45 protein-coding genes and 7 pseudogenes (1 of these 52 running past the window's edge) are annotated in these 57,671 nt (G+C 62.9%); 26 read left to right on the forward strand and 26 right to left on the reverse strand.

Annotated features, from left to right (window positions below):
• The first annotated feature begins 454 nt into the window (after positions 1–454).
• Positions 455–1,435 (forward strand): helix-turn-helix domain-containing protein, encoded by a 981-nt coding sequence (locus tag F3J19_RS09075; protein WP_167039961.1) that lies wholly within the window; start codon positions 455–457, stop codon positions 1,433–1,435.
• A gap of 188 nt (positions 1,436–1,623) precedes the next feature.
• On the opposite strand, the pseudogene F3J19_RS09080 reads toward F3J19_RS09075, so the two are convergent.
• The 9 genes and pseudogenes from F3J19_RS09080 to F3J19_RS09120 form a co-directional block, all read right to left on the reverse strand.
• Positions 1,624–1,740 (reverse strand): annotated as a pseudogene (locus F3J19_RS09080) (lactoylglutathione lyase); the annotation flags it as partial.
• A gap of 90 nt (positions 1,741–1,830) precedes the next feature.
• Positions 1,831–2,628: an SDR family oxidoreductase gene (locus F3J19_RS09085; RefSeq protein ID WP_167039963.1), complete on the reverse strand. Its 798-nt coding sequence runs from the start codon at positions 2,626–2,628 to the stop codon at positions 1,831–1,833.
• Positions 2,629–2,675: 47 nt separating this feature from the next.
• A complete protein-coding gene (locus F3J19_RS09090; protein WP_167039965.1) occupies positions 2,676–3,491 on the reverse strand; it encodes an SDR family oxidoreductase in 816 nt (271 codons plus the stop codon).
• Between the two features lie 71 nt (positions 3,492–3,562).
• Positions 3,563–3,919 carry a nuclear transport factor 2 family protein gene (locus tag F3J19_RS09095; protein ID WP_167039967.1) on the reverse strand — a complete coding sequence of 119 codons (357 nt, stop codon included), beginning with the start codon at positions 3,917–3,919 and terminating at the stop codon, positions 3,563–3,565.
• A 28-nt stretch (positions 3,920–3,947) separates the two neighbouring features.
• Positions 3,948–4,409, reverse strand: a complete 462-nt coding sequence (locus tag F3J19_RS09100; protein ID WP_240158847.1) for a 2,4'-dihydroxyacetophenone dioxygenase family protein — start codon at positions 4,407–4,409, stop codon at positions 3,948–3,950.
• Between the two features lie 399 nt (positions 4,410–4,808).
• Positions 4,809–5,225: an L-alanine exporter AlaE gene (gene alaE / locus F3J19_RS09105; RefSeq protein ID WP_167039969.1), complete on the reverse strand. Its 417-nt coding sequence runs from the start codon at positions 5,223–5,225 to the stop codon at positions 4,809–4,811.
• Positions 5,222–5,960 (reverse strand): annotated as a pseudogene (locus tag F3J19_RS09110) (IS5 family transposase); the annotation flags it as partial. The gene alaE and the pseudogene F3J19_RS09110, both read right to left, overlap by 4 nt.
• A 3-nt stretch (positions 5,961–5,963) precedes the next feature.
• Positions 5,964–6,152: pseudogene (locus F3J19_RS09115) on the reverse strand (transposase); the annotation flags it as partial.
• A 617-nt stretch (positions 6,153–6,769) separates the two neighbouring features.
• A pseudogene (locus tag F3J19_RS09120) lies at positions 6,770–7,867 on the reverse strand (IS3 family transposase); the annotation flags it as partial.
• On the opposite strand from F3J19_RS09120, the pseudogene F3J19_RS09125 reads away from it, so the two are divergent.
• The 7 genes and pseudogenes from F3J19_RS09125 to F3J19_RS09155 form a co-directional block, all read left to right on the forward strand.
• A pseudogene (locus tag F3J19_RS09125) lies at positions 7,848–8,394 on the forward strand (transposase); the annotation flags it as partial. The pseudogenes F3J19_RS09120 and F3J19_RS09125 sit on opposite strands and share 20 nt — an antisense overlap.
• 73 nt (positions 8,395–8,467) lie before the next feature.
• On the forward strand, positions 8,468–11,830 hold the full coding sequence (locus F3J19_RS09130; RefSeq protein ID WP_167039971.1) for a YadA-like family protein: 3,363 nt from the start codon (positions 8,468–8,470) through the stop codon (positions 11,828–11,830).
• Positions 11,831–11,925: 95 nt separating this feature from the next.
• Positions 11,926–12,627 carry an OmpA family protein gene (locus F3J19_RS09135; protein WP_167039973.1) on the forward strand — a complete coding sequence of 234 codons (702 nt, stop codon included), beginning with the start codon at positions 11,926–11,928 and terminating at the stop codon, positions 12,625–12,627.
• Between the two features lie 247 nt (positions 12,628–12,874).
• Complete coding sequence (locus tag F3J19_RS09140) at positions 12,875–14,020, forward strand: DUF2827 family protein (RefSeq protein ID WP_167039975.1); 1,146 nt, start codon at positions 12,875–12,877, stop codon at positions 14,018–14,020.
• Complete coding sequence (locus F3J19_RS09145) at positions 14,014–15,144, forward strand: DUF2827 domain-containing protein (protein ID WP_167039977.1); 1,131 nt, start codon at positions 14,014–14,016, stop codon at positions 15,142–15,144. The genes F3J19_RS09140 and F3J19_RS09145 overlap by 7 nt, the downstream gene beginning before the upstream one ends.
• A 17-nt stretch (positions 15,145–15,161) precedes the next feature.
• Positions 15,162–15,782 carry a hypothetical protein gene (locus F3J19_RS09150; RefSeq protein WP_167039979.1) on the forward strand — a complete coding sequence of 207 codons (621 nt, stop codon included), beginning with the start codon at positions 15,162–15,164 and terminating at the stop codon, positions 15,780–15,782.
• Positions 15,779–16,933: a DUF2827 domain-containing protein gene (locus tag F3J19_RS09155; RefSeq protein WP_167039981.1), complete on the forward strand. Its 1,155-nt coding sequence runs from the start codon at positions 15,779–15,781 to the stop codon at positions 16,931–16,933. The genes F3J19_RS09150 and F3J19_RS09155 overlap by 4 nt, the downstream gene beginning before the upstream one ends.
• 174 nt (positions 16,934–17,107) lie before the next feature.
• Here the strand turns inward: F3J19_RS09155 and F3J19_RS09160 are convergent, their stop codons facing one another.
• From F3J19_RS09160 to F3J19_RS09180, 5 genes are all read right to left on the reverse strand, one after another.
• Positions 17,108–18,442: an amidase gene (locus F3J19_RS09160; protein ID WP_167039983.1), complete on the reverse strand. Its 1,335-nt coding sequence runs from the start codon at positions 18,440–18,442 to the stop codon at positions 17,108–17,110.
• 33 nt (positions 18,443–18,475) lie between these two features.
• A complete protein-coding gene (locus tag F3J19_RS09165; protein WP_240158870.1) occupies positions 18,476–19,315 on the reverse strand; it encodes an amidohydrolase family protein in 840 nt (279 codons plus the stop codon).
• A 55-nt stretch (positions 19,316–19,370) separates the two neighbouring features.
• On the reverse strand, positions 19,371–20,666 hold the full coding sequence (locus tag F3J19_RS09170; RefSeq protein WP_167039985.1) for an MFS transporter: 1,296 nt from the start codon (positions 20,664–20,666) through the stop codon (positions 19,371–19,373).
• A 99-nt stretch (positions 20,667–20,765) separates the two neighbouring features.
• Complete coding sequence (locus F3J19_RS09175; protein ID WP_167039987.1) at positions 20,766–21,455, reverse strand: GntR family transcriptional regulator; 690 nt, start codon at positions 21,453–21,455, stop codon at positions 20,766–20,768.
• Complete coding sequence (locus F3J19_RS09180) at positions 21,455–22,651, reverse strand: CoA transferase (RefSeq protein ID WP_167039989.1); 1,197 nt, start codon at positions 22,649–22,651, stop codon at positions 21,455–21,457. The genes F3J19_RS09175 and F3J19_RS09180 overlap by 1 nt, the downstream gene beginning before the upstream one ends.
• 219 nt (positions 22,652–22,870) lie before the next feature.
• On the opposite strand from F3J19_RS09180, the gene F3J19_RS09185 reads away from it, so the two are divergent.
• On the forward strand, positions 22,871–23,734 hold the full coding sequence (locus F3J19_RS09185) for a CoA ester lyase (RefSeq protein ID WP_167040439.1): 864 nt from the start codon (positions 22,871–22,873) through the stop codon (positions 23,732–23,734).
• On the opposite strand, the pseudogene F3J19_RS09190 reads toward F3J19_RS09185, so the two are convergent.
• The 3 genes and pseudogenes from F3J19_RS09190 to F3J19_RS09200 all read right to left on the reverse strand — a co-directional run.
• A pseudogene (locus tag F3J19_RS09190) lies at positions 23,734–23,826 on the reverse strand (DDE-type integrase/transposase/recombinase); the annotation flags it as partial. The gene F3J19_RS09185 and the pseudogene F3J19_RS09190 sit on opposite strands and share 1 nt — an antisense overlap.
• Before the next feature lie 19 nt (positions 23,827–23,845).
• Entirely contained in the window at positions 23,846–24,613 is a 768-nt protein-coding gene (locus F3J19_RS09195; protein WP_167039991.1) for a DinB family protein, read from the reverse strand.
• 83 nt (positions 24,614–24,696) lie between these two features.
• Positions 24,697–25,335, reverse strand: a complete 639-nt coding sequence (locus F3J19_RS09200) for an isochorismatase family protein (RefSeq protein ID WP_167039993.1) — start codon at positions 25,333–25,335, stop codon at positions 24,697–24,699.
• 336 nt (positions 25,336–25,671) lie between these two features.
• Between F3J19_RS09200 and F3J19_RS09205 the strand changes: the two genes are divergently transcribed.
• From F3J19_RS09205 to F3J19_RS09230, 6 genes are read left to right on the forward strand one after another with little or no spacing between them, the layout of a single operon-like run.
• Complete coding sequence (locus F3J19_RS09205; protein WP_167039994.1) at positions 25,672–27,225, forward strand: ABC transporter substrate-binding protein; 1,554 nt, start codon at positions 25,672–25,674, stop codon at positions 27,223–27,225.
• Between the two features lie 13 nt (positions 27,226–27,238).
• Positions 27,239–28,180 (forward strand): ABC transporter permease, encoded by a 942-nt coding sequence (locus F3J19_RS09210; protein WP_167039996.1) that lies wholly within the window; start codon positions 27,239–27,241, stop codon positions 28,178–28,180.
• 18 nt (positions 28,181–28,198) lie between these two features.
• The gene (locus tag F3J19_RS09215) at positions 28,199–29,092 is read left to right on the forward strand and encodes an ABC transporter permease (RefSeq protein WP_167039998.1); all 894 of its coding nucleotides are present in this window, start codon (positions 28,199–28,201) and stop codon (positions 29,090–29,092) included.
• Positions 29,089–30,180 (forward strand): ABC transporter ATP-binding protein, encoded by a 1,092-nt coding sequence (locus F3J19_RS09220; protein WP_205192712.1) that lies wholly within the window; start codon positions 29,089–29,091, stop codon positions 30,178–30,180. The genes F3J19_RS09215 and F3J19_RS09220 overlap by 4 nt, the downstream gene beginning before the upstream one ends.
• A complete protein-coding gene (locus F3J19_RS09225; RefSeq protein WP_167040000.1) occupies positions 30,177–31,238 on the forward strand; it encodes an oligopeptide/dipeptide ABC transporter ATP-binding protein in 1,062 nt (353 codons plus the stop codon). The genes F3J19_RS09220 and F3J19_RS09225 overlap by 4 nt, the downstream gene beginning before the upstream one ends.
• Positions 31,239–31,293: 55 nt before the next feature.
• Positions 31,294–31,983, forward strand: a complete 690-nt coding sequence (locus F3J19_RS09230; protein WP_167040002.1) for a GntR family transcriptional regulator — start codon at positions 31,294–31,296, stop codon at positions 31,981–31,983.
• Between the two features lie 171 nt (positions 31,984–32,154).
• On the opposite strand, the gene F3J19_RS09235 is transcribed toward F3J19_RS09230, so the two are convergent.
• From F3J19_RS09235 to F3J19_RS09250, 4 genes and pseudogenes are all read right to left on the reverse strand, one after another.
• Entirely contained in the window at positions 32,155–33,426 is a 1,272-nt protein-coding gene (locus tag F3J19_RS09235; protein WP_167040004.1) for an MFS transporter, read from the reverse strand.
• Positions 33,427–33,694: 268 nt separating this feature from the next.
• Complete coding sequence (locus F3J19_RS09240; protein ID WP_240158848.1) at positions 33,695–34,462, reverse strand: acetoacetate decarboxylase family protein; 768 nt, start codon at positions 34,460–34,462, stop codon at positions 33,695–33,697.
• 29 nt (positions 34,463–34,491) lie between these two features.
• Positions 34,492–35,709, reverse strand: coding sequence for an alpha-hydroxy acid oxidase (locus tag F3J19_RS09245; RefSeq protein ID WP_240158850.1), 1,218 nt, complete (start codon positions 35,707–35,709; stop codon positions 34,492–34,494).
• Between the two features lie 82 nt (positions 35,710–35,791).
• A pseudogene (locus F3J19_RS09250) lies at positions 35,792–36,560 on the reverse strand (fumarylacetoacetate hydrolase family protein); the annotation flags it as partial.
• 243 nt (positions 36,561–36,803) lie between these two features.
• On the opposite strand from F3J19_RS09250, the gene F3J19_RS09255 reads away from it, so the two are divergent.
• Together F3J19_RS09255 and F3J19_RS09260 are read left to right on the forward strand one after the other, a co-directional pair.
• The gene (locus tag F3J19_RS09255) at positions 36,804–37,775 is read left to right on the forward strand and encodes a GntR family transcriptional regulator (protein ID WP_167040006.1); all 972 of its coding nucleotides are present in this window, start codon (positions 36,804–36,806) and stop codon (positions 37,773–37,775) included.
• Positions 37,776–38,001: 226 nt separating this feature from the next.
• Positions 38,002–38,640 carry a glutathione S-transferase family protein gene (locus tag F3J19_RS09260; protein WP_240158852.1) on the forward strand — a complete coding sequence of 213 codons (639 nt, stop codon included), beginning with the start codon at positions 38,002–38,004 and terminating at the stop codon, positions 38,638–38,640.
• 178 nt (positions 38,641–38,818) lie between these two features.
• Here F3J19_RS09260 and F3J19_RS09265 read toward each other — a convergent pair whose 3' ends face one another.
• The 3 genes from F3J19_RS09265 to F3J19_RS09275 form a co-directional block, all read right to left on the reverse strand.
• Positions 38,819–40,147: an MFS transporter gene (locus F3J19_RS09265; RefSeq protein ID WP_345891015.1), complete on the reverse strand. Its 1,329-nt coding sequence runs from the start codon at positions 40,145–40,147 to the stop codon at positions 38,819–38,821.
• Between the two features lie 352 nt (positions 40,148–40,499).
• Complete coding sequence (gene tcuC, locus F3J19_RS09270; RefSeq protein WP_240158854.1) at positions 40,500–41,831, reverse strand: tricarballylate/proton symporter TcuC; 1,332 nt, start codon at positions 41,829–41,831, stop codon at positions 40,500–40,502.
• A gap of 268 nt (positions 41,832–42,099) precedes the next feature.
• Positions 42,100–43,143: a LacI family DNA-binding transcriptional regulator gene (locus tag F3J19_RS09275; protein WP_167040008.1), complete on the reverse strand. Its 1,044-nt coding sequence runs from the start codon at positions 43,141–43,143 to the stop codon at positions 42,100–42,102.
• 253 nt (positions 43,144–43,396) lie between these two features.
• Here F3J19_RS09275 and F3J19_RS09280 point away from each other — a divergent pair, with 253 nt between their 5' ends.
• From F3J19_RS09280 to F3J19_RS09290, 3 genes are all read left to right on the forward strand, one after another.
• The gene (locus tag F3J19_RS09280) at positions 43,397–44,560 is read left to right on the forward strand and encodes a mandelate racemase/muconate lactonizing enzyme family protein (RefSeq protein ID WP_167040010.1); all 1,164 of its coding nucleotides are present in this window, start codon (positions 43,397–43,399) and stop codon (positions 44,558–44,560) included.
• A 471-nt stretch (positions 44,561–45,031) separates the two neighbouring features.
• Positions 45,032–46,324 (forward strand): MFS transporter, encoded by a 1,293-nt coding sequence (locus F3J19_RS09285; RefSeq protein WP_167040012.1) that lies wholly within the window; start codon positions 45,032–45,034, stop codon positions 46,322–46,324.
• A 129-nt stretch (positions 46,325–46,453) separates the two neighbouring features.
• Entirely contained in the window at positions 46,454–47,332 is an 879-nt protein-coding gene (locus F3J19_RS09290) for an amidohydrolase family protein (protein WP_167040013.1), read from the forward strand.
• A 22-nt stretch (positions 47,333–47,354) separates the two neighbouring features.
• On the opposite strand, the gene F3J19_RS09295 is transcribed toward F3J19_RS09290, so the two are convergent.
• Positions 47,355–48,245: a LysR family transcriptional regulator gene (locus tag F3J19_RS09295; RefSeq protein WP_167040451.1), complete on the reverse strand. Its 891-nt coding sequence runs from the start codon at positions 48,243–48,245 to the stop codon at positions 47,355–47,357.
• 111 nt (positions 48,246–48,356) lie between these two features.
• On the opposite strand from F3J19_RS09295, the gene F3J19_RS09300 reads away from it, so the two are divergent.
• The 6 genes from F3J19_RS09300 to F3J19_RS09325 all read left to right on the forward strand — a co-directional run bounded on the left by F3J19_RS09300 (position 48,357) and on the right by F3J19_RS09325 (position 56,021).
• Positions 48,357–49,481, forward strand: a complete 1,125-nt coding sequence (locus F3J19_RS09300) for a mandelate racemase/muconate lactonizing enzyme family protein (protein ID WP_167040015.1) — start codon at positions 48,357–48,359, stop codon at positions 49,479–49,481.
• A 177-nt stretch (positions 49,482–49,658) separates the two neighbouring features.
• On the forward strand, positions 49,659–50,534 hold the full coding sequence (locus F3J19_RS09305; protein ID WP_167040017.1) for a LysR substrate-binding domain-containing protein: 876 nt from the start codon (positions 49,659–49,661) through the stop codon (positions 50,532–50,534).
• A 187-nt stretch (positions 50,535–50,721) separates the two neighbouring features.
• Complete coding sequence (locus F3J19_RS09310) at positions 50,722–52,479, forward strand: IlvD/Edd family dehydratase (RefSeq protein WP_167040019.1); 1,758 nt, start codon at positions 50,722–50,724, stop codon at positions 52,477–52,479.
• 231 nt (positions 52,480–52,710) lie between these two features.
• Complete coding sequence (locus F3J19_RS09315; protein WP_167040021.1) at positions 52,711–53,661, forward strand: dihydrodipicolinate synthase family protein; 951 nt, start codon at positions 52,711–52,713, stop codon at positions 53,659–53,661.
• Between the two features lie 95 nt (positions 53,662–53,756).
• Positions 53,757–55,064 (forward strand): MFS transporter, encoded by a 1,308-nt coding sequence (locus F3J19_RS09320; RefSeq protein WP_167040023.1) that lies wholly within the window; start codon positions 53,757–53,759, stop codon positions 55,062–55,064.
• A gap of 3 nt (positions 55,065–55,067) precedes the next feature.
• Positions 55,068–56,021, forward strand: coding sequence for a 2-hydroxyacid dehydrogenase (locus tag F3J19_RS09325; protein WP_240158855.1), 954 nt, complete (start codon positions 55,068–55,070; stop codon positions 56,019–56,021).
• 134 nt (positions 56,022–56,155) lie between these two features.
• On the opposite strand, the gene F3J19_RS09330 is transcribed toward F3J19_RS09325, so the two are convergent.
• Positions 56,156–57,671 carry the 3' portion of an altronate dehydratase family protein gene (locus F3J19_RS09330; RefSeq protein WP_167040025.1) on the reverse strand. Its footprint extends 32 nt past the window's final position, so only the last 1,516 of its 1,548 coding nucleotides appear in the window; its start codon lies beyond the right edge, outside the window — the gene reads right to left on this strand; it ends in the stop codon at positions 56,156–56,158.

The raw sequence follows: 57,671 nt of genomic DNA on the forward strand, positions 1-57,671 counted from the left end.
AGCACGACACAGCCAAAGAAGGAGAGAAAGAAGACCCAAATACCCACTGAATAACACGAAAAGCTGGTCCAACGGGTGGGTCAGAATTCAATGCAAATCGTGGGTCAGGATTCCGTGCAAATCAACACTTCGCCTTCGTCGCGAAAAGATCACTTCCCCTCCCCCTTACCCATTCAACGAGTTTCGGCCTGGACCAGCCGTCGAGATCAGTCTTTCGAAGTGCCTGGCGGTTTCGACTACAGCGTCGAGCATGAGAGTCCTTAATAGCGGTACCGGCCGTCGTCTCGTCTCGCCTCGGACATTGCTCATGCGACCCTAAAGAATTGCATCGATGAAGATAGAATGTCTGATAAGGGTTGCCCCCGTGGAACGCGAGTATGTTGAGGAGTACGCTCAAAAGACGCGCAAGCGCCTCCAATAGAAGTGGCGCTGCAGCTAGAGACAGGAGACAAAATTGCCAAATGCTTCCAACGAGTGGTCAAGCGAGCTAGTTCCCATCAATGACCGCACGGACGCCTGGGAAGACGTCCTCAGCCAGAGCTATCGTGATTGGCAAGTGCCTCAACGGTTACCTGCAACGTTCTATGCCCACGTGAAGCATCATCACTTCGCCGGCGCGGGTATCGTCGAAACGATTTGCGACCCCTGTGTCGGTGAACGCACTCGCGGTCAAGTGCGACGAGACGACGAGCTCTATGTCGGTGTGCAGCTCACAACCGGAGGTCGGGAGCGGTTCAGGATTGGCGATTCCGGCGTCGAAGTGGCTTCAGGAGATCTGGTGGTATGGACGACGAACCAGGTCGTCAAGTTCGAAGTGCTGGAACGGCTGCACAAGGTAACGCTCATGATTCCGTGGTCACTCATGAGGGAGCGCTTACCCGAGCGTAAAACGCCACCATCGGGTGGCAAGATTGAAAGTCGCACTGGCGTTGGCTCACTGCTCGCCGTGCATCTGCTCGCACTATCGAATCAGATTGGCTCGCTTGACGAAACCGTTCAGGGCTCAGTGAGCCGCTCGACGCTGGAACTTCTTGGGATCGCGCTCTCCGGCCAGCAACCCGCAGCGACATTCGACGCGAGCGCGGCCACGCTCCGGCGCGTGCAGGATTTCATTCTGCGACACCTACACGAGGAAGACCTGAACCCGGCCCGCATCGCCGAAGCGAACAATATTTCGTTGCGGTATCTGCACATGTTGTTTCAGCGCAGCGATTTGACTGTATCCGGATATGTCCTCAACAGTCGACTGCACATGTGCAAACAGGCACTGACCGACCCCGCGTTCCACAGATTGCAGGTTTCCGAAATCGCGTTTAGATGGGGCTTCAATTCCGTTAGCCACTTTTGCCGGACATTCAAGGAGCGCTACGGATTGTCGCCGGGCGACATGCGCCGCTCGGCTTTGCGCACAAGCTTGAACGGAGTTTCGGAGTGATGCTTTGCGGCGGCTTCCGTCGAAGTCGCGGCCGCCTGCGGTGTCAGACCCGTACTCGCCTCGCTGGCTTCGCCATGTCGAGTCTCTCCGCGAAGATTATCAGCACGTTCATGGCGAGATAGTCACGGCCGTCTTCGTGGCTTCTCTTCAGAACTTCACGCGTCGATTGAATACGGGCACCCACGCCGTTAGACGTAGTGGCCTGCTCGCTGGAGCACTTCGATTTTGTAGCCATTGGGGTCCTGGACGAAGAAAAAACGTGCAAGCATCTCGTCGCCGCGCTTGAACTCCTTCACCGGCATCGGGTTAATGTTGAGCCCCGACATGCACGCATGCTCAGCTTCCAGAGATACGAATACCGACTCAGCCATGGCAACCGTATCGGTGGAAATAACCTAGACCGAGAAACGGCAGAGCGTTTCGCCACCGTCAATACGAACGAGGTCGCCGTGGATGTAGCTCGACTCGTCCGACGCAAGGAAGACTGCCAGGTTCGCGATGTCCTCGACTTCGCCCCAGCGCTTCAGCGGTATTGCATCGGTGAACACCTTGTCGAAGTCCTTGTCGTCGAATAGCGCACGCGTGAGTGACGTCTTCGCGTAAGTCGGGCAGATGCCGTTGACGCGAATCTTGTCGCGGCCGTATTCGATGGCCAGACAGCGCGTCAGATTCGCTGCCGCCCCCTTCGAGATGTTGTACACGGACTGATTAGGGTGACCTTGAAGGCCCGCGGTCGATACGATGTTGACGATATTGCCGCCGCGACCCTGCCTCAGGAATACCTTGATGGCCTCCTGGCAGCCGAACCACGTACCTCGCACGTTCACGTCGAAGCATGCGTCGAGGTCTTCGACAGCGAACTCGTGTGCCAGCTTGCCTGCCCGATAGATGCCAGCGTTATTGACGATGACGTCGAGGCCTCCGTACACGCGCACCGCTTCCTGTACGAGATTCGCGACTTCGTTTTGCTTTGTCACGTTGCACGATACATACGTAGCCTGGCCGCCGGCTTCCCTGATGGCACCAACGGTGGTGAATTGCGCGTTACCCTCGAATCCGCCCTTGTTCGGCTCCTCGTGGATGTCGCTCACTACGACTTTTGCGCCTTCTGCTGCAAACGCGAGTGCAATACCGCGGCCGAAACCCGAACTTGCGCCGGTGACGATAGCTACCTTGTCTTTCAACCTGCTCATGGTATTCCTCCTGTGAAATGGTCGATGTCTCCTTTTTTCAGAGAGCGCTATCGCGCCGTAAATGCACCATCTACGGTCAGCATCGAGCCGGTCATCCATTCGGCGTCGTCAGACGCGAGGAACACCGCCGCACGTGCCACGTCTTCGGCGGTTCCCACACGTGGCCACGGTGTGAGGTCATGGAGAAGCTTGTTGGTGTCTTCCTTCTCGAGGAAGGAACGAACCATCGCCGTTGCGAGGAAACCTGGGCAAATGGCATTGACGTTGATTCGCTCCGGCGCGAAATCGATTGCGAGCTCACGTGTCAGGTTGACCACCGCCCCCTTGGAGGCACAGTAAGCAGGCTCGAGTGCGAGTCCGACCAGGCCGCCAATGGACGCGATGTTCACGATACGGCCCCGCAGTTCGGCACCGGTCGAGCTTTTAATCGGCTCCTGCTTCATGAACTGCGTGATGGCATATTTACACCCCAGCCACACACCCTTGGCGTTGACGTTCATCGTGAAGTCGTATTGCTCTTCGGTTTCGTCGATGATGTTGTGCAAACCGGTGAACACGCCCGCGTTGTTCACCATGATGTCGAGCCTGCCAAACTTTTCTACCGCATCAGCGACGACGTTCTGCACGTCTACGGCCTTACTCGCATCTGCCGCGATGAACGTCGCTTTCCCACCGTTCTGACTGATGAGCGCGTCGGTATCGACTTCGAGGTCTTTTTCGTAGCCACCCGGCAGCGCCTGTTTCTTCAGGTCGGAGCACACCACGTGAGCGCCCTCCCGCGCCAGGGCCACTGCAATCGCGCGACCGTTCCCGGAACTGGCGCCCGTAACGACCGCGGTGCGGCCTTCGAGTTTCCCTGCCATGCCTGTCTCCCAAGATGTTTTACCGGCATCGAACGCAGGCTTCGCGCTCGCCCATCGCAGCCTCTTTGCAGTCAGCCCGAAAATGCAGTAAACGTCTGGACCGCAATCTTCCCGTTCCTGACGTAAAGCGTGTCGGTCGCCAGTTCGATGAATGGCCGGGCTTCCCAGGCGAGGTAGGCGATTTCACCCTCCGTACTCTTGCTGGTGACCTTGAATGCGTCCCAGAATGCTGGCTGGGCATCATCGAGAAATGCCTTAAAGAAGCCGCGGATTTCCGTAGTGCCGCGATAGGTCTTCTCAGGCGTGACGATGACGGAACCGTCGTCGTAGTCCTTCAGGAGTTCGTCGAGACCCTGCGCGAATGCACCGAGATGGTGGTCGAAAATCTGGCTGGTTGCTGCGGCAGCCGGAACGGTGGTGACTGACATGTTGACCTCTGCGTTGAGTGCAAATTTTCTAGTCGATGTAGGCACGCTGGGCTTCGTCCCACGTCACAACGACGATGGGAGTCCCATCTTCCTTGATGAATTCGAGGGGCCCGAGGAACGTCATGTAGAACTCGGAATCGACAGGGAAATACGTCTTGTCGTGACGGGCGTTCGCCGATTCGTAGCCATACGCGGGTGCGACGACAGTGTCGCCACCCTGTTCGGCGCCACCGCGCACGTCCATCCGACCCCTGGTAAGGAAGTATTCGCCCGGCCCGACGTGAAAGTGTGCGTTGAACGAAGAGCCTGCAGGACAATCGAAGATTGCCGTCCATCCACCCATTTCCGGCGATGCGTGCAAGAATTTCCAGCGGATGCCACCGACGGACAGCGCATCGGGAAACGGTTTCCAGGGAATATCGTCAAGTTGCACTGCTTCTTCGGGCACGTGTGGCTTGATTTTCAGTGCTGATTCGGTTGTCATTTGCATGACTGCCTCCTTAAGTCTGTTCGGGCCGATAGCCGGGGTGGGTTACGGTGTGACTCAAGAATATGTGGATGTTGCGTGGTGCAATTGCACGGCAGCGCAAGACCCGTTGAACGGGAGTGCAGTCGAGCAACTCTGTGAGTTGCGAAAACCACCCAGGCATCGAAAGCGCCCGGTTCGCGTGGTGAAAGAAGCGCGGAGCTTCACGTTGTGCGCCGTATAACGACGCCGGGAGGCGTCAGAATTTCCGTGTCCAGGGCGAGGTTGAGATTCACACGGATGATCGAACAAATAAAAGTCCATTTGTGTTGCGATCTCGCAGAATCGGTTTCAGGCGCGAACCTCGTGATTGAGGCAGCGCCGGAATGTACTGCGCTCAAGCAGAAGCTATTACTTGAGGTCTTAGAGCGTGTCAGGTACTTTAAACAATCGCCGACATCCTCTTAGGAAAATGCCGTAGGGGCGACCGGAAAGACCAACGATGACAAGAATTGAACTGACTGCCGTAAGAATCTGCAAAAACCTGGCGCCATTCAATGCCAATATCAGTGAATAAAGAGGAATCTGGAACGTCAAATTGATGAAGGTATCCAGCAGGATTTCTTGTAGCGGCGTCTTTTCTGCACTACCTAGTCGCCTGAACACCCAGTCCCTATAAATTCCGTATGGCCTTCCAACTAACAACGAGACTGGTATGGCAGCAGCACGTATTTTGATGGTTTGCTCTATCGTGAGCCCCGTGATGACAATCTCAACGAAAGCACCTATGGCAATCGAAAAAATCACCATTGCAAATGTGTCGGCAAGATAGCGTCTCATGCTCCCCCTAGGGCGGGTTGGGCACTTTGCATAATCGGTCCAGTATGAACGAGCATGGGCATGGCGAAGACGACAAAGTGCAAGCCTGTCCAGGTTTCGGGCAAGCGTTCGTAGTCGCGTGCAGCCGCCTGAAGCGGTTGAGCCAGCCGAAGCTTCGTTCGACCACCCAGCCCAGCTGCGAAGCCACGGCACGAAACCCTTCTTCGCCTCGGGAGCTTGATGACTTGCAACTCAATGCCTTCTTCACGTGCAGCCTGTGCAGCGGTGTTATCCGTATAACCCTGGTCAGCGAATGTAAGTTTTACCGTCTGTCCGGTTACGTGTTGGAGCTGACGCGCCGGCTCGGCTACCTGTGCGCGCTCTTGCTCGTTGGCCGGCGTAATGTGCGCTGCGAGCAGCAGGCCCAGTGTATCGACAGTCATATGGATCTTGCTTCCGCGCTTGCGTTTATGCCCGTCGTAACACGCGCGGACAGCTTTCGCATGTGGACTGCAGCGTACGTCCATCCAGGATAACCACGCTGGGTTGCTCCTGACGCTGTTGCACCACGCGCGGCGCCGAACGCAAGTCGTTGACCATTGTCTCAAAGCAACCCGCGTTCAACCAGCGTTGCGTTTGCTGATAGACCTGTTCCCAAGGCAGGAAGTTGGTCGGCAGCATTCTTCAGGACGCACCGGCTCGCGCCATCCAGCGCAATGCGTTGAACATCTCGCGCAATCCGTATCGCCGCTGCGGCATGTTCCCGGCTTCCAGTTCCTTCATCCGCGCGATCAGCGACACGTCCATGCCGCCGTACTTCGAGCGCCATTTGTAGAACGTCGCTGTGCTGATACCCAACTCCCGGCACAGCTCCGGCACCGCCAGTCCAACATCTACGCGCTTGAGCGCGCCCATGATCTGGCTGTCCGTGAATCTCGACTTCTTCATTCTGTCCCTCAACGAGAAAACTCTACTTCCGATCCCAGTGGTTCTTCGGGGGGATTACCACTGCAGGTGTACTACATTGATTTTTACCACCATAGCCAGCCGCCGCATTTGAGACAGGAAAATGTACTGATGGCAAACCAGCCGTGACGCACTACCTGCGAAGCGCATAAGCCACGCACCGATCACCCGGAACCAACACTTATTGTACGTATACGTCATTTATGATAATACCAGGAAAGCAACGGCACCCTGTCAATCAATCATAAGATCTTCAGAATCACCGAATCTAACGGGTAATCTCAATAGCAAAGATCACCGTTAAGATGCTTCGGAGAGAACAAATTACCGTGTACGTACTTTTTTCCTCTTCCAGCCGGCCAACCCTATCTCCCGGATCGCAGAGACAACCAGGGCGTCGCCCCAAACCGTCATCAAGAGAAGAAGGCCGCCTGAAATTAAATTGTTGAGGTGACAACTAGCTTGAAAATTTCCGTAAGCCAGATTAGTCTGTATTAAATATTCCTAGAGCGTGTTAGGCGCTTTCAGCCAAACGTGGAAACCTGGCGGAATTGGACTTGACCCAGCAGGATCGGACACAGCATCACAGTAAGGATTACTGAATCCATCGAGCGCCGGAACTCGCGAGGCGAGCGGTATTTCAGCGCGCTATGGGGATGCTTCTCGTTGTAATTCTCGACCGCGATGGTACAGATTGCGTGCCGCAGTCGCCGCGTCTGGCTTTCACATGAAGGCGACGTCATCGCGTTTCATGGCCTTCACGGAGCTCTCGGCCATCCCGTTACTTTGTGGGCTGCGCACCGGCGTGGTCAATGGCTTCAGGCCGATGACCACTGCGAACCGGCGCGTGTCGTCGGCCGTGTAGCCCGAACCATTGTCGGTCAGCCACTCGATTTCGGACGGTGTATGCAACGCATTGCCAAACCGATTTTCCACTGCAGCAAGCATCACGTCACATACGATGTCGCCGCTGCGGCCCGCCGTCGTGGCCGCCCAGTTCATTACTTTACGATCACAGCAGTGCAGCGCGAACGTCACGCGCAGCGGTTCGCCGTTATCGCAACGGAACTCGATGCCGTCCGAACAACGCTGGTTGCTGCGCGCCACGGCCACCTTGCCATCGTGCCGACGTTGCGACCGAGGCTGAGTCAGGCGGCGTTGCATCAGCAGACCATGCGCACGCATGACGCGATAGATGCGCTTCACATTGAGCGGTACCTGTCCGGCAGCAACGCGTTCATTGCGCAACGCTTCCCAGACGCGGCGATAGCCATAGCTGGGCAAATCACCAACAACCCGGCGGATTTCTTCGACCACCACCGCATCATCGGTCTGCCTGGATTACCGCCCATCGCGCCATGTGGCCGCGCCCCCCCGGCGTACCGATACGTTCGGGCGCGACACGCCGGAAACTTCACAAACCAGTTTCACCGCTCATCCTCCGGCAGCGACGGCGAGTACGCCATCCATTTTTTTGCAGGACCATACTCGACCGCTTCGCGGGGAATCTCGTCCTCCATCGTCTTTTTGCCAAGCATCCGCTGCAGCTCGCGAATCTGTTTGAATGCATCGGCCCGCTCCGATGCGGGAACCACTCCCTCGCAAACCTCGACCGCCAACAGGCTCCTGTCCTGGTACAGCGTGCGCCAGTGGAACAACTGGTTCGGGGTCACGCCGTGCTGGATGGTCAACGATTTGCGCTCGGTGCAGCGCGTGGCGCAGCAGGGTCATTCTCGATTGCCGCACGTTGCAGTCCACGCGCAAAAGCGGACCGTGCGCGGGCTATGGCTCTCACAAGCGCAGGCGGGGCAGCAAGGTTCATATGGCCGTCGACACGCTGGGCCTGCTGCTCGCTGTACACGTTACGCCCACCAACGAACAGGAGCGCGCACAGGTCGACGAGCTTGCCCGCCAGCTTGAGTACGTCACGGGGCAAACGGTAAAACACGCCTTTGCAGACCAAGGCTATATCGGCGACACAGTTGCGCAGGCCGCACACGCCGAAGGTATGGAGTTGCAGGTCATCAGATTGCCCGAGGCAAAGAAAGGCTTCGTGCTGCTGCCCCATCGCTGGGTGGTCGAGCCCAGCTTCGGATAGCTGAATCGCTTCAGGCGACTGGCACGCGATTGCGAGCGCCTGCCCGAGACCCTCGCAGGCAGGCGCTTCATCGTCTTCGCCATGCTCATGCCTGTCCACGCCGTGCCAGTACTTCAAGGTATTTAACACGCTCTAAAGTGGCTGGGACGAAAAACGAAAGTAGTAATTTTTACATATAAAATATCGGAGTGCTAATAATATGAACCGGATCTACCGCGTCATCTGGAATGACGCGCTTGGTACATGGGTTGCGACATCGGAAATCGATTCGGCGCGTGGCAAGCCGAACAAGTCTTCGGTTGTTGCCACTGTTATTACGGCATTGGTGATCGGGATACCTTCGCTTGCCAATGCAAATACTGTCAATACAGTGCAGTCGTGCAATACCGGAAGTTCGGGTGTAGTTGGTCGCGTCAATCCAGGACCAACGTCGAGTAATGCCGCGGATGGATCGGGTACCTATTCGATGGTGGTTGGTTGTAACTCAAGCGGCAACGGAAATTTGGGGGTAACGGTATCGGGTGCGTTTGCCAAGGCAACGGGTACCGGTGCGACAGTTTCTGGCCTGCTGTCGTCCGCGGGACTGTTCGGGACGGCGGCGGGTCTTGAATCGACCGCGAGCGGCACAGCGGCTACTGCGCTTGGCTTCGGTTCGACTGCCAATGCGTTGAATTCAGTTGCAATTGGTGGTGCGGGTGGTAACGGTACGACGCCGTTGTCGCAAGCTAATTCCGTCATCGCGTCAGGTTCTGGCGCGATCGCGATCGGTAGCAATGCGACGAAGGGGGCGCAGGCGGCCGCATCGGATTCGATCGCCCTCGGCGGCCAGTCGTCCGTTGCAGCTGCGGCGACTTCGGGCGTTGCAGTTGGCCGTGCGGCGGCGGTCACGGGAGCATACGGCATAGCACAGGGGGATGGGGCTACGGCGGGCGCGAACGGTACTGCAATCGGCAAGGGTGCGACGGCGGTAGCGAACTCGGGTGATGTCGCATTGGGTTCGGGATCGGTGACGGCGGGACCGAATGCGACTGCGACGGGCACGGTTGGGGACGTGACGTACAACTATGCGGGAGCCAATCCGACGAGCGTGGTAAGTGTCGGCGTATCGGGCGCGGAGCGTCAAATCACCAACGTCGCAGCCGGACGAGTCAGTGCTGCGAGCACGGACGCGATCAACGGATCGCAACTGTATGCGACTAATCAGGCTGTCGGCAGTTTGTCGACGTCGACGTCGACCGCGGTGAGTTCGCTGTCGACAGGTCTGAGTACGACCAACAGCAACGTGTCGTCGCTGTCGACCTCGGCGTCGACGGTGGAAAGCTCGCTGTCGACGGGCCTGAGTACGACCAACAGCAACGTGTCGTCGCTGTCGACGTCTACCTCGACGACGGAGAGTTCGCTGTCCACTGGTGTAAGTTCGTTGTCGACGGGTCTGAGCACAACGAACAGCAATGTGTCGTCGCTGTCGACGGTTGTATCGGCTACGCGCACGCATTATTACAGCGTCAACGACAACGGTGTTCAGGGCGGCAATTACAACAATGATGGTGCGACCGGCATCAATGCACTCTCTGCGGGTGTGGATGCCATCACCAGCGGTGCCGGTGCAACGGCTGTAGGCAATGCTGTCAATGCAGCCGGCGATCAGAGCGTGGCGATCGGTCATCAGTCTACTGCCGCAGCGGCTTCAACGGTCGCGATTGGGGACGGCAACACCGTAAGTACAACTGCCGGACCGGGATCGATTGCGGGTGGTCATAACTCGACCGTGGCGTCGGGATCTGGCGCGATTGCACTGGGGGAAGGTCAGACCGCTTCAGGTAGCGGGGCGATCGCGCTTGGTGATCCGAATACTGCAACCGGGACGGGCGCTGCAGCGCTGGGGGCTAACAACACGGCAAGCGGCGATGGCGCGCTGGCGATTGGCAACACGAACACGGCACAAGGACCGGGTTCGGTTGCACTCGGTCAAAACACAATCGCTGGTACTTCGACGTCCACCACAGGAAGCGTCGCGATCGGCAATGGTGCGACAGCTACGGCGAGTTCGGGCGACGTGGCGCTCGGCTCGGGATCGATCACCGACGTACCTCATCCAACTTCCAGCGGGACGGTAGGTGGTACGACCTATGCCTATGCGGGTACTAATCCGACGAGTGTCGTGAGTGTCGGGACGCAGGACGCGGAGCGTCAGATTACAAATGTCGCAGCGGGACAGGTGACGGAAACGAGCACCGATGCGATCAACGGATCGCAACTGTATGCGACTAATCAGGCTGTCGGCAGTTTGTCGACGTCGACGTCGACCGCGGTGAGTTCGCTGTCGACAGGTCTGAGCACGACGAACAGCAATGTGGCCTCGCTGTCGACCTCGGCGTCGACGGTGGAAAGCTCGCTGTCGACGGGTTTGAGCACGACCAACAGCAACGTCGCCTCGCTGTCGACTTCGAGCTCGACGGTAGAAAGCTCGCTGTCCACCGGTCTGAGCACGACCAACAGCAACGTGGCGTCGTTATCGACAACCATCAGCGCGACGACCAGCAACGTGGCGTCGCTGTCGAGTGGCCTGAGCACGACGAACAGCAATGTGGCGTCGTTGTCGACCTCGTCCTCGACAGTGGCAAGTTCACTCTCGACCGGCCTGAGCACGACGAACAGCAACGTCGCCTCGCTATCGACCTCGTCCTCAACAGTAGCCAGTTCACTCTCGACCGGCCTGAGCACGACGAACAGCAACGTGGCCTCACTGTCGACCTCGTCCTCAACAGTAGCCAGCTCCCTGTCGACCGGCCTGAGCACGACGAACAGCAACGTCGCCTCGCTGTCCACCTCAACCTCATCGGTCGTCAACGCCCTGTCCACCGGCCTGAGCACGACCAGCAGCAACGTCTCCTCCCTGTCGACAGTCGTCTCGACCACCCGCACGCACTACTACAGCGTGAACGACAACGGCACACAGGGCAGCAACTACAACGACGACGGGGCCAGCGGCGTCAACTCGATGGCCATGGGCGTCAATGCAACGGCGGCGGGCGCGGGCGGCATCGCTCTCGGCTCCAGCGCCAGTGCATCCGCGGACGGTGCGACAGTGATCGGCGCGAACGCGCTCGGCAGCGGCACGAACAGCGTCGCGCTCGGTGCCAATGCGTCGGCGAGCGGCCAGAACTCGGTCGCGCTCGGCGCGGGTTCCGTCGCCAGCGAGGACAACACGGTCTCGGTCGGCTCGCCGGGTAACGGGCGCCGGATCACCAATGTCGCACCGGGTGTCAACCCGACCGACGCGGTGAACATGTCCCAGTTCAATTCGCTCCAGAACTCCGTGTCGTCCGTCGCGCGAACGGCCTACTCGGGTGTGGCCGGTGCCACGGCACTGACGATGATTCCGGACGTCGACAAGGACAAGACCATCGCCGTCGGTATCGGCACCGGCGCCTATCAGGGCTACGGAGCGGTTGCGCTCGGCTTCACGGCCCGCATCACCGAGAACGTGAAGATCAAGGGCGGTGTCGGGGTGAGCAGCGCGGGCAGCACGTACGGGGTCGGGGTGGGCTACCAGTGGTAAGGCGCCGCGCGGGTGCCGGGCGTTTCGCCTGGCCCCCGCCGGTTCAGCGGCATCCCCGCGATGGAAGATAAACGACATGAAACATGAGGTTCAACATGCGTAACACGATGTTGTGCGTAGCGGCGATGGTTGCTCTCGCCGGTTGCTCGTCCGCGTCAGGGCCGTCGTTCAGCGCCTGGTCGGTCGACCGGCAGGACGGCCAGCAGACCTATCGGGTCGAGTGCAGCGGCCTGCTCGAAAGCGCGGAAACCTGCTATCGCAAGGCGCGCGAGATCTGCCATGACGAGGCCGTGCGTCCGCTCGAGGGCGCGGCACCGCTGGGCTCGACGACCACGGACGGCAAGCCGGACTTTCGCAAGCTGATATTCCAGTGCGGCGCACCGGCACCGCAGCCGTCCACGGCCGCGCCCGCTGTTGTCCCCGCTGCCGTCCCCGCGCCGGCCCCCCTGCCGACGCACGTCACGCTGGCAGGCGATGCCAATTTCGATTTCAACGAGGCGACGCTGACTCCAGCCGCTAAGGCTCAGCTCGACAAGCTGGTTGCAAACGCGCAAGGCATGAGCTTCGGCACGGTCGCGATCGACGGCTACACCGACGGTATCGGCTCGCCGGCCTACAACCTGCGTCTGTCGCAGGCACGCGCGCGGACGGTGGCGGACTACCTGAAGTCGCACGGGCTGAACGCGGCGCGGTTCGACGTTCAGGGCCATGGCAGGACGCATCCCGTCGCGACGAATGCGACGGCCGACGGCCGGGCACAGAACCGGCGTGTCGGGATCACGTTGTCGGGAAACTAGCAGGCTAACCCCTCGGGACTCCTTGCTTCCGGATGATGTCCTCGTGTATGTCCGGAAGTTACCTGAGGTTTGGGGGTCGATTCTCCGGTTCGATCCTCTTTTTTATTCGCAGTCGACGCAGCGGGGGCGTCATGACCGGGGGCCGTCGATGGACAGGGCGGCACCGCCCGATCCGTCGGGCTACGCACGAGAAGTATCGGAACACACAAAAAAACACGAGGACTGACCTTCAGAAGGCGGAAACAACATGCGTATTGGCATCTCGCTGGCCACCCGGAATGGCCAGACTGTATGGGACAACGGGCTGGGGCAGAACGTGTTCTTCCTCGCGAAGCTGCTGCGGGCCTTGCCGGCGGTCCGGGACGTCGTGCTGCTCAATTGCGGACCCGGGCCGCGCCTGCCCGACGACGTCCGGGCGTTACTGCCGGACCTGAAGCTGCTGCCGGCCAGAGAGGCGACCGAGCTGATCGACGTCGCGATCGAAATGAGCGGCGGGCTCGATATCGAGTGGCTCGATTATTTTCGGGCGCGCGGCAGGCGCGTCGTCTATTTCTGCTGCGGGCAGCCGTATGCCGGATTGGTCGAGCCGGGCGTGTTCAGGCGGGGCGGCTATTTCGCGCGCGCGGACCGCTGCGACGAGATCTGGATTCTGCCCAAGGACCGCGTCTTCCGGCCGATGCTCGAAACGCTGCATCGCTGCCCGGTCGTCGAGGTGCCGTATCTGTGGGACCCGATGTTCATCGACGGGCGCGCCCGTCTGCTGGGCGACGCAGGGCAGCGCTTCGGATTCGAGCCGGCGAGCGCTTCCACCGACACGCCGCGCGCGCTGCGCGCCGCGATTTTCGAGCCGAACATCTCCGTCGTGAAGTGCTGCATGATTCCCGTGCTGCTCTGCGACATGGCGTTTCGCGCCGAGCCCGGCGCGATTGCCGGTCTGAGCGTGCTCAACAGCGCCCAGTTCGAGCAGCATCCGACGTTTTCGTTCATGCGCGATTCGCTCGAACTGAATCGCGCGGGCCGCGTGCATGTCGACCACCGGCACGGCTTCGTCGACTTCATGAGCCGGGCCGCCGACGCGGTCGTCTCGCATCAATGGCAGAACGACCAGAACAATCTGCATCTGGATGCGCTGTACGGCGGTTATCCGCTCGTCCACAACTCGGCGTGGCTCTCCGGCCTCGGCTACTACTACCCGGAGTTCGACGTGCAGGCCGGCGCGCAGGCGTTCCTTCGCGCGGCACGCCAGCATGATGCGGGCTTCGCGGACTATAAGCGCCGCGCGCGCGAATTTCTCGCCGGACTGCACCCGCTCGCACCCGGGAACGGCACCCGCTATTTCCAGCAGCTGCTTCACGTAACCGCCCGCGCTCATCGCGGAGGTGCAGCATGCTGAAGCGCCAGCGCATCAAGGTCGGCATCACGATTTTTCTGCGTGCCGGCGAGCAATCGATCTGGGAGAACGGCATCTTCCAGAACTGCTACTTCCTTGCGATGCTGCTGCGGCAATCGCCGGTCGTCGAGGCGGCTTGCCTCGTCAACGGCGGCGACGGCAACCCGTCGGATGCGAAGTCGTTTCTCGAACATTCGCCGGTGCCCGTCATCGATCTCGATACCGCGCGGGAACAGCTCGACGTCGTGATCGAACTGAGCGCGCAGCTGAATCCGGACTGGGCGCGCAGCTTCTGCGACCGCGGCGGCCGCGTGATCGGCATGCGCGTCGCGAACGACTATGTGATCGACATCGAGCGGATGATGTTCGGCATGTCGCACGGGCTGCTGTTCTCCGGCACGCCGTACAGCGCGATCTGGACGCTGCCCGCCTTCGCGAAGACCTGCACCGGCTATTACGAGGCCGGCTCGCGCGCGCCGGTGAAGGTCATGCAGCACCTGTGGAATCCGGCGCTGCTGGAGCGTTCGCTGAAGCCGGCCCACGCCGGTGGCACGTTCGGCTATGTAGCGGGCCGCTCGCGCTGGCGCCTCGCGATTCTCGAACCGAACATCTGCATGGTCAAGACGGCGCATATCGCGATGCTGATTGCGGATCTCGCGTACCGGCAGGACCCGGAATGCGTCGAGTATCTGCGCGTGTTCAATGCGATGCCGCTCAAGGAAGAGGCCTCCTTTGTCGGCTTCGCGCGCAGTCTCGATCTGACGCAGCACGGGCGGGCGACCTACGAGCCGAGATTGCCGGTCTACGAGATCCTGACCGTGCAGGCCGATGCGGTGATCTCGCATCAATGGGAAAACGCCCAGAACTATCTGTACTACGAGGCGTTGTACGGCGGCTATCCGCTGATTCACAACTCCACGCTGATCGGCCATTGCGGCTATCGCTACGACGGCTTCGACTGTCAGGACGGCGCGCTCGCGTTGCGGCGCGCGTTCGCGGAGCATGACCTGAGACTGGACGACTACCGCCGCGAGGCGGGAGACTTTCTCGCCTCGCTGGACCCGGAGTTGCCCGCCAACGTCGAGCAGTACAGCGCGGCGCTCGCCGCGGTTTGCGAGGGGGCATGATGAACACGAAACGTCGTATGCCTTCCCGTACCGCGATGGCCGCGGGCTTCGCGCTGGCGCTCGCATGGGCGGCCGTGCAACCGGCCGGTTTCGCGCAGGCGCAGCCGCTGCCCGCGGCCGGTCCTGTCGCGGGCCCTGTCGCTGGCCCCGTCGCCGGTCCCGCCAACGGGCCGGCCGCGAGACCCGCAGCCGGCACCGTGCTCGCACAGGCCGCGCAGGAAATCGGCATCCACCGCTGTTACGACGCCGTCGCGCAGATCTCGGCGCGCGTATTCGACCGCGCCTCGCGAGCGGACGTGCTGCTCGACTGGCAGCGCTCGGGTCCCGATACCGGGCCGTTCTTCTCGCTGTCCGGCATCGCCTTTCCGCAATCGTCGGCGTTGCTGTCGCTCGTCACGGTGCCGGGCGCCGGCGGCGGCTGTTCGGTCGTGGCCGAGCGTATTTCCAGCGCACCGTTGCCCTGCGCACAGGTGGCGCGCAGCGAACTGAGCGGCTATCGCGCCACGCCGCTCGTCAGATCCGTCATGGTCTATACCGAAGCGGCGCATCCGCGCGAGGCCGTCGTGCTCGTCGACACGCCGCCTTCGTGCCTGATCCTGCGCCGTCAGGTGCAATTCCCGCGGGAGGCCGCACAATGAACGCACTGCATGCTTCGGAGCACGAAGCTCCCGGCCCGCGCCCGCTGCGGATCGGCATCACGATCGGCCTGCACCATGAGGCCGAGAGCCTGTGGGTCAACGGCATCAAACAGAATGCGCTGTACCTGATGCGGGTGTTCCAGCATTCGCCGCTGCGCCACCAGGTGGTGCTCGTCAACACGACTTCGGTGGCGATTACGGCGAAGCTGCCGTGGGATCTCGAACGCTGCCCGGTGCGGCGCTTCGAGGACGTCAAGGACAGCCTCGACGTCCTGATCGAGCTCGGCGGCCAGATCAATGCCGGTCAGACCGGGTACATCAGGGCGCGCGGCACGAAGCTCGTCAGCTACTGCTGCGGGCCGGAATACGTGCAGCTGATGGAAGCGATGATCTTCAACCGCAGGATGGCCGACTCGATCTTCATCAATCAATGCTACGACGAGGTCTGGGTCATTCCCCAGGTGGTCGAGACGAGCCTGCCGTTCTTCAGGACCTTGCGCCGCTGTCCGGCGCGCGAAGTGCCGTTCGTCTGGGACCCGATGTGCATCGAAGCGCGCACGCGCGAGCTGCCTCATCACGGCGAATACCGCCCCGCCAGGGGGCCGCGCCGGCTCTCCGTCATGGAGGCGAATCTCGACGTGCTGAAGTTCTGCCTCTATCCGATGCTGATCGCGGAGAACGCGTACCGGATCGTCGGCGACGGGATTTCGCATCTGCACGTCACCAATGCGGAACGTCTCGCGACGCAGTGCCCCGAGTTCATCGGCATCGCGCGTTATCTGGACCTCGTGCGCGACCGCAAGGCGAGTTTCGTCGGTCACTTCGAGACACCGGAGTTTCTCGCGGAACATACGGACATCGTCGTGTCCCATCAATGGGGGCTGGCACTGAACTACTTCTACTTCGACGTGTGCTGGAACGGCTATCCGTTCGTGCACAACGCGCAACTGTGCCGCGAGCTCGGCTACTACTACGCCGGTAACGACGTCGACGAAGGCGCGCGCCAGCTCGTGCAGGCGATCCGCCATCACGATGCCGACTGGGAAGGGTATCGGGACCGTCAGCGCCGCATCATCGCGCGCTATCTGTCGACGAACGCCGAAGTCGTGGCGCGCTATGACGGGTTGCTGCTGCAGCTGAACAGCAGATAAATGGCTGGCGCGGAAAGCCGGGAGACCCGCATGACCAGAACCAGGAGCCGTTCGCAGCGTCGGTGCATGCTTCATCGCTGTATCAGTGCCGTTTCACAAGACGCGCACTCCAGCAATCCAACCTTATCGCGACAAAACCGTTTTTGCCCGCTATTCTTCCGGCTCATTCTGCGTCTATGAAAGCCCCTTCCCCCTACTTGTTCCCTCGACATCGATGATCGGCGCAAGCCGCGCGGCGACGCGCAAGAGCTTCGCATCCTCATGCCCGGCACCGATCAACTGTATACCGACCGGCAAACCGTTTGGTCCCGTCGTGCACGGCACGGCCAGGCAAGGCACATGCAGCAGCGACCACATCGCGTTGAACACCGCTTCGCCAGTGCTTGCGTGGCCGTGCGGCGCCTCACCTCGCGCAGCCGGCGTGACCAGCACGTCGTAATCGCCGAACACGCGGTCCAGCTCCGCGCGGCAGTGTTCGGCGACGCGATACGCATGCCGCAGAACCTCAGGCTTATCGAGCCGGTCCGGTGACAATCGTTCGAGCATCGCAGGATACATGCTGTCGCGGCGGCTTTCGAGCAGGTCGAGAAACGCGGCGGCGCCCTCGGTTTCGATCACGGTCAGATGCGCGGCCGACATGTCGTCGAACGCTGCGGGCAGCGTCACATCGGCAATCGTCACACCAGCATCACGCAGGCGTTGAGCGGCAGCTTCGAGCGCACGCTCGCCGGCGGGTTCGATCGACGGCCATTGCGGCGAGCGGCAGATGCCGACGCGCAGTCCGCGCAACGGCGCGTCATCCTCGGGAGCGGCGTCGGCACCGGGCGGCAGCAGACGGAACACCTGCGCGACGAGCGCGAGATCGGCAACACTCCGGCCATACCAGCCGACCGTATCCAGACTGACCGCAAGCAGCTTTACGCCCTCGGCGCTGACGCGGCTCCACGTCGGCTTCAACGCATACACGCCGTTGAACGACGCCGGCCGGATCAGCGAGCCGCCTGTCTGCGTACCGAACGCAAACGGCACCTGCAGATCGGCCACCGCAGCGGCGGAACCCGCCGACGATCCGCCTGGCGTATGCGCGGCATTGAGCGGATGCGTGGTTGCCGCGACGCGCCCGAACGCGGCAAATTCGACCGTATCGGTCTTGCCAAGCAGCACCGCGCCAGCATGGCGCGCACGCGCGACACAGGCAGCGTCATGCACGGGCTGGTTGCGCTGGAAAGCGGGCGAATTGTGCGTGGTCGGCAGATCGGCGGTATCGATCATGTCCTTCACGCCGAACGGCAGGCCCGACAACAGCCCGCGCGCGCCGTCGCGACGACGTTTGTCCTGCTCGCGCGCGGCCTGCACCGCCCGTTCGCGGTCGATCGCGAGCCACGCCTTGACCACCGGATCACGTGCGTCGACCCGTTCAAGGCACGAGCGCATCAGCGCCTCACTGGTCAGGTATCCTTCATGAATCTGTCGGGCGGCTTCAGCCGCGGAAAGCTGGTGCGGTTCCATGAATACTCCTTGTCCCTATTCAACCGGTTGGACTCACGCAAAGCCGTAGAGCGCCGCGGGATGGTCGACGAGAATGCGCGTGCGCATCGCCCGGTCGGGTACCCAGCGGTCGAGCAGCGACCGCAACGCGACCGTATCCGCGTTGCCGTGCTCGGTGACATGCGGCCAATCGCTGCCCCAAACGAGCCGCTCGGGCGCCTCGCGTACGAAGGCCTCGGCGACCCGCGTCGCGTCCTCGTACGGCGCGCCGGTCAGCGTGTTCAGATAGGCGCCGGACAGCTTGAGCCAGCAGCGCTCGCGCGCGAGCAGATCAGCGACGACGCGAAATGCCGGATGCGCGGCGCCCTGCTGCGGCGCGAGTCGCGCGAGATGATCGAACACGATCATGCATGGCAGACGGTTCAGCACGTCGCGATGCTCGACGATCTGATCGCCGGACATATGCAATTGCACATGCCAGCCCAACCCGGCGATGCGCGCCGCGAGCGGCTCGAGCATATCGACCGTCATCACCGTATCGCGTGCGTTCCAGACGCTAAAGCGCAGCCCGCGCACGCCACAGGCGTCGAGTTCACGCAAGGCGGCAAGCGGCGTGTCCGGCGCGACCACCGCGATGCCGCGCGCCGCGCCGCCGAACTGCGCGATGGCATCGACGAGGCAGGCGTTATCCGTGCCGTAGCGCTTGGCCTGTACGATCACCGCACGCGTCGTGCCGATCTTGCGCTGCACACAGCGATAGTCGTCGACAGTCATGCCGGTCATCGGTGCTCCGTTGCCGGGCTGCTCGGGAAAGCGCGGATCGTAGATGTGCAGGTGGCAATCGCACGCGCCTTCGATAGACCCACTCATGGTTTCGGATGCCTGAAGATTCATCGTCACGTTTTCTCCGGTTGATGCGCCCGCTCTGACGGGCGTCCGGTCAGCCTCATCAGCTCAGTTGCCGCCCGCGCGTTTCCGGCGAGATCAGCACCATCCCCCACGCGAGCAGGAACGCGACCAGCGTGGTCAGCATGCCCATGCGGAAACCGCTCGCCGAGGTGGCCAACGCGCCGATCAGATACGGCGCGATCATGCCGCCGATGCGGCCGCCGTTGTAGGCAATGCCCATCGCGAAACCGCGCGCGCTGGTCTTTGGCACCAGTTCGGCGGCGAACGGCCCCATGCCCGCGAACAGGCCGGTAATGCCCATGCCCGTGAAGAAGCTCGCGACCATCACCGTCGTTTCGCCGCTGCCGGTCACGAACGCGAACACCGCGATCGCGCCGATCAGCAGATAGATCGAGAAGGTTGGCTTGCGGCCGATGCGATCGACGAGCAGCGCGAACACCGCGAAGCCGAAGATCGACCCGAGCTGCTGCGCGAACGTGAAGCTTAAGCTGTGCACGAAGTTGAAGTGCTTGACGGTCAGCAGGAACGTCGGCGTCCACGTAAAAACTGCCCAGTACACGTACTGCACGAAGAAGATGAAACCGAACGCCTTCGCGAGTCCGCCGAAGTTGCCAGGGCGCAACAGATCGCCGATCTGTCCGCGCTCGCCGCCGGATTGCGCGCGCGATTGCCATACCGGCGATTCGGGTGTGCGGCGCGCGATCGGATACAGCAGCACGATCGGCAATACACCGAGGCCGTACACCCAGCGCCAGCCGCCGTGATCGAGGCCGCCCGAGAGGTTTGAAATCAGCGCCACCACACCGATCGCGAGCAGCGAGCCGAGCGGCAGGCCGAACTGCATCATCGCACCGCCCTTGCCGCGATGCTCGGGCTTCCATGTCTCCGCGACCAGCGCGGCACCCGCGGTCCACGCGCCGCCCATACCGAGGCCCGCAAGCGTGCGCAGCACCGCCAGTGAAACCGGGCCTTGCACAAACGCGGTGAGCCCAGTGAAGATCGAATAGACGAGAATGGTCAGCATCAGTGTGCGCACGCGGCCAATGCGATCCGCCACCCAGCCGAACGCGATACCGCCGACGATCAATCCCGCCGCGGCGATACTGCCAATCGCCCCCGCCTGCGCACGCGTCAATGCGAAGTACGCAATGAAGGCGGGCACGGTCAGCGAGAACACGAAGATCTCGTAGACCTCGAACAGCCAGCCGAGCCCCGCGAGTGCAAGCACGCGCCACGCGCCGCTTGTGACCTGCCGATACCATGCGACCTGACTGGCCGGTCTGGCATCCGTTGCGGATGGGTGCGGAGTCTGGTCCTCCTGTGCTTGCTGCTGCATGCTGGTGTCTCCTGGGGTGCTCTTGACAATCGGGGTCTTCGTCGTACCCATTCTGCTCATGCGGCGCGTTGTATGTGTTGTCGCCGTCCTTGCCCTGAATCAGCCTGCTCTCGCTTCGGTATCCTCATAGGTCGCCGCCATATAGGTCTCGACGATACTCGGCAGATTCATTAATACATGCTCGCGCTTAAGCGCCGCCGCCTGCGAAAAATCACGCGCCTTCAACGCCTGCATGATCTTCTTCGTGTATTGCAGCGAGCGGCTCTTGTCGAGCCTGCGCGACAGCAGGTTATAGCGCAGCGGCTCAGCGGTTTCGTAGAGCCGGTTTAGCGCGTCCTGCAATGGCTTGTTGCCGAGAAACCGCGAACTGGCGTCATAGAAATTGCGGATCTCCTGCACGTACTGTCCGACATTGCGGGTTTCGAACGCCGACGCCATGCGCTGATGACACTCGTTCATTTCCTTCAGCAGCGGCTTCAGATCGTCGATTTCGCCGAGACTTAGCATCGTGTAGCTTTGCAGCTCGGCGCGCAGCAGGTACATGTCGCGTATTTCACGCTCGCTGTACAACGTCACGCGAAAGCCGCGCCGCTGGATATGGCTAACCAGACCGCTTTGCTCCAGCAGACGCAAGGCCTCGCGGATCGGCCCACGGCTGCTGCCATAGCGCCGCTCCAGATCCTGCTCGCGCAGCGGCTGGCCGGGCCGGAACGTGCCGTCGATGATCGAGCGGCGAATCTGTTCCTTCAGAAAATACGGGATGGTGCCCGGAATCGATACCTGCTCCATCACCCGGCATCCTTGTTGACAACGATGCCGGCCGATGCGAGCACCTCTTCGGTATGCTCGCCGAGCCTCGGCGCGGCGCGTTGCGCGGCAAGCGGCACGGTGCCGAAGCGAAACGGACGCGCGAGTCCGCGATACGGGCCGGCGTTGTCATGCTGGTAGGTTTCCACGAGCCCTTGAGCGAGTACCTGCGGATGATCGAACATGTCCTCGATATCGCGCGCGGCCGAGCAAGGCACCCGTTCGCCGAAAATCAGCTCCCATTCCTGCGCCGAATGCGCGCGTAACGCGTCGCGCACGACCGGCACGATTTCGTCCGCGTGCTCGGCGCGCTTTCTGACGGTGTCGAAACGCGGATCGGCGGCGAGCTGCGGACGCCCGATCAGTTCGCACAGCGCAGCCCAGAAATGCGGCGTGTTGGCCGAAAGATAGATGCTGCCCTCACCCGTTGGATGCAAACCGGTGATACCGCCCGAGCGCATGTCGCGAAAGCATTCGCGCGGCTCGCTGTCCGCCCATACGAAGCGCGCGGACTGCATCGCGAGCGCGCTTGCGAGGAGCGACACGCCGACATACTGTCCGTGCCCGGTGCGTTCGCGCGCATACAGCGCCGAAGCGACGCTCGCGGCAAGCATCGCTGCCGCGTAATAGTCGACCACCGATCCGTATACGATCTCCGCGTCGCCCGGCGCCCCTTGCAGCGAACAGATGCCGGACATCGATTGCAGCACCTGGTCGTAGCCGGCCTTGTCGCGCATCGGCCCGGTATCGCCGTAACCGGTGAGCGCACAGTAGATCAGACGCGGGTTGCGCTCGCGCAGCGAGTCATAGGCGATGCCGAGCTTGGCCGGCACGGCCGGGCGAAAGTTATGCACCAGCACGTCCGCCTGATCGACGAGCTTCATCAGCGCGTCGTGCCCTGCTTCCGTTTTCAGGTCGAGCACGATGCCGAGCTTGCCGCGATTCACGCCGAGAAAGGCGCGGCTTTCCCGCGGCAGCGTAGAGGGGTAATTGCGCAAATTGTCGCCTTGCGGCGGCTCGACCTTGATGATCTCGGCGCCCTGATCTGCAAGCAGCGTGCACCCGTATGGACCCGCGATATAGGCGCTCAAATCCAGCACCTTGATGCCGGCGAGCGGTCCGGCGGAGTGATCGGCGGTGGCCGGCGTGGCGGCGGATTCGTGCGATGAAGACGTCATGTTGAACTGTGTAAGAGGCAACTGCGGGCAACTGCGCGGTGAATACGAAGCAGCCCGAAGCAGCCGTGGGTCAGCCGCAAAAACGATGCGCCGGTCGCCGGGCACGAAAACAGCACTCGTGGTTGTGCGGAACACGGTACCAATGTAGAGTACAGAAAATAAATTGTCTACAATTTTTGAGCGAAGCCAACCATGTCATCGAATGCCGGCCATCTACTGATGCGCAGCAAGCTGTTCGTCCCCGCGTCACGTCCCGAACTGTTCGCAAAGGCCATGCAAGGCCCTGCCGACGCGATTTCATTCGATCTTGAGGACGCCGTCGAGGAAAGCCGCAAGGCCAGCGCGCGCGGCACGTTGCGCCAGTATCTGTCGACGCCCGAGGCCAGCGCGGCCGGCAAGACGTTGATCGTGCGCATCAACGCAATCGACACGCCCCACTTTGCCGACGACGTAACCGCGTGCACGCAAGACGGCCTTCATATGCTGAATCTGCCGAAGGTCGAAGATCCGGACGCCGTGCGCCAACTGGCGGCGAGGCTCGATGCGCTCGAACGCGAGCGCGGCATCGCGGCGCCGATCGGCATTCTCGCCAACATCGAATCGCCGCGAGGATTGCGTCACGCAGCGCAGATCGCGCTCGCGCATCCGCGTGTAAGAGGCTTGCAGGTCGGCTTCGGCGACCTGTTCGGGCCGCTTGGCATCTCGCAGCGCGACACCGCCGCGTTGCAAACGGTCCGCTTGCAGGTACGGCTCGCGGCGGGCGAAGCCGGCATCGAAGCCTACGACGGCGCTTTCGTCGATATTGCGGATCCCGAAGGATTCACGGCGGACGCGAAATCCGCGTTCGCGCTGGGCTTCGCCGGCAAGAGCTGCATCCATCCAACCCAGGTCGCACTCGCCAATGACGCGTTCCGCCCCAGCCAGGAAGAAGTGGATCATGCGCTGCGCGTCGTCGCCGCGGCAAAAGAGGCCCTCGGCGAAGGCGTCGGCGCGTTCAAAGTGGACGGCAAGCTCGTCGACGGACCATTCATCACACGAGCGGAAAAACTCGCGGAGTTGGGCCGCGCGCTCGGTATGGCGTGATGAGCCCGCAGCGGGCAATCGATCGCGTTGCCGGCGTTGTCAACTGCACGGTACAGATATTTCCACTGCCCCCTCACCTTTTTATATAGGTCTCCTCGAAAGATTGCGACGTCATCCCCATACTTCGTCGGGCAGTGGCAGGCCTGCGAGATCGGTGTCGGTGAGCGGGCCGTCAGGCGCAATGCCGTGGCTCTCCAGCATCAGCATGATCTGGCGCGTGTGTTGCGTCGCGTGCCATGCGGTGCGCTCCAGTACTTCGTGAAACGGCCGCGTGCCGTAATACGTCGAAACCGTATAGTTCACGTCCGGGTCTTGCTCCGCAGCCCACCACGCATCGAAGCGGCGATGCACGTCGTCGCCCCAGCGCGCGATATCGTCCGCCGTCCATGTTTCGGGCGGCACCTCGTCGAAGCTCTCGAAGCGCAGCGCGATGCCCTGCGATGCTTCCATCCCCATCCCGGCGATGCGATACACGTGATAGCAAAGCTGCGCCGGCGTGCGCCGCCGGTTGCGGAACGGCTCGTTCAGCTGTTCGGGCGTGAACTGATGCACGTAGCGCGAAACGGCGCTCATCACGTGGTCGAGCCGCTGCACCAGCACGGCGGCGGGCAACGGATCGGCGAGCGTCGTGCGCAGGTCGAGAAACTTCACGACATCCTTGAGCGATTGCGCGAGCGTGTAATGCTTGCCGATCGACACCACCGGCACGCTGCGCACGCCCAGTTCGAACAGCTCGGCCTGCGCGCGCGGATCGTTGTGCACGTCGCGCGACTCGTACTCGATGCCCTGCTGCGTCAAAAATTCCTTGGTGCGCAGGCACGACGAGCAGCCGGGCTGCCAGAAGACCTTGATGCGCACGCCAGTCGCGGTATCAGACATGGATCCCTCCATTGCAAAAGCTTGCTTCGGGCCTGCGTGCTCCTGTCCCGCACGCTGGCGGCCCGACCGGTTGAAGCGAAAGTTCAGGCGAGCGCCGCCTGCTTGCCCTTCGCGAGCACGGCCATCGCGTCGGCGCTAGTCATGAGGTCGGCATACTTCTGGCCCATGTCGAAGAGGCTCTGCTCGTGCGGCGCCTGCGCGCGGTCGCCCACGCAGTCGGTCACGACGATCGGACGCAGCCCGTGCGCGGATGCATCGACGACGCTCGCGCGCACGCAGCCGCTCGTCGTGCAGCCGGTGACCAGCAGCGTGTCGATGCCCGCGGCCATCAGCCACGACGCGTAGTTGGTTCCGAAGAACGCCGACGAATGGCGCTTTCTCGATACGTATTCGCCGTCGAGCGGGCTGCACGACGACACGATCCGCGTGTCCGGCGCGTCCTCGGTGAGCTCGCGCAGACGCGGTACCTTCTCGCCGAACGTGCCGATATCGAAGCCGCCTTTCTGCGCGGCGAAGTACACATGCGAGACCGGCATGGCCTGCCGGCGCGCGAAGGCGAGCAGCTTCGCCGTCTGCGCGATGGCGTCGTTGATGTTGTAGCCGCCGAAGCCGTCCTCGCGCGTGAAGCCTTCCTGGAAATCGATCACCAGGACGGCCGTCTTGCGGCCGAAACCGAGCGATTGCCCGAACTTCTGTTTGACGAAGATATCCGTATCCGACATGTCGACCTCGGCGAGAGAGAGTGAGAGTTGCGGCGGGAATCGGGAACACCACGCCGGCCTCTCACCGAAAATTGCATGCAAAAAATCAGAATGTCAACATTAAAACTCACGCTGAATTTGTATGATTTGGTTAGCCACTTCAATAAAAGCCATAAAACCAGAACAAAAATTAGTCATCTCATCATATTAGATTGAATATCCGTACAAATTACAAAAATAACTTCATGCCGACACCCGAGATTGGTGTTTTGGAGACCTTGCCCCACGAATTTTTGTATGCGATTCTGATCTGGTGCTCTCCCGACCGATTCGATCGCTCTCCGACCGGTGTTTGCCATGACCACAAAAGCCTCGTGCCACAGCCTTTCCCGTCGTCAATTCACCCTGGGCGTCGCGGGGGCCGCCGCGCTGAATCTGGTGGCGCCGCTCGCCCGGGCGCAGGGGCAGCCGAAACTCCTGCGCGTGCGCCTCGGCTCGGACATCGCCAATCTCGATCCGGCGCATATCTTTCAGGTCGAAAACCAGACCGTCGCGACGCATATCTACAGCGGACTCGCGCGCTATGACGAGGCGACCAACAAGATCGTCCCGGATCTTGCCTTGAGCTGGGACGTCTCGCAGAACGGCACGGTCTACACGTTCCACCTGCGCAAGAACGTGCAGTGGCACAAGAACTTCGGCGCGCTCTCCGCCGACGACGTGCGGTTCTCCTTCGAGCGCGTGCTCGATCCGAAAACCGGCAGCAACTATGTCGGGCAACTCGCCGCCATCGCGAAGATCGATACGCCCGACGCAAACACGGTCGTCATCACACTCAAGGCGCCGAACTCGGGCTTCATGCATAAGGTCACCAACCTGAATCAAGGCTGGATCGTGAGCCGCAAGGCCGTCACCGAGATGGGAGATCGCAAGCACGCATTGAATCCCGTCGGCACGGGGCCGTTCGTCTTCGAAAGCTGGACGCCGGGGCAGGAAGTGCGCGTTTCCGCCAACAGGAGCTATTTCGGCGGCCCGCCGAAAGTCGATGGCGTGCTGTTCCGCGTGATCCGCGACGAGAACGCGGCGGCCACGGCGCTCACCAACGGCGAGATCGATATCTTCTTCGCGCTGCAGGAGCCGGGCGTGATCGCGCGCCTGAAGGACGACCCGAACGTGAAGGTGCACGACCGCCCCGCCGATCACACTATCAACTTCGTGCTCAACATGACGCACAAACCGCTCGACGACCTGCGCGTGCGTCAGGCAATCATGTACGGCATCAACCGCGACGCGATCATCGCCGGTCTCTTCAAAGGCACGAAAGGCCCGGCGTACAGCGTACTCACACCAGCCTTTCTCGAATACACCGAGGACGTACCGAAATACGCCTACGATCCCGCCAAGGCGCGCGCGCTGCTCGCCGCAGCCGGGCAGACGGATTTTTCGATGGATGTCATCGGCGTGGGTTTCAGTCCTTACGACAAGATCGTCGTGCCGATTGCGAGCGACCTGTCGGCCATCGGCATCAAGACGCGCATCCAGGTACTCGAACGCGGCGCGTACCTGCAGGCGCGCTCGGGCGGCAAAATCCCGACCGCGATCACCGGCGTGGTCGGCGCGCCCGATCCCGACAACCCGATCATCTCGATGCTCGCGAAGTCATCGTTTCCGCCAGGCCTCAATACCTCGCATTACGCCGGCGTCGACGACCTGATTGCGAAGGCCGCTGCCGCACAGGACGAAGCGGCGCGCAAGGTCGCGTATCAGAAGATCCTGCAGAAGAGCATGACGGACCTTCCGTTGATCCCCCTGTATGCGGACCGGCTGTTCATCGCGCATTCGAACAGGGTTCAAGGCTTCGTGCAGAACTCGCTATTCACGATGAACTCATATCCGGTCTCGCTCGCCTGAGAGGACACCCGCAATGGGACGCTATCTGGCCAGACAGACGCTGCACCTCGTCGTCACGCTTGCCGGCATTCTCACCGTGACGTTCTTCCTGGTCCGCATGATTCCGGGGGACCCCGCGCAATACATGCTCGGCGATTACGCCACCAACGATGCACTCGCCGCACTGCGCGAGCAGCTCGGGCTGAATCACTCGCTGCTCGTGCAGTACGGGCTGTTCATCGGGCACGTGCTGCACGGCGATCTCGGCACTTCGGTCGTCACCGGCCGACCGGCGCTGCTGGAGATCGTGCAGAGCCTGCCCGATTCGGCGATTCTCGCGGTCGCCGGCATGACGATCGCCGTGCTCGTCGGCGTGCCGCTCGGCATCGTCACGGCGGTGCGGCACGGCAGCTTCATCGACATCGCCGTGATGCTCGTCGCGCTCGCTGGCATTTCATTCCCGGTGTTCTGGCTCGGGCTCGCGGGCATCCTCGTGTTCGCGCAGCATCTGAAATGGCTGCCCGCGCTCGGCTCGAGCTCCGACGGCGGCTTTATCGAAGCGCTCCGGCATCTGGTGTTGCCCGCCGCCGTGCTGGGCGTGTCGGTGGCGGCGTATATCGCGCGGCTCACGCGCTCCGCGATGCTCGAAGTCATCGGCCACGACTACATCCGCGTGGCCCGCGCGATGGGCGTGCGCGAAAGCACCATCGTCTGGCGGCTCGCGTTCAGAAACGCGCTGGTGCCCGTGCTGTCGATCATCGGCGTGACCTTCTCGTATTCGCTCGGCAGCGCGATTTTGATCGAAGTCGTGTTCAGCCGGCCGGGCATTGGCACGACCATTCTCAAGGCGGTCAGCTCGCGCGATTACCCGCTCGTGCAGGCGGGCGTACTGGCGCTCGCGGTGATCGTCGTGCTCGTCAACACCGCGCTCGATCTGCTCTACGCGGCGGTCGATCCGCGTCTACGCACGCGCTGATCGAACGAGGACCCGCCAATGAGCTCGCCCGCCGCTTCCCTCAACCCCGCGCACCGTAACGGCAACGCTTCGTGGCGCCGCTATGCGCGTCATCCGGGCTTCATGACGGGGCTCGTGATTCTCGCCGCGATGGTCATCATCGCGCTCGGCGCGCGGTGGATCGCGCCCTACTCGCCCGTCGCCGCCGACATGACCAACACGCTCGCGACGCCTTCCGCCGCGCACTGGTTCGGCACGGACCAATATGGCCGCGACGTGCTCTCGCGCCTCGTCTGGGGCACGGGCATTTCGCTGCAAGTCGCGTTCTCGGTCATGGTCATTTCCATCGTGCTGGGCGTCGCGCTCGGCTCGGCGGCCGCGTTCTTCGACGGCTGGCTGGCGCGCGTGCTGGTCGCGATCATCGATATCCTGCTCGCGTTTCCGGGCTTTCTGCTGGCGCTCGCACTGGTGGCCGCGCGCGGCTCGTCGCTGAGTTCGGTGATCTGGGCGATCGCTATCGCGTTCGCACCGCGCGTCGCCGCCGTCATGCGCGCGGTCGTGCTGACGATCAGGCCGCGCATGTTTATCGAGGCGTCGACGTCGATCGGCATGGCGCGCTGGAAGATCCTGCTTGTGCACGTGGTTCCGAACAGCCTGCCGCCCGTGATCGTGGTCGCGACGGTCGGTGCCGCGAACGCGGTGCTCGGCGAGGCCGGTTTGAGCTATCTCGGTCTTGGCGTTCAGCCGCCCGCGCCGACGTGGGGCAACGTGATCGCCGACGGTCAGGGCTTTCTCGCCTCGCATCCGATGATCTCGCTCTCGGCGGGCGCGTGCATCGCGCTGCTCGTCATCGCCTTCAACCTGCTCGGCGACGGACTGCGCGACACGCTCGATCCGCAGATGCGCCGCCGCGCCGACGCGAGGACGTTATGAACAGCAGCCTGCCGGCCGTCTTCCGGATCCCGCGACGCCACGCGCCTGCCGACGCCGCCGATACATCGGGCAGCATCCGGACAGGCGAGACGCGCATCGATCCGGAAGCCGTTTTAGAAATCGACGGAATACGCACCGTATTTCCGGGCGCAGTCGTGGTGGACGATGTGTCGCTGAGCGTGCGGCCGGGGCGCACGCTCGCCGTGGTCGGCGAGTCCGGCTCGGGCAAGTCGATGACGTTTCTTTCGGCACTCGGGCTCGTCGCGCCGCCGGGGCGCGTGACGCACGGACGCGTGCTGCTCGATGGCGTCGATATCGCCCGGCTCTCCGGCGAGGCGTTGCGGCGCGTGCGCGGCGCATCGATCTCGATGATCTTTCAGGATCCGATGACCGCGCTCAATCCGGTCTTCACCATCGGCGAGCAGATGACGACGCTCCTGCGCGCGCACGAGCGCGTGAGCCGATCGGCGGCGCGGGCGCGGGCGGCGGGGCTGCTGGAACGCGTGCGCATACCCGAGGCGCGCGCCCGGCTCGACGCCTATCCGCACGAGTTGTCGGGCGGCATGCGCCAGCGCGTGCTGATCGCGATGGCCGTGGCGCTGCGCCCCAAAGTCGTGATCGCCGATGAACCCACTACCGCGCTCGACGTCACCGTGCAGGCGCAGATCCTCGACCTGCTCGCGGACCTGCAGCAGGAAACGAACATGGCGATGGTGCTCATCACGCACGATCTCGGGCTGGTGGCGCGCTACGCGCAGGATGTCGCGGTGATGTACGCGGGACGCGTCGTCGAGCGCGGTTCGCTGGAGCGCGTGTTCGGCGCGACGCGGCACCCTTATACGCAGGCGCTGTTTCGCAGCATTCCCGATCTCGAAGGCGAGCCGGGTTGCGCGCTGCGTGCGATCGAAGGCAATCCGCCCGATGTCGCCGCCCTGCCCGCCGGCTGTGCGTTCGAGCCGCGCTGCGCGATGGGACGCGGCCGCGCGAACTGCGGCTCGATGCGGCCGCCGCTCGTCGAAACGGACGCCGCCGCGCATGTCAGCGCGTGCTTTTTCTGGCACTCGCTTGCCACGACGGGGAGCGCATGATGCTGTTCCAGATCGATGCCGTGAGCCGCAGCTTCGGTGCCAAGCATTCGCTTTTGCAACGCAGGACACCGGTGGTGCAGGCGGTCGACGGCGTGTCGCTGCATCTCGATGCCGGCGAAACGCTCGGTCTCGTCGGCGAAAGCGGCAGTGGCAAGAGCACGCTCGGGCGGCTCGCCGTGCGTCTGCTCGAACCGAGTGCGGGACGCATTTTTCTCGACGGCATCGATATCGGCACGCTCGGCGGACGCCAACTCCGCGCGATGCGCGCGCAGGTGCAGATGGTGTTTCAGGACCCGTACGGCTCGCTCGATCCGCGGCGTACGGTGGGCGCAGCCATCGCCGAGCCGATGAAGGAGCACGGCGCGTGGCGTGCCGACGGTCCCGCAAAAGTACGCGAGCTGATGTGCACCGTGGGCCTCAATCCCGAGCACGCGACGCGCTATCCGCATGAGTTTTCGGGCGGGCAACGGCAGCGCATCGGCATCGCGCGGGCGCTCGCGCTCAATCCGAAGGTACTCGTGCTCGACGAGCCCGTATCCGCGCTCGATGTCTCCATTCAGGCGCAGATCATCAATCTGCTCGGCAAGCTGCAGCGCGAGCGGCAACTCGCGTATCTGTTCATCGCGCATGATCTGGCGGTCGTGCGCCATGTGAGCCATCGCGTCGCGGTGATGTATCTCGGACGCATCGTCGAACTCGCTGCGCGCAACTCGCTCTATGCGTCGCCGGCGCATCCGTACACCGAATCGCTGCTGGCGGCAGTGCCGGTCGCCGACCCGGCCGCGGCACGCGCGAAACCGCGTGCGCGCGTGCTGGGCGAGATCGGCTCGGCCGCCAATCTTCCGGGCGGATGCCGCTTTCATCCGCGCTGCGTGCGAGCGCGCGAGCTCGTCGCACGGCCCGGCAGCGCGAATCGGGCGACGATTCCGATCCGCCCGGTCGACACGCGCTACGGCCCACTGCCCCATGCCTGCGTGCACGTCGATCCGGCGCTCGCCGATCGCGGTGACGGCACGTTCGTCGCGTGTCACTATCCCAACGCCGCCGCGGCGGCCTGAAAACGCTCATTCGATATACTTCGTCCGTTCGATGCACTATCGGTACGTCACGCCCATGGAAACTGCGGACAGCAGCGAAAACTCACAAGACGAAACCGTCGTCACCGGCTTGCAGGCGATGATTCTGAGCGGCACGCTCAGGCCCGGCGCGAAGCTGCGGGAAGCCGAACTCGGCGAGTTGTTCAACGTGTCGCGCACGCCGGTTCGCGAGGCGCTGGTCGCGCTGGAGACGCGCGGCATGGTCGTCTATGAGCGCAATCGCGGCTTCAGCGTACGTTCGTTCAGCCTGCGCGACCTGCGCGATTCATACGAACTGCGCGCGGTGCTCGAAGGCTATGCGAGCGCGCTTGCGGCGCAGCGCGGCTTCAGCGACGAACACGTCGAAGCGATGCGCGCCTATCTCGCAGAGACGGGCCGGATGCTCGTCGGCGAACGCACGCTCGACAAGGAAGAAGTGCAAGCGATGCGCGAGCGCAGCGACTGGTTCCACGCGCAGATTAACGATGCGTGGACCAACAGGCTCTTCAGGCGCAGTCACGAGATGGTGCATCGCACGCCGCACAAGCCTTTCACGGAACCGCTGATGGACACCGCCTCGATGCGCAGGTATCACGAGGAGCACGTGCGCATCTTCGAAGCGGTGGCCTCGCGCGACAGCAGCCGCGCGGAGCATCTGATGCGCGAGCACATTTTGCGCGGGTGCTTCGAGATCGACCAGCGGTTGAAGATCGAACACCATCATTGATGGCACGATCAGACGCATGCAAACGCAGGGCTCCGTTGCGATAAGGATGGACGGGATGGAGCGATGGTCCCGTTCGTCATGGCGCCCGCTTATGCGCCGTTCCGGAAACCGCAGACGCCATTGCCATAGTCGCTTGCTGTTGGCCGAGTGAGCATCTGGGCGTTGAGACTTTTATGCAATTGTCGGTTGGTTCAGCGCCCGACGTCCCGGAGAACGCACGAAAATCGTGACGAGCATTGCTCCTGACACGGCGATTGCTCCAGTCACCAGAAAGGCACTCTCGAAGTTGCCGGACCACTGTACGAGGAAGCCCGTCACCGTGGGGGCAACAATGCCGGCCAGGTTCGCGACCAGGTGGACGAATCCGCCAACCGCTCCAACGCGATTTTTCTCAACCGTGTCCAGCACCAGAGCAAAGTAAGTGTTGTACGAGGCGTACATGAAGAATACGCCGATAGCCATCAGCGAAACCGCGCTCGTCATGTCCTTCACGGTCCCGGTAATGCCGACACAGATTGCACCTGCGCTCAGGCAGGTAATCAGCACCACCTTGCGCGAAAAGACGGCCCGACCTGTCTTGCGGAAGATAAAGTCCGACAGGAGCCCACCCGCAATCAGACCGGTGGCGCCAACAGCCCAGGGAATCACGCTGACCACCGCCATTTTTTGAATGCTGAGGTGATGCGCCATCGTCAGATAGCTCGGAAACCAGGACAGGAAAAAGTACAGGATGTACGAGTAGCCGAAGAATGCGAAAGCCGTCGCGAGAATGGCGGGACGAAGTAGGAGTGTGTGCAGTGGAGATACCGGGGGGCTGATCGAAACAGCCGTCGATGCGTCATTATCGATGACGCCTGTCGCCACATCCGGAGGCACCGCAGGCCTGTCTTTGGCAAGCGCAACCCACATGACAACCCACAGAACGCCGACTACGGCAATAGCGACAAAGGACAATCGCCACCCTATGCTCACGGCCGCGAAGCCGACGGCGGGTCCGGCAAGGGCGGCACCCAGCGAAGTACCCGAGTTCGCGATGCCTATGGCACTGGCCTGCTCCTCACGCGGAAACCAGTTGGACACCATCTTGTTGATGTTTGAACAAAGCGGCCCCTCCCCCATGCCAAAGATGATACGCACGACAAGAAGGCTCACCATGCCAACGGTCAATGCAGTCATTCCGCAGAACAGTGACCACACCAGCATGGAGACGGCGAGAACCCGTTTGGGTCCGAAGCGATCGGAATAGTAGCCGCCCACGAAACAGAACAACGCATAGCCAACGAAGAAGCTGCTGAACACAATCCCAAGCTGGGCAGGATCAAGGTGTAGCTCCTTCGCGATGAGCGGTGCAGTGATTGAAAGTGCGGCCCGGTCCAGGTAGCTGATAACCCCTCCTAGAAATAGCAGGCTAATCAGCATCCAGCGCGAACGTGTCGTGCTCATTTGTCTTCCTCCGTTTTGAAAATCGGGTGTCTCAGCGTATCGCCGTGGATTGTCGCCACCGGCTAACTTTCGTTCTTCAGACTATGGATTGCGGTTATTTTTTAATTAGGAAAACTTCTCAATCAAGACATGATGCTTTCTTGAGAATGCAACGCGTTTGTGTATGAAGTTGTCGTCCGTCGTGCCGCGCGCGAGCACGACCGCCTAACCGCCCACGCTGCGGGCCGCAACTTAGACGGCGGCCGTGCTTGTCGCTGCCTCGTCCTGTTCAGGGATAAAGCCGCTTCAACAACCGACGATCCTCGACGGCAAAACCGCCGCCGTACACGTCCGACGTCATGAAGTGCGCACTCAGCACTTCAGGCTCCAGGTCCGCGATCGGATCGAACGCGCTCTGATGCAGCGTCCAGTCGATCCGGCCACGCACCGGCTCGGTGTAGCGCAGTGGCGTGCGTCGATAGACGACGTCGGCATAGGCAATGCCCAGCTTCGACGGGTCGGGCAGACGGCGTACGTGAATCTCGCCTGCCGGCTGCTCGGCTTCGTCCGTGAGCAGGACTAGCGGCGCGTCCGGATCGGGCGTGAAGCTAAAGTCGGCGAGCGGCACCTTGCGGCGGCGGACCCAGCCGCTCACCTTGCCGTCCGCGGTTTCGTCAAACGCGTAGTCGGTGTCCTTCTTCGTGTAGCCGAACAACTCGCGGCCCGCCGCAATCCCCATCGGGTCGCTGCAATACATGAAGATGTGTGTCTGGGTGAACAGGTCGTCGTAACGCACGGGCACCGTCACCATCAGGTCGAACATCGCCCCCGCATGCACCGCGAGCGTATGCCCCGGCGACAGCATGAAACGGAACGCGACGCGGTCGTTAACCAGTTCGAAAGGCGTGTCCTTCAGCAACTCGCGAACCTTCGCCTGATCTACGCGGGTGACGACTTCGAGCGTGCGCAGCGGACACTCCCACTCGACCGGATACGCGGACGAATAAGGCGGATTGACGCCGCTGTTTTCGTGCATTTTATAGTGACCAAACATCATACGTCTCCTTGACAAATAGCTGATTCAAACTAGGCAATAGCAGATAGACCACCTTCTCCAGCGCGGCGGCATGCGTTCTCCGGCCGCGCGGATACGGCGACAGGTGTGGGTGTCACAATGGCGTCACGGCTGACGTCGGCGACGTCGGTGATGCCGCACAACGCCATCGTTGATTCGAGTTCCTTATGAATGAGTTCGAGCGTGCGGGTAACGCCCGCTTCGCCGAGCGCGCCAAGGCCGTACAGGAACGCACGGCCGATCATCACGCCGTGTGCACCCCGCGCGATCGCACGCAGCACGTCCTGGCCGCTGCGGATACCGCCATCCATCAGTACCTCCGTCTGCTGACCGACGGCTGCGGCAATGGCGGGCAACGCGCTGATCGACGACGGCGCGCCGTCCAGTTGCCGTCCGCCATGATTCGACACGATGATCGCGTCGGCGCCTGCCGCAACCGCGCGGCGCGCGTCGTCCGCGTCGAGTATGCCCTTGACGATCAGCCGCCCGCCCCAGTGCCGCTTGATCCAGCCGATGTCGTCCCACGTCACCGTGCGATCGAACTGACGGCTCACCCACTCGGCGAACGCGAACGTGTCCGTCACACCCTTGGCATGCCCAACGATGTTGCCGAAGGTGCGCCGCCGCGTGCCGAGCATCCGCACACACCACGCGGGATGCGCCATCATCATCGACAGGGTACGCAGATTCAGCTTCGGCGGCACCGAGAGGCCGTTGCGCACGTCCTTGTGACGCTGCCCCTGGAGCGGCAGATCGAGCGTCAGCACGAGCGCGGAGCAGCCCGCGTTGCGCGCTCGTTCGATCAGCCGGACGATGAAATCGCGGTCCTTCATCATGTAGAGCTGGAACCAGAACGGCTCTTCGACATGCTCGGCGACGTCCTCGATCGAGCAGATGCTGACCGTCGATAGCGTGAAAGGCACGCCGAATCTGGCCGCCGCGCGAGCGGCAAGAATCTCGCCGTCGGCATGGATCATGCCGGCGAGGCCGGTCGGCGCGAGCGCCACGGGCAGGCTGCACGGACGGCCGAGCAGCGTGACAGCGGTGCGGATCATGTCGACGTCGCAACCGACACGTTGACGGAACTTCAGTTGGCCGAGATCGACCTCGTTAGCGCGATAGGTGGATTCCGTCCACGAGCCGCTGTCCACGTAATCGTAGAAAATCTTCGGCACGCGCCGGCGCGCGAGCCGCTGCAGATCGCCGACACATGTCACGGTATCGGCCATGTCACGCCTGCAATGACGCATCGAACGCAACGACGGACGAGCGCTGCTCGCCGAGGCCGGCGATACCGGCGCATACCGTTTAAACAGGCGGTTTCAGGCCCATGCCAACACCGGCCGGCGTGCCCGTTGCGATCACGTCGCCGGGCTGCAGGCTCATGAAGCCGCTGATGTAGGAGACCAGCTCCGCGACGCCGAAAATCATGTCACGCGTATTGCCGTCCTGACGCCGCACACCGTCGACGTCGAGCCACAGCGGCAACGCCTGCGGATCCGGCACCTCGTCCGCCGTGACAAGCCACGGCCCCAGCGGACCGAACGTATCCGCCGCCTTGCCCTTGTCCCACTGTCCGCCGCGCTCCAGTTGATACGCGCGCTCCGAGACGTCGTTCACGACGCAGTAGCCGGCAACGTACGACATCGCGTTTTCCTTCGCCACATAGCGCGCGGTCTTGCCGATCACGATGCCGAGTTCGACCTCCCAGTCCACTTTCTGTGCGTCGCGTGGGATCTCGACAGAATCGAAAGGACCATTGATCGAGCTCGTGGCCTTCAGAAACAGAATCGGCTCTTTCGGCAGTGCCATCCCGGCTTCCGCTGCATGGTCCGTGTAATTCAGGCCCACGCAGACCAGCTTCCCTACCGCGCCGACGCATGGCCCAAGCCGCTCGCCTCGCGCGACGAGCGGCAGCGCACGCAAATCGGCCGCCGCGACGCGAGCGAGCGAGCGAACCCTCCGTCAACGCCTCGCCGTGCCAGTCGTCGACGACGCCGACGAGGCTGCGTACCTGCCCTTCGCTATCCAGCACGCCCGGTTTTTCATCACCCGGCTGTCCCCACCGTACCAGCTTCATAAGAATCCCTGCCTCCGGTTTTCACCTATAATGTACATAGTGTGCAATGTACATTTTTAAGATTATCGATCCAAAACTGCGATGTCAAGTCGTGTTTTCAGCCGTAGTTCCCGGGGCAGCGGAAATGTGGCATCAGATCGGCTAACATTTCGCAACTGGCCACCCGAAGCGCGGGCGGCGGAATCGAAGCGTTGCGAGAACCGCGGCGTTCGCCCTGTGGAGAGGCGCCGCTCATTGAGGACCATGTCAGAAATCATCGAAAAGCATTCCGTCCAGGAGCGCGCGTATGCACTGCTCAAGGCCATGATCGAGGACGGTCGCCTTGCGCCCGGGCAAAAGCTGCTGGAAGCGCAGGTCTCGAAATCGTTTGGCATCAGCCGGTCGCCGGCGCGCTACGCATTGCAGGCGCTATGCAATGAACGGCTCGTGAAGGAAGCAAGTGGGCGCGGCTATGAGGTGGCAGGCAAGGTAAAGCCCGGCGTCCCGCGCGAGCGAGCGGTACTCGACGAAGTCAAGATCACCTCCGTGCAGCAGTGGGAGCGCGTCTATATCGAACTCGAGCGCGAGCTATGCGCCCGGGTAATGTTCGTCTCGGTACGGATCATCGAGGAAAGACTGGCCGAACACTTTGGCGTGAGCCGCACGGTCGTGCGCGATGTGCTTGCGCGCATGCACAGCGTCGGGCTCGTGACGAAGGATTCGATGGGCCGCTGGATTGCGACGCGCGTCACACCTGACAAGACCCATCATTTGTATGAACTGCGCTGGCGGCTCGAGCCGGAGGCACTGCAACAGGCAGCAGCACATGTGAGCCGCGACTACGTCGGGCAATTGCGCGAAACGGTGGTCGAAGCGCTGGACGGCTTCCCGCGTGAAGGATTCGATACCGACGTCGTCGAGCATGATCTGCATATCCGGTTGCTGTCGCATTGTCCCAATAGCGAGATCCTGCAGGTGCTCGCGCGTACGCGCATGCTGTTCGCGCCGACCCGCTATCTGTTCGATCCTGTGCTGCGCATTCCGCTTACGTCGATCGAAGATGCGTTGAAGGAACACCGGACTATCTACGACCTGCTGCTCGCGAAGAAACCGGCGAAGGCGGCCGCCGCCCTGCACGAGCATCTGAAGCAGGCGGACGCACGCTGGCTGCAACGCTTCGAAGGCGCCGCGAACGCGACGCTCGAAGAATTACCGCCGTATTTGACGCGTTTGTGATTTATGCAGCGTAATCCGGTTGGGGCTCCGGTGCTGCAAGTGCCTCAAGAACGTTGACTTATCACGCGCATCCCGATGCGCCCGCATTGCCTCGTGAGCAACGTCCTCGTTCCCTGCGCCTGTTGTCGATTGACGGTAGGCAGCGCATACTTGCCGGCGTCGCCAGGCAGGCGGCAGTGACGCACGACTGCCAGCCTCACGGCACACGATATTTGTTCGAGGAGAGATGATGCAGGTTTACGGAAGACGAAATTCGATCAATGTGCAGAAGGTATTGTGGTGCCTCGGCGAACTCGGGCGAATCGAAGGCCGCGATTACGAGCGGATCGACGCCGGGCTCGAATTCGGCGTCAACGATACGGCGGCCTATCGCGAGCTCAATCCGAACGGCCTCGTGCCGGCGCTGGTCGACAATGGACGGTCGATCTGGGAATCGAACACGATCGTGCGCTATCTCGCGACGGCCTATGGCAATGGCGACCTGTTGCCGCAAGACGCCGGCGAGCGCTCGGAAGTCGAGCGCTGGATGGACTGGCAGCTCGGTGCGTTATGGGCGACGTTGCGCATTACGTTTCTCGGCTTGACTCGCGTGCCCGAGGAAAAGCGCGATTACGCCGCGATACGCAACGCATTCGCCGAGTCCGCGCGGCTGCTCCGGATTGTCGACGCGCGGCTCGACACGCATTCGCATCTCGCGCTCGATCGCTTCACGCTCGCCGACATCGGCGTCGCGCTCGCCGCGCATCGTTGGTACTCGCTGGCCGAGCGCTTCGCCTCCACGCTCGATGCGCAGCCGGAGATGCCGTCGGTGGCGCGCTGGCTCGACGCGCAGCGCGCGCGTCCGGCGTTTCCGGACCAGAACTGACAATCGATCAACCAGATCGCTAAACCCACCCACGTATCCGGGTTTAGCGCGTCCTTCGGACAGCGGCCGTACGCAAGCGCGGCAATGAAATTGTCGACACTCGCCGCGCGGCAACAGAAGCGGTAAAACCCATTGCGTTCATCAACGGTAACCCGTCGAAAAGTGTTGCTGCGCGGCTTCAACTGCCGTGGCGCGGCTTCAGAGCCGCAGCCGGAACATCGCCCAACGCAGTCTCATCCGACTCGCCCCCTTCGATGCGCTCGAGCCTGCCGACAACAAACAGATACGAAAAAGCACCGAGCAGCGAAAGTGCCGCGACATAGGTCAGCGCGACCTCGAACGAGCCGGTGCGCTTGATCATCCAGCCGATGGCCAGCGGCGTGACGATGCTCGCGAGATTGCCGCACAGATTGAAGATGCCGCCGCTGATACCCATCGCGTGTTTCGGCGAGACGTCGCCGACGATACACCACCCCAGGTTGCCGACACCCTTTGCGAAGAAAGCGAGCGACATCACGAGAATCACGATCACGGAAGAATGCACGTAATTCGCCGCGACGATCGTACTCGACAGCACGAGGCCGCCGATGATCGGCGTCTTGCGGGCCGCCGTAAGACTGAAGCCGCGCTTGAGCATCCAGTCGGACCACAGGCCGCCGACGAGTCCACCGACGCATCCGGCCACGGCGGGTATCGCCGCCGCAATGCCCACCTTCAGTATCGACATGCCCTTGGCCTCGACGAGGTAGGTCGGGAACCACGTGAGGAAGAACCACGTAATCGACGTCAGGCAGAACTGTCCGATATAGATGCCGATCATCATGCGGTTGGCGGCAATTGCGCGGACCTCGCGCCAGCGGAACGGCCGCGGGCTGTCGCCCATCGTCGGGAGTCCGCCGCCGGCGGCGATGTAGTCGAGTTCGGCCGCATTCACGCGGTGATCGGACTGCGGCTCGCGCACCGATTTCAGCCACCAGAGCCCGATCAGCACACCGATCGCGCCTGTCGTGAAGAACACGTAGTGCCAGCCCCAGCGGCTGACCGTATAGGTCATGACCGGAGTGAAAACGGCCAGCGCGAAATATTGCGCCAACTGGAAGATCGACGTCGCGAGGCCGCGTTCGGTACTCGGAAACCACATGACCGTCAGACGACTGTTGCACGGGAACGCCGGCGATTCGGCAGCGCCCATCAGGAAGCGCAACGCGAAGAGCGCGGCGAACGCCGACGCGAACAGGTGCACGTATCCCTGCAGAAACGTGAGCACCGACCACGCAATGAGGCTCAGGCCCAGCACGATCCGCGCGCCGAACCGGTCCAGAATCAGCCCGCCGGGAATCTGCATGCCGGTGTAGGTCCAGCCGAATGCCGAAAACGCAATGCCCATGGTGAGCGCGTCGAAGCCGAGTTCATGCCGCATGCTCGGCGCCGCGATCGACAACGTCGCCCGGTCCACGTAATTGAACACGGTGACGATAAAGATCATCGCCAGGATGAACCATCGCACGTTTGTCCGTCTGGTTGTATTCGCTACCACTGCCCTGTCTCCTCGATTCCTTGCTGATCCTGTTCGATTGCCGGCGGCTCGTGCCGGACGGCACGCCGCGTCCACGTATCCATGCGGACTCGATCATACAATGATTGCGCAATCATTCAAACGAAACTGATTACGCGATCGCCATGGTTTGCACCGATCTGCCTTGATGGTCGTCAACCGGGGGATTCAATTTGCAGCGGCGGCAGATCATCCCGCAGCGTTGCAGCCAGGTATGGGAGCCGCCGGATAGCCTGGCAGCGACGACGAAAACACACCGGCAAGATTGCCGGGCGCGCCGATCAACGCCAGGCGTTGCCGATCCCTATTGCAATTGGGCGCTTTGCCGCGTTGCCGTCTCTTTCTGTCCCAATGCAAGCGCGGCAATGAGGCTAATCGCGGCATTGACCGCCAGCCAGACACCGACCATGGCATTGCTGTGGAAGGTATGCGTCAACCACGTGAGAATGGCGGGCGTGAAGCCGCCCAGAACCGCGGCCGCCACCGCCTGTGCGAATGCATAGCCGGACGTGCGCGCGCTCGGCGGCACCAGTTCGACCATCGCGGCCACCTGCACGGAGCTGTACGCCGCGTAGATGAACGAGAACCACAGCTCGACGACCGCGAACTTGAACACGGTGGGTTGCGCAGCGAGCCACGACATCATCGGATAGGCGCTCAGCCCTGCCAGAAGGGTCACGACGATCAGGACCGTGCGGCGATTGAAACGATCCGCCACCACGGCCATGATGGGCAGACAGATCAGCACCGACAGTCCGCCGAAAAAGAGAATGATGAATCCCGCGGATTCTCCGAGGTTCAGACTCTTGATGAACGTCGGCGCATACGTGGTAATGGTCTGTGAAGTGACGGTGGCGAGCGCCACCATGCCCATGCACAGGGCAATGGTTCGCCAACCCGAAACGAGGCTCGTGCAGATCTCCCCTACTGTCGGCGTCTTCTTTTTCGCGGCGAACACCGATGTTTCGGCAAGACTGGAGCGCAACCAGAACATTACGGGAATGACCGCGCAGCCCAGCAGAAGCGGAATCCGCCATCCCCATGCGTGCAACTCGTGCGGCGCGAGCAGATAAAGCAGGACGAGGCCGACGAGCGAAGCCGCCATCACGGAGAGTTGCTGGCTGCCCGCCTGCCAGCAGGTGAAGAACGCGCGCCGCTTCGGCGGAGCGATTTCCGCCAGATAGACCACGACGCCGCCGAGTTCGGCTCCCGCGGAAAAGCCCTGCAGCAAACGCCCAAGCAGCACGATAACCGGCGCGGCCAGCCCGATGCTCCGGTATGAAGGCGTGCACGCGACGGAAATGATGCCGAGCGACATCAGCGACAGGGCGAGGATCAGGCCGTTGCGCCGCCCATGACGATCGGTGTAGGCGCCGAGCACGATGGCCCCGATCGGCCGCGCGAGAAACCCGAACGCGAAGGTCATCAGCGACATCATCAGGGAAACGTACTCGCTGTCGCTCGGAAAATACGTTTGGGCGATGTACCTGGCGTAGTAGCCATAGATCATGAAATCGTAGATTTCGAGCGCATTGCCGGCCACCACCTGGATGATCGGCCTCATGGCCGCGCCCGGCTTCCCGGTCGCGTCGGCGGCGGCCGTAAGCCCATGGGATGCAACCGTCACGTCCTTCATCTCCCGCTCCTGTGAAAGTGAGATGTATCCGTCGATTGCGCCGCACCTGTCTCCGGCAAGGCGCGAGAGTCACGCCCTTTCGCCTGAATCTCGCTGTCTTGCACAGGGTCGCCAGTTACCGCCCGGCACCAGAAGGCAAAAAAGATTGCGCAATCATTTCAGTCAATGGTTGCGCAATCTTTCATCCGGTGCAACTCGGGTTAACGTGCAAACGTCCCGCCCGGAGGAGCCATCTGTCAGCCTGTCAGCCCCCTGCCCGTCTCCGCCGTCAAGCGCTGTCCCGGTCGACGATTGAAAAGCCAGTATCGATCTTCACGGTATCGAGGCCCGCCTGCGACTTGCCGGCGAAGCGCGTGAGGAGCGCCGTCGCGGCATTCCTGCCGATCGTCGCCCCGTCGACCCGGACCGTCGACAAGGCCGGAAAAACGTGCGCGGCGGTGCTCAGATCGCCGAACCCCATCACCGCGAGATCCTTGGGTACGCGCAGGCCGCGGCTCGCGGCTTCCGCCAGTACGCCTTGCGCGAGCGTGTCGGAACTGCAGACCACGATCTCGGGAAACCCGGTAACCATCATCCGGCCCACGCCCTCCCTGCCTGCCTGCAATGTTGCCGGTGCCTGCAGCACCTCGAACGGCACGTCGGTCAGGCCATGGCGGCCGAGTTCCCGGATAAGGCTTTGGCAACGGCGCAGGCCACGCGGATCGTTGACCGAGAGGACCCCAAACCGCTTGTATCCCTTGTCGAGAAGATGCCGCGCCACCTTGATGCCCACTTTTTCGTGTGAAAAGCCGATCACGATATCGATCGGCTTGTCGGTCAGATCCCATATCTCGACCACCGGTATCCGCGCATTCTTGAGCCGCTCGACGGTCGCGTCGGTGTGACTCGTGCCGGCCAGCACGATCCCGTCGGGCCGGCGTCCGAGAATCGCTTCGACAAGCGCCTCTTCCTGGGCGCTGGAGTACCCGGTCAGCCCGATCAGCGACTGATAACCCGAGGCTGTCAGGCCGTCCATCAACGCCTGTACGGTGTCGGCAAAAATCGAGTTGGCGATCGTCGGCAGCAGAATCGCAACCAGACGACTCCGGCTGCTCGCCAGGCCGCCCGCCAGCATGTTCGGCACGTAGCCCGTCGCTCTCACGGCCTCGAGCACTTTTCTCGCCGTATCGCTGCGCACGAGCTCGGGACGATGCAGCGCCCGCGACACGGTCATGGGCGCGACCCCTGCCACGCGGGCGACATCGATTAACGTCACGCTCCCCGCCTGCTCGGCGACGGCGGCGGGTTGGCTGCGCGCGGATTTCTTTGCCATTCAGGCTCCTGTTGTCATGCCCGCAATTCTAGCGATGATCTGCCGGAATCCCGAATCCCAATCCGGCTTCGACACCTCGGGCTTCCCCCCATTTCAGGCCCCCCTCCTCCGTTGAATCGGCTCGCTCAGTGTAAACCACGACGATTTCGCCACCCGCCATACTTGAATGATTGCGCAATCATTGTATGATCGAGGCATGCGCTTGAGCCATACATTCGCGGCTCGCCTTTTCAATCGCACAGGAATCTCGCTCATGAACATCAACGACAATCTGACATCCGGCACGGCGACAGGCGACCGCATTGCCTGGGTTCGTATTGCGTCCACCTTTCTGCCGCTCGCCACCCCGATCAGCGATGCCAAGGTGCTCACCGGCCGTCAGAAGCCGATGACTGAAATCGCCATCCTCTTTGTCGAAATCGAAACGACTGACGGTCATCGCGGTCTGGGCTTCAGCTATTCGAAGCGTGCCGGGGGCCCGGGCCAGTTCGCGCACGCGAAGGAAATCGCGCCGACGCTGATCGGCGAGGACCCGAGCGACATTGCCAAGCTATGGAACAAGCTCGCCTGGGCCGGGGCCTCGGTCGGCAGAAGCGGCATGGCGGTGCAGGCGATCGGCGCATTCGACGTCGCACTGTGGGACCTGAAGGCCAAACGCGCCAACCTGTCGCTCGCGAAGCTGCTCGGCTCGCAGCGGGACTCCGTGCGCTGCTACAACACCTCGGGCGGCTTCCTGCACACGCCGCTCGACCAGTTGCTGGCCAATACCGACGCATCACGCGAAAAGGGCATCGGCGGCATCAAGCTGAAGGTCGGGCAACCCGATTGCGCGCTCGACATTCACCGCGTCGAAACGGTGCGCAAGCATCTGGGCGACACGTTCCCGCTGATGGTCGACGCGAACCAGCAATGGGACCGCCCCACCGCGCAGCGCATGTGCCGTACGTTCGAGCCATTCAATCTGGTCTGGATCGAAGAGCCGCTCGACTGCTACGACGCGGAAGGCCATGCCGCACTGGCCGCGCAGTTCGATACGCCGATCGCCACGGGCGAGATGCTCACGAGCGTGGCCGAGCACTGGGAGTTCATCAAACTGCGCGGGGCCGACTATCTGATGCCCGACGCACCGCGTGTCGGCGGCATCACGCCGTTCCTCAAGATTGCCGGGCTGGCCGAGCACGCGGGCTTGATGCTGGGGCCGCACTTCGCGATGGAGTTGCACGTGCATCTCGCGGCCTGCTATCCGACCGAGCCCTGGGTCGAGCATTTCGAATGGCTCGAACCCCTGTTCAACGAAAAGCTCGAAACGCGCGCCGGCCGGATGATCGTGCCGACGCGGCCCGGGCTCGGCCTGACACTCAGCGACCGCGTCGCCGGCTGGACGGCCCAGGAAGTGGAATTCGGCCAGCGCGCCTGAGGTGTGCCGCAGGGCGGTGTCCGCGAAATCCGGACGCCGCCCTGCGGCCGACCGGCCAACGTCCTGTCAGAGCCTCTGCGTCGCCGAGGCATTCACCGGAAAACAGCCTGCGACGAGCATCACGAGCGCCACGACCAGTCTCTGAAGTTGAATCAGAACGACGCTCACCCAATGCAGAGACGCTCGCGAAAGCGACACGCCAATCCCCATCGCTCAACGCGTCTCTCTCTTCCATTTTCCGTTGACAGCCGGCATCGACATCGCTCGATCTCGTCCATCCCTCTCGCCGGCTAAACGCGCCTTTTGCGTGCTCTGAAAATGCTGAAACCCGCTTTTTAAGATGTCCGATTGAGCGCACAGTGCTCTCGAATCGAACGTCGCGAACGCCTTGCCGGAGTCTCGATCAATCAGCGTGCGCGGTGTTGACCAGCAATCAGAAGAGTCCGGCGCGAGCCGGTAAAGGAGACAGGGATGTTCAGATGGATGCGGGACTTGACGCCGCGGGAGAGCAGCGCTCTTCGTGCCTGCTTTGCAGGTTGGACCCTCGATGCGCTCGACGTGCAGATTTTCAGCTTCGTCGTGCCGACACTGATTGCCGTGTGGGGGATCAGCAAACAGCAGGTAGGCTTTCTCGGCACCGTCGCGCTGGTGACGTCGGCGATCGGCGGCTGGCTCGCGGGCGTCATGGCCGATCGCTTCGGCCGCGTGCGGGTGCTGCAGATCACAATAGGCTGGTACGCCGTTTTCACGTTCCTATGCGGCTTCGCCCAGAACTTCGAGCAGTTCTTCATCTTCCGCGCGCTTCAGGGCATCGGCTTCGGCGGCGAATGGGCCGCCGGTTCCGTGCTGATCGCCGAGGTGATTCGCGATAAATATCGCGGCCGCGCAGGCGGATTCGTGCAAAGCGGCTGGGCAGTCGGCTGGGGTATCGCCGCCATCATTTACACCGCCCTGTTTTCGCTGGTGCCGGAAGGTCAGGCGTGGCACTGGCTGTTCTGGATCGGTATCGCGCCCGCCGCGCTGGTGTTCTTCCTGCGCCGCCATGTCGACGAACCGGAAGTCTACGCACGCAATAAAGCACTCGAAGGACAGCGAAACGAATCGCTGCTGGCGGTATTTCGACCGGAGTTCTTCTGGACCACGATCAAGCTGTCGATCTTTACGACGGGCTGCCAGGGTGCCACCTACATCTATCAGGTGTGGCTGCCGACCTATCTGCGCACTGAACGAGGCCTTTCGGTCATCGGGACGGGGGGCTTTACCGTCGCCCTCATCGCCGGCGCGTTTGCGGGTTTCATGATCGGCGCTCACCTCGGCGATGCCATCGGCCGGCGCAAGACGTTTTTTATCAGCACGATCGGCGCGGCCGTGACGCTGGTCGTCTATCTCGTGCTGCCCATCAGCAACGCTGTCATGCTGCCGAGCGGCTTCTTCCTCGGCATGTTCACGTACATGGTGTTCGCGCCGCTCGGCCCCTATCTCAGCGAAATCTATCCGACCGCCATGCGCGGGTCCGGCCAGGGCTTCTGCTATAACGTGGGACGCGGCATCGGTGCGCTGTTTCCGTTGCTGATCGGCATGCTGGCATCGCAGATGCCGCTCGGAAAATCGATTGCCCTCTTCGGATTCATCGCCTACGGCTGCATGTTCCTCGCGCTTTGCGTGCTGCCGGAGACCAAGGGGCTCGGCCTGCGCGACAGCGTGCCGCCCGGCGAGCACGATCTCTCCGCCGAGTCGCGCAAGCATGTAGCGCCGCGTGCCTGAAACGATCTTCTGCCGACGGCACATGACCTGCATGACCGTCGAGCCGACGCATCCCTCTATCGATACACCAGCCACACCATCCGGGTCCGCCGCTGCCAGCAAAACAGCGGCAAGACTCACGAGACGCTCATGACCCTCGCCTGTTTGCCCGCGTTGCCTTCTGTTCGACCACCTCGGAACCCGGCACCCCGCTTTTCGTGCGATTGCCATTTTCACGTGTTCGGCGATCCGCTCGCGTATCCGCTTAGGTATCCGTTCACGACGCCGCGCGACTACACGCCTCCGGCGGCCTCCCTGCACGCATGGCGAGACATGGCCGCGGTACTCGGGCTGGAACGCATGGTCATCGTGCAGCCCAGCGTGTATGGCACGGACAACCGCTGCACGCTGGATGCCTTGCAGGCAGTGGGCGTCGAACGGGGCCGCGCGGTTGTCGTATTAGGCGACGATGTTTCCGATGAGGCGCTCGAGCGCCTGCATCGGGCCGGCGTGCGCGGGGTTCGCTTCAACCTGGTCAATGCCGGCGGCTTGACGCCCGACCGGATAAACACAATCGCACACCGGGTCGCCGCGTTCGGCTGGCATCTGCAGTTTTACGTCGACGGTCCTCAGCTCCCGGCGCTTGCGCCGCTGATCGCCGGGCTGCCGACACCGGCCGTCATCGATCACATGGGGCAGATTCGCGCCAGCTCGCCGACCTATCGACAGGAAACCGAAGCATTGCTGCGCCTGCTGTCGAACGGCAAGACTTGGGTCAAGCTGTGCGGCTACCGTGCCGCGACGACAACCTACCCCTACGACGACGTCCTTGCGCTGGCACGCGCGCTCGTGGCCGCCGCGCCCGAGCGTTGCGTCTGGGGAACCGACTGGCCGCATCCGGGCCTGGTCGACGGCATGCCCGAGGACGCCGCGCTGCTCGATCTGCTCGACACGTGGACCCCGACGCGCGCGGTGCGCGATCGGATTCTGGTGGACAACCCGGCCGTGCTTTACGGCTTCGCGGATTGACGCGCGCCCCGGCGCCCTGCGCTCATTTCTGTTTCCGTGCCTTTGGCGGCTCGCTGCAGGCAATCTGAACGAACGCTTCCACGAGCGGCGAGCGCACCGACGTGCGCAGCCATACCATTCCCACGCGACGTACGGGAGACGGTTCCGGCAACTTCCAACGCCGCAGTTGCGGGTCGGCCGGGCCGATAATGGGCCAGTCCGGCAGCACGGAAACGCCAAAGCCCTCTGCCACCAGCCGGGCAATGTGCTCGATACCGTCGAGTTCGAACTGCACCTTGGGACGCACGCCGTGTTTGCGTAGATATTCATCGGCCATTTTTCCGGCCACGACTCTGCGGTCATAACGGATGAACGGCTCGTGAGCCGCGGTCGCCAGCGCATCCTTCACCTGCAAACGCGCCTGGGTCAGGAGTATCAGCGGCTCTTCGCGCAACAGCCGCCATGCGCAAGTCTTCGGCAACTCGAATGCGGGGTGCACGACGATCGCCGCGTCGAGCTCCCCCGACATAACCCGGTCCAGCAGCACGGCCGAGGTGCCGGGCTCGATATAGATCGGGATCTGTGGATGCGCCTGCATCCAGCGCCGCAGAAACGGCGGCAACAATCCCATCAGCGCCGAAGGTGTCGCGCCGAGGCGCAGCGGCCCCGCCGGCAGGCCCGTATCGGAGGCGGCGGAGCGCAGGTCGCGCACGTCCCGCAGCAGATCGCGCGAGCGCTCGAGAATGCGGGCGCCGACCACCGTGGGTTTGACCGTCCGCCCCGCGCGCGTCAGCAACTTCGCACCGATATCGTCTTCCAGCGCGTGGATCTGCTGGGCCACCGTGGTCGTGGCGACGTCGAGACGGCGCGCCGCTTCGGCGATAGAACCGGATTCGACGACCGCGACGAAACTCTGAAGAAAGCGGGTATCCATAAAAACGTATTTTACAGCTTCTGAAGAGGCTGGAATCCACTTTTTCAGATGTCCGATTGAGCGCACAGTATCTCCATTGCCCGATCAATCCGTATCTGAAGGAGACATGCCGTGCCCATCATCCAATCCATCGAAGTCTGCGCAGCCCGTGTCCCGCTCGACAAGGTGACGTCGTTTTCCAATCGCACGGTGACCGACCGGCACTACGGCCTCGTCAAGGTCCGCACCGTGGACGGCATCGAAGGGGTCGGCTTCTGCTACGTGGGCAGCGCCGCCGGCGAAATCTTCCGGGTGGCCGTGGAGCAGTTGCTCGCGCCCGTCGTGATCGGCCGCGACTCGCTGGCCGTCGAGGGTCTGTGGAAAGACATGTATCAGGAGTCCCTGCTTCAGGGACGCATGGGCACCGTGATGCGCGCGCTGAGCGCCATCGACATCGCGCTGTGGGACATCAACGCGAAAAGCGCCGGCCTGCCGCTGCACAAATACCTCGGCGCCGTGGAAACGGAAACCGTGGCGGCTTATGCGAGCGGCGGCTACTACGTCGAGGGCAAGACGGCGGAAATGGTCGGCGAGGAAATGGCCGGCTACGTGGCGCGAGGCTTCAAGGCCGTCAAGATGAAAACGGGCCGCTGGTCGCCGAGCGGCGAGGAGTCCCGCGTGAAGGCCGCGCGCGAGGCGATCGGCCCCGATGTGGAACTGATGCTCGACTGCAACAACGGCTGGATCGATACGGTGCAGGCCATGCAGTATTTGAGCCGCATCGAGCAGTACCAGCCCTACTTCATCGAAGAGCCGTTCAGCCCCGACGACATCGAGAGCCACGCGCGCCTCGCGAAGCTCACGCGCATCCCGGTCGCCACCGCCGAGATCGGCTACGGCCGCTGGTATCACAAGCAGCTACTCGATATGGGCGGCGCGGCGATCCTGCAAACCGATGCAGCGGTCTGCGGGGGCATCACCGAGTGGAAGCGGATTGCCGCGATGTCGGCCGGTTATGGCGTGCAGGTGTGCCCGCACTGGTTCCACGACGTGCATGCCCCGCTCGTCGCCGCCACGCCCAACGCGCGCTACGTCGAGTTCTTCTGGGACGACCAGGTACTGAATTTCCGCCGGCTTATCGATCGGCAGCTCGAACATAAGGAAGGCCGCGTGGTGCTGCACCAGACCCCGGGGCTCGGCTTCGGCTTCGATGAAAAGGAAGTGGCGAAGTACGGCCGGTGGAGCACCGTGTCCTGAAGCCGTGTGCCCGAAATCGTGACGCCGCGAGGCAACGCGATTCCGGGCACGTGCCGGCGACACGCCTGGCGCAACTGCCGATGTCGTGACGGCGCGAAGTCACGCTTGAAGTCCTGAAGACATCCGCACCGCCGAGGAAGTATTCTTTAGCCTCTTCGAACCCGGATACTTCTATCGATGGATTCCCGCTACCTGCAAAGCTTCGTGTTCGTCGTGGAACTCGGCTCGATTGCAGAGGCCGCGCGCCGGCTCGATCTGACACCGGCCGCGGTCGCCCAGCGGGTGAAGATGCTCGAAACCGAACTGGGCGCGACGCTCGTGCGCCGCTCGGGCCGCACCGTCGGCGCGACGGAAGCCGGCGAGCGCATTCTGGCGCGGGCGCGCTCGGTGCTGCACGACATCCGCGATCTGCGCTCGGACATCGAGGACGCCGACGAACCCGGCGGCCAACTGCGTCTGGGCGGCATGGCGACGATGATGGCGAGTCTCATCCCCGATGCGCTCGCGCTGCTGCTGAACCGTTATGCGCGCCTGGACTTCTATCTGGAGCCGGGCACCTCGCTCGATCTCTATCGCAAGGTCACGAGCGGCGATCTCGATGCCGCCGTGATCGCGCAACCGCTTTTCAATCTGCCGAAAAGCTGCGACTGGCACACGTTCAGAAGCGAGCCGCTGATCCTGCTCACGCCCGCTTCGATGCACGTCGCCGATGTGCACACGACCCTGCAAACCGAACCGTTCCTGCGCTACGACCGCAATGTGGTCGGCGGACAACTCGCCGACACCTATCTGCGCCAGCACGGCATCAGGCCGTCGCAGCGGTGCGAACTCGACGGGCTAGGCGCGATCGCCACGCTCGTCGACCGGGGGCTCGGCGTATCGCTCGTGCCGGACTGGTCATCGCGCGAACTCGCCGGGCTGTCGCTGAAGAAATGGGCGTTGCCCCATGCCTCGCCGAGACGTCTCGTGGGGCTGCTATGGGGGCGCTCGTCGGCGCGGCTGCGCCTCGTTCAGGCGTTTCTCGCCGCGGCGGAATCGGTGAGCGGCAGTTGATCGCGAGCCGGTCACGGTGGGTCGACAACGCGTTGCAGGCAAATCATTATGGGCCGATCATGGTCAGCAACGTCGGGACCTCAGAATCTTTATCGTTTGAAGCAAGCGTCAGTTCGACCTCGCCCTGCCCGGCACTGGCGATAATCACCGGTATCCCCTCATCCTTTCACGAGACGGTAGCGCAATCATGACCGACACATTCAAGAAGCAGCCCGACGACGCGCCCGCGCAACCCGGCGGCCTGCGCAAATCGCTCACGAGCTACGGCGACAACGGCTTTTCGCTGTTTCTGCGCAAGGCGTTCATCAAGGGCGCGGGCTATACCGACAGCGCGCTCGACCGGCCCGTGATCGGCATCGTCAATACGGGCAGCGCCTACAACCCGTGTCACGGCAACGCGCCGCAACTGATCGAGGCCGTCAGGCGCGGCGTGATGCTCGCGGGCGGACTGCCGATGGACTTCCCGACCATCTCCATCGCCGAGTCGTTCTCGCAGCCGACCAGCATGTACTTGCGCAATCTGATGTCGATGGACACCGAGGAGATGATCCGCGCGCAACCGATGGACGCCGTCGTGCTGATCGGCGGCTGCGACAAGACCGTGCCCGCGCAGCTGATGGGCGCGGCATCGGCGGGCATTCCGGCAATTCAGCTCGTCACCGGCGCGATGCTGACGGGTGCGCATCGCGGCGAGCGCGTCGGCGCCTGCACCGACTGCCGCCGCTACTGGGGCCGCTTTCGCGCGGAAGAGATCGACGAGGCGGAAATCGCCGCGGTCAACAATCAGCTCGTCGCGAGCGTCGGCACCTGCTCCGTGATGGGCACCGCGAGCACGATGGCCTGCGTGGCGGAAGCGCTCGGCATGACGGTGCCGGGCGGCGCAGCGCCGCCCGCGGTGACGTCGGACCGGATGCGCATCGCGGAGATGACGGGCACGCAGGCCGTACAGATGGTACGCGATGGCCTTTCGATCGAGAAGATTCTCACCGCCGACGCATTCGAGAACGCGCTGCGCGTGCTGCTCGCAATCGGCGGCTCGACCAACGGCATCGTCCATCTGACGGCGATCGCCGGACGCATGGGCTACGACGTCGATCTGAAAGCGCTCGACCGGATGGGCCGCGAGACGCCGGTTCTGGTCGACCTGAAACCGTCCGGCTCGCATTACATGGAAGACTTCCACAAGGCCGGCGGCATGGCGACGCTGTTGCGCGAACTCAGGCCGCTGCTGAACCTGAACGCGCTGACGGTCACGGGCCGCACGCTCGGCGAGGAAATCGACGCCGCGGGGCCGGCCTTCGAGCAGGACGTCGTGCGTCCGTTCGACCGGCCGATCTATCCGCAAGGCGGCATCGCGGTGCTGGAAGGCAATCTCGCGCCGGGCGGCGCGATCATCAAGCAGTCGGCCGCCGATGCCGGCCTCATGGAACACGAAGGCCGCGCGGTCGTGTTCGAGAATGGCGCCGACCTCGCCGCGCGCATCGATTCCGACGATCTCGACGTATGCGCCGACGACATTCTCGTGCTCAAGAACATCGGCCCGAAGGGCGCGCCGGGCATGCCGGAAGCAGGCTATATTCCGATTCCTCGCAAGCTCGCGACCGCGGGCGTGAAGGACATGGTGCGGATTTCCGACGGCCGTATGAGCGGCACGGCGTTCGGCACCATCGTGCTGCACGTGACGCCCGAGTCCGCCGTGGGCGGCCCGCTGGCTCATGTCCGCACCGGCGATCGCATCCGCCTCAGCGTGTCGCGGCGCGAGATCAGCCTGCTTATCAGCGACGAGGAACTGGCGGCGCGCGCCGCGAATCATCCCGTGTCGATACCGACCGCGGAGCGCGGCTACCGCAAGCTCTTCTTCGACACGGTGACGCAGGCCGACAAGGGCGTCGATTTCGATTTTCTGCGCGCGACCGAAACGCGTGGCGTGACGCCGCGAAGCTAGGGCACACGGGTCGTTCCCATTCGCAGGCCGCCTTGCGCGGCCTTTTTTTCGTTGATGCTTCGGCATGCCATGCATTCCGGATCAAGCACCCCGCCCTATTCCGGCCGCGGTCCGAAGCGTCCGCGAAACATCAAAATTTCTTTTGTTTGAAACAAGCGCACCCGTGTACTTCGAGCATCGACCCACGGCGATACTGGTCCGATCTCATCGCCACTCACGGAGACGCTTTTCATGACCTCGTCCAGCCACTTTCAACACGTGCTTTCACCGGTCGTCACACCGTTCGACGAAAGCGGCGCGCCAAGCGCGGAACGCTTCATACGCCATTGCCGCGCACTGCTGAGCCATGACGTGGACCTCGCGGTGTTCGGCACCAACTCCGAAGCCAACTCGCTATCGGTCGGAGAAAAACGCGGCCTGCTCGACGCGCTGCTCGCAGCAGGCTTGCCCGCCACGCGCATGATGCCGGGGACCGGCGCCTGCGCGCTGCCCGATACGATCGAATTCACGCGGCATGCCGTGGCGAGCGGCTGCGCGGGCGTGCTGATGCTGCCGCCGTTCTACTACAAGAACGTCAGCGACGAGGGTCTGTTCCGTGCGTACTCGCGTGTTATCGATGCCGTCGGCGATACGCGTCTGAAGGTCTACCTCTATCACATCCCACCGGTTGCGCAGGTCGGCCTCAGTCTTTCGCTCGTCGAGCGGCTGCTGAAAGCGTATCCGGGGACGATCGCCGGCATCAAGGACAGTTCGGGCGACTGGAGCAACACGTCGGCGCTGATCGCCGAATTCGCGGCCGCCGGCTTCGAAGTATTCGCGGGCAGCGAGACGTTCCTGCTGCGCACGCTCGAAGCAGGCGGCGCCGGCTGCATTACCGCGACCGGCAACGTGAATGCGGCCGCCATCGCGCAACTGGCTCGCGACTGGCGCGCGGTCGACGCCCCCGCGCAACAGCGCCGCCTCGACGAAACCCGCGCCGTGTTCCAGCGCTTCCCGATGATTGCCGCGATGAAGGCGGCCATCGCGTGGCAATCGGGCGACGCAGGCTGGGCGGCGCTGCGCGCGCCGCTGGTCGAACTCGATGCCACGCAGCGCGCACGACTCGAAAGCGCCTTGACGGCCCTCGGCTTTCGCCTGCCGCACGCGGAGCAACTTGCGTTGCACGCCGGCGCATTGCACTGAGCCGGCCGAACGCACTGCGTGCACCGACACTGCAAACAGGCGGGCGCGCGAGCACACAAAACCGACAGCACGCCCCGCATCATCAGGAGACAACCTTGGACTACAGCACCTCATTGCCCGCTTCGATAGGCACGGACGACGCCGATTCGATCTTCCGTCGTGTCGCGCTGCGCTTCATGCCCTTGCTGTTCGTCGGCTACGTGGTCGCGTATCTGGATCGCGTCAACGTCGGCTTTGCGAAGCTGCAAATGCTCAACGCGCTGCATCTGAGCGAAGCGATCTACGGCCTCGGCGCGGGCCTCTTCTTTGTCGGCTACTTTTTCTTCGAGGTGCCAAGCAATCTGCTGCTGCATCGCATCGGCGCGCGGCGCTGGATCGCGCGCATCATGATTACGTGGGCCATCCTCTCGATGGCGACCGCATGGGTCACGACGCCGCTGGAGTTCTACGCGGTGCGCTTTCTGCTCGGCATCGCGGAAGCGGGCTTTTTTCCCGGCATGGTGCTGTATCTGACTTACTGGTTCCCCTCGCACCGGCGCGGCCGGATGGTCGCGTTGCTGATGGCGGGCAATCCCGTCTCGGGACTCGTCGGCGGACCCGCGTCGGGCTGGATCATGCATTCGTTGCAGGGCGTGGGGGGCTTCGCGGGCTGGCAATGGCTCTTCATCATCGAAGCGCTGCCGTCGCTGCTGCTCGGCTTCGTGGTTCTGCGCCATCTCGACGACCGCATCGCCGACGCCACCTGGCTCTCCGCGCCCGAGAAGCAGGTCATTCTCGACGAGATCGCCGCCGACGCCACGACGCACACGCACGGCTCGGTGCGCGCCGTGTTCAAATCCGCACGCGTCTATCTGATGTGCCTGATTCTGTTCGGCATCGTGATGGGCTCGTATGCGATCGGTTTCTGGCAACCGAGCATTCTGCGCTCGACCGGCATCGAGGACACGTTCGTCATCGGCCTGCTCACGATGATTCCGTATTCCGTCGCGCTCGTCGCGATGATCGCGGCCGGCAGGCACGCCGACCATACGCGCGAGCGCCGCTGGCACGTCGCGATGCCCGCGCTGGTTGCCGGAGCCGGCTTCGTGCTGTGCGCGCTGTCCGGTGCGTCGCCGGTCATCTCCGTGCTGGGGCTCACGCTCGCGACCGCGGGCGTCATTACCGCCTTGCCGATGTTCTGGGCGCTGCCGACCGCGTTTCTCGGCGGCACCGGCGCAGCCGCCGGTATCGCGCTCATCAACTGTACCGGCAATCTCGCAGGCTTTATCAGCCCGGCCGTGATCGGCTGGCTGAAGACGCTCACGCATTCGCTTTCTTCGGGACTGTTCGTCGTGGCGGCTTCGCTCGCGCTCTCGGCGCTGCTGATTCTCGTCTTCGTCCCGGCACGACTCGTCAACAAGTAACCCATGATAAAAAACCCGATGCACGACCCGAACCACACCCTGCCGCCCGTACTGCAAATCGGCGAATTTCCTTCGGTAGCCTATGCGTTGCTGAAAGAACGCCTCGACCTGTTCACGCTCGCCGATATCGCCGCCGACGATGCGTTGCGGCAACGGATCGGCGCGATCGTCACGCGCTCGAACTACGACATCGACACGGCACTCCTCGCACGCCTGCCATCGCTTCGGATCATCGCGACAAACGGCGTGGGCTTCGACCGGATTCCGCTCGCGTTCGCGCGCGAGCGCGGCATTGCGGTCACCAACACGCCCGACCTGCTCAACGCCGCGGTTGCCGAGCTGACGATCGGCCTCATGCTCGCCTTGCTGAGGAAACTGCCGCACGCCGATCGCTTCGTGCGCTCGGGTGCCTGGCGACAAGGCGCCTTTCCGCTGGGATCGAGCCTCGCCGGCAAGCGGGTAGGCATCGTGGGCATGGGCCGCATCGGCCGGGAAATCGCGCGGCGGCTCGCCAGCTTCGATGTCGAACTGGCCTACTTCGGCCGCACGCAACAGGCTCTGCCGTTTCAATGGTTCGCGCAGCCGGTGGAACTCGCTCGCTGGTCGGACCTTCTGATCGTGAGCTGCCCAGGCGGCGATGCCACGCGTCATCTGATCGACGCAGCCGTGCTCGATGCACTCGGTTCGGCAGGCATGCTCGTGAATATCGCGCGCGGGTCGGTCGTCGACGAGCAGGCGCTCGTGCTCGCGCTTGAAAACGGCACCCTCGCGGGCGCGGCGCTCGATGTTTTCGAGCACGAGCCCGCGCCTGAATCGGCCCTACTCCGATTCGAGAACGTGGTATTGAGTCCGCATATGGGAAGTGCGACACACGAAACGCGCATTGCGATGGCTCAACTCACGATCGACAATCTGGCGTCGTTCTTCTCGACGGGCAAGGCGCTGACGCCGGTCTGACGGCACGCCGCGCGTCATTCGCCACGCTGACCCGGCTCGCGGCGCGCATGATCCAAACCGTCGGCCTATGTTGCGCCTTCCTTCGCCATGCTGCTGGTTTCACCCACTCCGCCGCAACCACGCCATCGCTTCCGTCAGCTCATGATGCCGATCTGCCAGGGCACGAACTCGTGGTCGCCAAGCCCGAGTTCTTCGCTGCGGGTACGCTGGCCTGACGCGGTCGCGAGCAGCGCCTCGAAGATCTCGCGCGCAGTGCTTTCGATCGTCGCGGTGCCGTCCAGAATGCCGCCGCAATTGAGGTCCATGTCTTCCGTCAAGCGGCGATACATCGGCGTGTTGGTCGCGAGCTTGAGCGACGGCACAGGCTTCGCGCCGAACATCGAGCCGCGCCCGGTCGTGAACGCGATCAGGTTCGCGCCGCCGGCGATCTGCCCCGTCGCGGACACCGGATCGAAGCCGGGCGTATCCATAAACACGAGACCGCGCGCCGTGACAGGCTCCGCGTAACGATAAACGTCCATCAGCGGCCCCGTGCCACCCTTCATCGACGAACCGATCGACTTCTCGAAGATGTTCGCGAGTCCGCCGACCTGATTGCCGGGGCTGACCTTGCCGTTGATCTGCACGTCGCGCCCGACCGAATATTCGTCCTTCCACCAGCGAACGCGCTCGATCAGTTTCTCTCCGACCTCGCGGCTCACGGCACGCCGCGTCAGCGTGTGTTCGACGCCGTAGATTTCCGGCGTTTCGGAAAGAATCGCGGTGCCGCCGTGACGGACCAGCAGATCGACGGCGGCGCCGAGTGCCGGGTTCGCCGTGATCGACGAAAAACCGTCGGAGCCGCCGCATTGCAAGCCGATTCGCAGATGGCTCGCCGGCACGGTCTTGCGCACCACGTCGTTGGCCGCAGGCAGGAGCGCTTCGACGACGGCGATGCCGGCCTCGATCGTGCGCCGCGTGCCGCCGCTTTCCTGCATCACGAAGGTATGCAGCCGTGAGCCGGGCTGCAGCCCTTCCTGTTCGAGCAGGCCGCCCAACTGGTTACGCTCGCAGCCGAGCCCGACGATTACCGCTGCCGCGAGATTCGCGTGGCGCGCGTAGCCCGCCATGGTCCGGCGCAGCAGCGCCATCGGTTCGCCGCTCATCTCCATCCCGCAGCCGATGCCATGCGTGAATGCGACCACGCCGTCGACGTTCGGCCAGGCGGCAAGCCGCTCGGGCGTGAAATGCGCGGCGATGCGATGCGCAACCGTCGCCGAGCAGTTGACGGTCGCGAGAATGCCGACGTAGTTGCGCGTGCCGACCTCGCCGTTCTCGCGCACGATGCCCTCGAAGGTCGCTCGCTCGGACTCGGGCAGCAGCTCGACAGGCCGGTAATCGGCGCCGAATGCGTAGTCGCGGTCGAATTCGCGGAACGTCAGGTTGTGGCTGTGCACCATTGTGCCTGCCGCAATGTCGCCCGCGGCGAAGCCGATTACCACGTTGTACTTACGGATCGGCTCGCCTTCGCGAATCGCGCGCGCGGCGATCTTGTGGCCGGCCGGCACCTGACTGCGACAGGCAATGCCGTCGATCGGCAGCGGCGTGCCGATTGCGATGTCGACTCGCGCGATGACGACGTTGTCGTCCGGATGGAGCCGGATCACGGGA

This window comes from Burkholderia sp. Ax-1724, from assembly GCF_011752995.1.
In the GTDB taxonomy this organism is placed as follows: domain Bacteria; phylum Pseudomonadota; class Gammaproteobacteria; order Burkholderiales; family Burkholderiaceae; genus Paraburkholderia.

Excerpts from the sequence above, each read along its gene's own strand:
- F3J19_RS09315 (WP_167040021.1), top strand. The coding sequence starts at position 52,711 with ATGACCTCGTCCAGCCACTTTCAACACGTGCTTTCACCGGTCGTCACA.
- alaE (WP_167039969.1), bottom strand. The coding sequence starts at position 5,225 with ATGAGACGCTATCTTGCCGACACATTTGCAATGGTGATTTTTTCGATT.
- F3J19_RS09200 (WP_167039993.1), bottom strand. The coding sequence starts at position 25,335 with ATGTCGGATACGGATATCTTCGTCAAACAGAAGTTCGGGCAATCGCTC.
- F3J19_RS09310 (WP_167040019.1), top strand. The coding sequence starts at position 50,722 with ATGACCGACACATTCAAGAAGCAGCCCGACGACGCGCCCGCGCAACCC.
- F3J19_RS09140 (WP_167039975.1), top strand. The coding sequence starts at position 12,875 with ATGCGTATTGGCATCTCGCTGGCCACCCGGAATGGCCAGACTGTATGG.
- F3J19_RS09245 (WP_240158850.1), bottom strand. The coding sequence starts at position 35,709 with ATGGCCGATACCGTGACATGTGTCGGCGATCTGCAGCGGCTCGCGCGC.
- tcuC (WP_240158854.1), bottom strand. The coding sequence starts at position 41,831 with ATGAAGGACGTGACGGTTGCATCCCATGGGCTTACGGCCGCCGCCGAC.
- F3J19_RS09225 (WP_167040000.1), top strand. The coding sequence starts at position 30,177 with ATGATGCTGTTCCAGATCGATGCCGTGAGCCGCAGCTTCGGTGCCAAG.
- F3J19_RS09280 (WP_167040010.1), top strand. The coding sequence starts at position 43,397 with ATGAACATCAACGACAATCTGACATCCGGCACGGCGACAGGCGACCGC.
- F3J19_RS09130 (WP_167039971.1), top strand. The coding sequence starts at position 8,468 with ATGAACCGGATCTACCGCGTCATCTGGAATGACGCGCTTGGTACATGG.
- F3J19_RS09230 (WP_167040002.1), top strand. The coding sequence starts at position 31,294 with ATGGAAACTGCGGACAGCAGCGAAAACTCACAAGACGAAACCGTCGTC.
- F3J19_RS09285 (WP_167040012.1), top strand. The coding sequence starts at position 45,032 with ATGTTCAGATGGATGCGGGACTTGACGCCGCGGGAGAGCAGCGCTCTT.
- F3J19_RS09160 (WP_167039983.1), bottom strand. The coding sequence starts at position 18,442 with ATGGAACCGCACCAGCTTTCCGCGGCTGAAGCCGCCCGACAGATTCAT.
- F3J19_RS09095 (WP_167039967.1), bottom strand. The coding sequence starts at position 3,919 with ATGTCAGTCACCACCGTTCCGGCTGCCGCAGCAACCAGCCAGATTTTC.
- F3J19_RS09215 (WP_167039998.1), top strand. The coding sequence starts at position 28,199 with ATGAGCTCGCCCGCCGCTTCCCTCAACCCCGCGCACCGTAACGGCAAC.
- F3J19_RS09295 (WP_167040451.1), bottom strand. The coding sequence starts at position 48,245 with ATGGATACCCGCTTTCTTCAGAGTTTCGTCGCGGTCGTCGAATCCGGT.
- F3J19_RS09145 (WP_167039977.1), top strand. The coding sequence starts at position 14,014 with ATGCTGAAGCGCCAGCGCATCAAGGTCGGCATCACGATTTTTCTGCGT.
- F3J19_RS09255 (WP_167040006.1), top strand. The coding sequence starts at position 36,804 with ATGTCAGAAATCATCGAAAAGCATTCCGTCCAGGAGCGCGCGTATGCA.
- F3J19_RS09240 (WP_240158848.1), bottom strand. The coding sequence starts at position 34,462 with ATGATGTTTGGTCACTATAAAATGCACGAAAACAGCGGCGTCAATCCG.
- F3J19_RS09135 (WP_167039973.1), top strand. The coding sequence starts at position 11,926 with ATGCGTAACACGATGTTGTGCGTAGCGGCGATGGTTGCTCTCGCCGGT.
- F3J19_RS09260 (WP_240158852.1), top strand. The coding sequence starts at position 38,002 with ATGATGCAGGTTTACGGAAGACGAAATTCGATCAATGTGCAGAAGGTA.
- F3J19_RS09155 (WP_167039981.1), top strand. The coding sequence starts at position 15,779 with ATGAACGCACTGCATGCTTCGGAGCACGAAGCTCCCGGCCCGCGCCCG.
- F3J19_RS09170 (WP_167039985.1), bottom strand. The coding sequence starts at position 20,666 with ATGCAGCAGCAAGCACAGGAGGACCAGACTCCGCACCCATCCGCAACG.
- F3J19_RS09150 (WP_167039979.1), top strand. The coding sequence starts at position 15,162 with ATGCCTTCCCGTACCGCGATGGCCGCGGGCTTCGCGCTGGCGCTCGCA.
- F3J19_RS09235 (WP_167040004.1), bottom strand. The coding sequence starts at position 33,426 with ATGAGCACGACACGTTCGCGCTGGATGCTGATTAGCCTGCTATTTCTA.
- F3J19_RS09175 (WP_167039987.1), bottom strand. The coding sequence starts at position 21,455 with ATGGAGCAGGTATCGATTCCGGGCACCATCCCGTATTTTCTGAAGGAA.
- F3J19_RS09205 (WP_167039994.1), top strand. The coding sequence starts at position 25,672 with ATGACCACAAAAGCCTCGTGCCACAGCCTTTCCCGTCGTCAATTCACC.
- F3J19_RS09325 (WP_240158855.1), top strand. The coding sequence starts at position 55,068 with ATGATAAAAAACCCGATGCACGACCCGAACCACACCCTGCCGCCCGTA.
- F3J19_RS09275 (WP_167040008.1), bottom strand. The coding sequence starts at position 43,143 with ATGGCAAAGAAATCCGCGCGCAGCCAACCCGCCGCCGTCGCCGAGCAG.
- F3J19_RS09090 (WP_167039965.1), bottom strand. The coding sequence starts at position 3,491 with ATGGCAGGGAAACTCGAAGGCCGCACCGCGGTCGTTACGGGCGCCAGT.
- F3J19_RS09185 (WP_167040439.1), top strand. The coding sequence starts at position 22,871 with ATGCGCAGCAAGCTGTTCGTCCCCGCGTCACGTCCCGAACTGTTCGCA.
- F3J19_RS09085 (WP_167039963.1), bottom strand. The coding sequence starts at position 2,628 with ATGAGCAGGTTGAAAGACAAGGTAGCTATCGTCACCGGCGCAAGTTCG.
- F3J19_RS09220 (WP_205192712.1), top strand. The coding sequence starts at position 29,089 with ATGAACAGCAGCCTGCCGGCCGTCTTCCGGATCCCGCGACGCCACGCG.
- F3J19_RS09305 (WP_167040017.1), top strand. The coding sequence starts at position 49,659 with ATGGATTCCCGCTACCTGCAAAGCTTCGTGTTCGTCGTGGAACTCGGC.
- F3J19_RS09195 (WP_167039991.1), bottom strand. The coding sequence starts at position 24,613 with ATGTCTGATACCGCGACTGGCGTGCGCATCAAGGTCTTCTGGCAGCCC.
- F3J19_RS09100 (WP_240158847.1), bottom strand. The coding sequence starts at position 4,409 with ATGCAAATGACAACCGAATCAGCACTGAAAATCAAGCCACACGTGCCC.
- F3J19_RS09210 (WP_167039996.1), top strand. The coding sequence starts at position 27,239 with ATGGGACGCTATCTGGCCAGACAGACGCTGCACCTCGTCGTCACGCTT.
- F3J19_RS09180 (WP_167039989.1), bottom strand. The coding sequence starts at position 22,651 with ATGACGTCTTCATCGCACGAATCCGCCGCCACGCCGGCCACCGCCGAT.
- F3J19_RS09290 (WP_167040013.1), top strand. The coding sequence starts at position 46,454 with ATGACCCTCGCCTGTTTGCCCGCGTTGCCTTCTGTTCGACCACCTCGG.
- F3J19_RS09165 (WP_240158870.1), bottom strand. The coding sequence starts at position 19,315 with ATGAATCTTCAGGCATCCGAAACCATGAGTGGGTCTATCGAAGGCGCG.